Annotated in this window: 50 protein-coding genes; 19 read left to right on the forward strand and 31 right to left on the reverse strand. The window is 71.6% G+C overall.

The window, feature by feature from the left end:
- Positions 1-365: 365 nt before the first annotated feature.
- The gene (locus tag ACZ67T_RS29530; protein ID WP_469988051.1) at positions 366-584 is read right to left on the reverse strand and encodes a hypothetical protein; all 219 of its coding nucleotides are present in this window, start codon (positions 582-584) and stop codon (positions 366-368) included.
- Positions 585-802: 218 nt separating this feature from the next.
- Entirely contained in the window at positions 803-2,185 is a 1,383-nt protein-coding gene (locus tag ACZ67T_RS29535; protein ID WP_100594288.1) for a glycine--tRNA ligase, read from the reverse strand.
- Positions 2,186-2,382: 197 nt separating this feature from the next.
- Here ACZ67T_RS29535 and ACZ67T_RS29540 point away from each other — a divergent pair, with 197 nt between their 5' ends.
- The 4 genes from ACZ67T_RS29540 to ACZ67T_RS29555 are packed head-to-tail and all read left to right on the forward strand — an operon-like array spanning position 2,383 to position 5,510.
- Positions 2,383-3,339, forward strand: coding sequence for a metal ABC transporter substrate-binding protein (locus ACZ67T_RS29540; protein ID WP_469988052.1), 957 nt, complete (start codon positions 2,383-2,385; stop codon positions 3,337-3,339).
- A gap of 17 nt (positions 3,340-3,356) precedes the next feature.
- On the forward strand, positions 3,357-4,139 hold the full coding sequence (locus tag ACZ67T_RS29545) for a metal ABC transporter ATP-binding protein (RefSeq protein ID WP_469988053.1): 783 nt from the start codon (positions 3,357-3,359) through the stop codon (positions 4,137-4,139).
- Position 4,140: 1 nt separating this feature from the next.
- On the forward strand, positions 4,141-5,037 hold the full coding sequence (locus ACZ67T_RS29550; protein ID WP_469988054.1) for a metal ABC transporter permease: 897 nt from the start codon (positions 4,141-4,143) through the stop codon (positions 5,035-5,037).
- Positions 5,038-5,054: 17 nt separating this feature from the next.
- Positions 5,055-5,510 carry a Fur family transcriptional regulator gene (locus ACZ67T_RS29555; RefSeq protein ID WP_469988204.1) on the forward strand — a complete coding sequence of 152 codons (456 nt, stop codon included), beginning with the start codon at positions 5,055-5,057 and terminating at the stop codon, positions 5,508-5,510.
- Between the two features lie 61 nt (positions 5,511-5,571).
- On the opposite strand, the gene ACZ67T_RS29560 is transcribed toward ACZ67T_RS29555, so the two are convergent.
- The 5 genes from ACZ67T_RS29560 to ACZ67T_RS29580 all read right to left on the reverse strand — a co-directional run bounded on the left by ACZ67T_RS29560 (position 5,572) and on the right by ACZ67T_RS29580 (position 8,736).
- Complete coding sequence (locus ACZ67T_RS29560) at positions 5,572-6,393, reverse strand: isoprenyl transferase (protein WP_100594284.1); 822 nt, start codon at positions 6,391-6,393, stop codon at positions 5,572-5,574.
- 23 nt (positions 6,394-6,416) lie between these two features.
- A complete protein-coding gene (recO, locus tag ACZ67T_RS29565; protein ID WP_116513067.1) occupies positions 6,417-7,166 on the reverse strand; it encodes a DNA repair protein RecO in 750 nt (249 codons plus the stop codon).
- A complete protein-coding gene (locus ACZ67T_RS29570; RefSeq protein ID WP_469988055.1) occupies positions 7,163-7,294 on the reverse strand; it encodes a hypothetical protein in 132 nt (43 codons plus the stop codon). Before ACZ67T_RS29570 ends, recO begins: the two co-directional genes overlap by 4 nt.
- An 80-nt stretch (positions 7,295-7,374) precedes the next feature.
- On the reverse strand, positions 7,375-7,590 hold the full coding sequence (locus ACZ67T_RS29575) for a hypothetical protein (protein ID WP_376256022.1): 216 nt from the start codon (positions 7,588-7,590) through the stop codon (positions 7,375-7,377).
- Between the two features lie 402 nt (positions 7,591-7,992).
- Positions 7,993-8,736 carry a FadR/GntR family transcriptional regulator gene (locus ACZ67T_RS29580; RefSeq protein WP_469988056.1) on the reverse strand — a complete coding sequence of 248 codons (744 nt, stop codon included), beginning with the start codon at positions 8,734-8,736 and terminating at the stop codon, positions 7,993-7,995.
- A gap of 194 nt (positions 8,737-8,930) precedes the next feature.
- Here ACZ67T_RS29580 and ACZ67T_RS29585 point away from each other — a divergent pair, with 194 nt between their 5' ends.
- The 5 genes from ACZ67T_RS29585 to ACZ67T_RS29605 are packed head-to-tail and all read left to right on the forward strand — an operon-like array spanning position 8,931 to position 15,519.
- Entirely contained in the window at positions 8,931-10,553 is a 1,623-nt protein-coding gene (locus ACZ67T_RS29585; protein ID WP_469988057.1) for an ABC transporter substrate-binding protein, read from the forward strand.
- A gap of 30 nt (positions 10,554-10,583) precedes the next feature.
- Complete coding sequence (locus ACZ67T_RS29590; protein WP_326778679.1) at positions 10,584-11,546, forward strand: ABC transporter permease; 963 nt, start codon at positions 10,584-10,586, stop codon at positions 11,544-11,546.
- Complete coding sequence (locus tag ACZ67T_RS29595) at positions 11,547-13,535, forward strand: dipeptide/oligopeptide/nickel ABC transporter permease/ATP-binding protein (RefSeq protein ID WP_469988058.1); 1,989 nt, start codon at positions 11,547-11,549, stop codon at positions 13,533-13,535.
- Complete coding sequence (locus ACZ67T_RS29600; RefSeq protein ID WP_469988059.1) at positions 13,532-14,536, forward strand: oligopeptide/dipeptide ABC transporter ATP-binding protein; 1,005 nt, start codon at positions 13,532-13,534, stop codon at positions 14,534-14,536. The genes ACZ67T_RS29595 and ACZ67T_RS29600 overlap by 4 nt, the downstream gene beginning before the upstream one ends.
- On the forward strand, positions 14,533-15,519 hold the full coding sequence (locus ACZ67T_RS29605; RefSeq protein WP_469988060.1) for a dihydrodipicolinate synthase family protein: 987 nt from the start codon (positions 14,533-14,535) through the stop codon (positions 15,517-15,519). The genes ACZ67T_RS29600 and ACZ67T_RS29605 overlap by 4 nt, the downstream gene beginning before the upstream one ends.
- Positions 15,520-15,616: 97 nt before the next feature.
- Here ACZ67T_RS29605 and ACZ67T_RS29610 read toward each other — a convergent pair whose 3' ends face one another.
- The 5 genes from ACZ67T_RS29610 to leuA all read right to left on the reverse strand — a co-directional run bounded on the left by ACZ67T_RS29610 (position 15,617) and on the right by leuA (position 22,469).
- A complete protein-coding gene (locus ACZ67T_RS29610; RefSeq protein ID WP_469988205.1) occupies positions 15,617-16,228 on the reverse strand; it encodes a response regulator in 612 nt (203 codons plus the stop codon).
- Between the two features lie 65 nt (positions 16,229-16,293).
- Complete coding sequence (locus tag ACZ67T_RS29615) at positions 16,294-17,508, reverse strand: sensor histidine kinase (protein ID WP_469988061.1); 1,215 nt, start codon at positions 17,506-17,508, stop codon at positions 16,294-16,296.
- Positions 17,509-17,584: 76 nt separating this feature from the next.
- On the reverse strand, positions 17,585-19,675 hold the full coding sequence (locus ACZ67T_RS29620; protein WP_469988062.1) for an MMPL family transporter: 2,091 nt from the start codon (positions 19,673-19,675) through the stop codon (positions 17,585-17,587).
- Between the two features lie 177 nt (positions 19,676-19,852).
- Positions 19,853-20,536 (reverse strand): TerB family tellurite resistance protein, encoded by a 684-nt coding sequence (locus ACZ67T_RS29625; protein ID WP_100594275.1) that lies wholly within the window; start codon positions 20,534-20,536, stop codon positions 19,853-19,855.
- A 214-nt stretch (positions 20,537-20,750) separates the two neighbouring features.
- Positions 20,751-22,469 (reverse strand): 2-isopropylmalate synthase, encoded by a 1,719-nt coding sequence (gene leuA / locus ACZ67T_RS29630; protein ID WP_469988063.1) that lies wholly within the window; start codon positions 22,467-22,469, stop codon positions 20,751-20,753.
- Positions 22,470-22,761: 292 nt separating this feature from the next.
- On the opposite strand from leuA, the gene ACZ67T_RS29635 reads away from it, so the two are divergent.
- From ACZ67T_RS29635 to ACZ67T_RS29650, 4 genes are all read left to right on the forward strand, one after another.
- Complete coding sequence (locus tag ACZ67T_RS29635) at positions 22,762-23,835, forward strand: M4 family metallopeptidase (RefSeq protein ID WP_469988064.1); 1,074 nt, start codon at positions 22,762-22,764, stop codon at positions 23,833-23,835.
- Between the two features lie 72 nt (positions 23,836-23,907).
- Complete coding sequence (locus ACZ67T_RS29640; protein WP_100594272.1) at positions 23,908-24,174, forward strand: protealysin inhibitor emfourin; 267 nt, start codon at positions 23,908-23,910, stop codon at positions 24,172-24,174.
- Positions 24,175-24,239: 65 nt separating this feature from the next.
- Positions 24,240-25,580, forward strand: a complete 1,341-nt coding sequence (locus tag ACZ67T_RS29645) for a GH1 family beta-glucosidase (protein WP_469988065.1) — start codon at positions 24,240-24,242, stop codon at positions 25,578-25,580.
- On the forward strand, positions 25,577-26,824 hold the full coding sequence (locus ACZ67T_RS29650) for an MFS transporter (RefSeq protein ID WP_469988066.1): 1,248 nt from the start codon (positions 25,577-25,579) through the stop codon (positions 26,822-26,824). The genes ACZ67T_RS29645 and ACZ67T_RS29650 overlap by 4 nt, the downstream gene beginning before the upstream one ends.
- A 23-nt stretch (positions 26,825-26,847) precedes the next feature.
- Here ACZ67T_RS29650 and ACZ67T_RS29655 read toward each other — a convergent pair whose 3' ends face one another.
- Positions 26,848-27,702: an NAD-dependent epimerase/dehydratase family protein gene (locus ACZ67T_RS29655; RefSeq protein WP_384675572.1), complete on the reverse strand. Its 855-nt coding sequence runs from the start codon at positions 27,700-27,702 to the stop codon at positions 26,848-26,850.
- Positions 27,703-27,830: 128 nt separating this feature from the next.
- On the opposite strand from ACZ67T_RS29655, the gene ACZ67T_RS29660 reads away from it, so the two are divergent.
- Positions 27,831-28,670, forward strand: a complete 840-nt coding sequence (locus tag ACZ67T_RS29660; RefSeq protein WP_469988067.1) for a helix-turn-helix transcriptional regulator — start codon at positions 27,831-27,833, stop codon at positions 28,668-28,670.
- A gap of 154 nt (positions 28,671-28,824) precedes the next feature.
- Here ACZ67T_RS29660 and era read toward each other — a convergent pair whose 3' ends face one another.
- Positions 28,825-29,787, reverse strand: coding sequence for a GTPase Era (gene era / locus ACZ67T_RS29665; RefSeq protein WP_376256053.1), 963 nt, complete (start codon positions 29,785-29,787; stop codon positions 28,825-28,827).
- A 168-nt stretch (positions 29,788-29,955) separates the two neighbouring features.
- Here era and ACZ67T_RS29670 point away from each other — a divergent pair, with 168 nt between their 5' ends.
- Both ACZ67T_RS29670 and ACZ67T_RS29675 read left to right on the forward strand, forming a co-directional pair.
- Positions 29,956-31,278, forward strand: a complete 1,323-nt coding sequence (locus tag ACZ67T_RS29670) for an ammonium transporter (protein WP_469988068.1) — start codon at positions 29,956-29,958, stop codon at positions 31,276-31,278.
- Positions 31,275-31,613, forward strand: coding sequence for a P-II family nitrogen regulator (locus ACZ67T_RS29675; protein WP_469988069.1), 339 nt, complete (start codon positions 31,275-31,277; stop codon positions 31,611-31,613). Before ACZ67T_RS29670 ends, ACZ67T_RS29675 begins: the two co-directional genes overlap by 4 nt.
- 58 nt (positions 31,614-31,671) lie before the next feature.
- Here the strand turns inward: ACZ67T_RS29675 and ACZ67T_RS29680 are convergent, their stop codons facing one another.
- From ACZ67T_RS29680 to ACZ67T_RS29705, 6 genes are all read right to left on the reverse strand, one after another.
- A complete protein-coding gene (locus ACZ67T_RS29680; RefSeq protein ID WP_469988070.1) occupies positions 31,672-32,025 on the reverse strand; it encodes a cytidine deaminase in 354 nt (117 codons plus the stop codon).
- Positions 32,026-32,135: 110 nt separating this feature from the next.
- Complete coding sequence (locus tag ACZ67T_RS29685; protein ID WP_469988071.1) at positions 32,136-32,489, reverse strand: MmcQ/YjbR family DNA-binding protein; 354 nt, start codon at positions 32,487-32,489, stop codon at positions 32,136-32,138.
- Positions 32,490-32,493: 4 nt separating this feature from the next.
- Complete coding sequence (locus tag ACZ67T_RS29690) at positions 32,494-33,777, reverse strand: hemolysin family protein (RefSeq protein ID WP_469988072.1); 1,284 nt, start codon at positions 33,775-33,777, stop codon at positions 32,494-32,496.
- The gene (gene ybeY / locus ACZ67T_RS29695; protein WP_116513047.1) at positions 33,774-34,271 is read right to left on the reverse strand and encodes an rRNA maturation RNase YbeY; all 498 of its coding nucleotides are present in this window, start codon (positions 34,269-34,271) and stop codon (positions 33,774-33,776) included. The genes ACZ67T_RS29690 and ybeY overlap by 4 nt, the downstream gene beginning before the upstream one ends.
- Before the next feature lie 10 nt (positions 34,272-34,281).
- Positions 34,282-35,319: a PhoH family protein gene (locus ACZ67T_RS29700; protein WP_469988073.1), complete on the reverse strand. Its 1,038-nt coding sequence runs from the start codon at positions 35,317-35,319 to the stop codon at positions 34,282-34,284.
- Positions 35,320-35,450: 131 nt separating this feature from the next.
- Positions 35,451-36,542, reverse strand: a complete 1,092-nt coding sequence (locus ACZ67T_RS29705) for a carbohydrate kinase family protein (RefSeq protein WP_469988074.1) — start codon at positions 36,540-36,542, stop codon at positions 35,451-35,453.
- A gap of 349 nt (positions 36,543-36,891) precedes the next feature.
- Here ACZ67T_RS29705 and ACZ67T_RS29710 point away from each other — a divergent pair, with 349 nt between their 5' ends.
- A complete protein-coding gene (locus ACZ67T_RS29710) occupies positions 36,892-38,268 on the forward strand; it encodes an MFS transporter (protein WP_469988075.1) in 1,377 nt (458 codons plus the stop codon).
- Here ACZ67T_RS29710 and ACZ67T_RS29715 read toward each other — a convergent pair.
- The 9 genes from ACZ67T_RS29715 to hrcA form a co-directional block, all read right to left on the reverse strand.
- The gene (locus tag ACZ67T_RS29715; protein WP_469988076.1) at positions 38,229-39,233 is read right to left on the reverse strand and encodes an adenosine deaminase; all 1,005 of its coding nucleotides are present in this window, start codon (positions 39,231-39,233) and stop codon (positions 38,229-38,231) included. The genes ACZ67T_RS29710 and ACZ67T_RS29715 overlap by 40 nt on opposite strands.
- Before the next feature lie 21 nt (positions 39,234-39,254).
- Complete coding sequence (locus ACZ67T_RS29720) at positions 39,255-40,163, reverse strand: ribonuclease Z (RefSeq protein WP_469988077.1); 909 nt, start codon at positions 40,161-40,163, stop codon at positions 39,255-39,257.
- A 20-nt stretch (positions 40,164-40,183) separates the two neighbouring features.
- A complete protein-coding gene (locus ACZ67T_RS29725; RefSeq protein WP_469988078.1) occupies positions 40,184-40,537 on the reverse strand; it encodes a histidine triad nucleotide-binding protein in 354 nt (117 codons plus the stop codon).
- A 77-nt stretch (positions 40,538-40,614) separates the two neighbouring features.
- Positions 40,615-43,863: a S41 family peptidase gene (locus ACZ67T_RS29730; protein ID WP_469988079.1), complete on the reverse strand. Its 3,249-nt coding sequence runs from the start codon at positions 43,861-43,863 to the stop codon at positions 40,615-40,617.
- Positions 43,864-43,952: 89 nt separating this feature from the next.
- Positions 43,953-44,345 carry a VOC family protein gene (locus ACZ67T_RS29735; protein ID WP_469988080.1) on the reverse strand — a complete coding sequence of 131 codons (393 nt, stop codon included), beginning with the start codon at positions 44,343-44,345 and terminating at the stop codon, positions 43,953-43,955.
- Positions 44,346-44,364: 19 nt separating this feature from the next.
- Positions 44,365-45,108 (reverse strand): 16S rRNA (uracil(1498)-N(3))-methyltransferase, encoded by a 744-nt coding sequence (locus ACZ67T_RS29740; RefSeq protein WP_469988081.1) that lies wholly within the window; start codon positions 45,106-45,108, stop codon positions 44,365-44,367.
- A complete protein-coding gene (locus ACZ67T_RS29745; RefSeq protein ID WP_469988082.1) occupies positions 45,105-46,178 on the reverse strand; it encodes a nitronate monooxygenase in 1,074 nt (357 codons plus the stop codon). Before ACZ67T_RS29745 ends, ACZ67T_RS29740 begins: the two co-directional genes overlap by 4 nt.
- A gap of 112 nt (positions 46,179-46,290) precedes the next feature.
- Positions 46,291-47,427, reverse strand: coding sequence for a molecular chaperone DnaJ (gene dnaJ, locus ACZ67T_RS29750; protein WP_469988083.1), 1,137 nt, complete (start codon positions 47,425-47,427; stop codon positions 46,291-46,293).
- Positions 47,428-48,444: a heat-inducible transcriptional repressor HrcA gene (gene hrcA, locus ACZ67T_RS29755; RefSeq protein WP_100594252.1), complete on the reverse strand. Its 1,017-nt coding sequence runs from the start codon at positions 48,442-48,444 to the stop codon at positions 47,428-47,430. It lies immediately after the preceding gene.
- 121 nt (positions 48,445-48,565) lie between these two features.
- On the opposite strand from hrcA, the gene ACZ67T_RS29760 reads away from it, so the two are divergent.
- Positions 48,566-49,297, forward strand: coding sequence for an MBL fold metallo-hydrolase (locus tag ACZ67T_RS29760; protein WP_469988084.1), 732 nt, complete (start codon positions 48,566-48,568; stop codon positions 49,295-49,297).
- A 34-nt stretch (positions 49,298-49,331) separates the two neighbouring features.
- The gene (locus tag ACZ67T_RS29765) at positions 49,332-50,216 is read left to right on the forward strand and encodes a DUF3097 domain-containing protein (protein ID WP_469988085.1); all 885 of its coding nucleotides are present in this window, start codon (positions 49,332-49,334) and stop codon (positions 50,214-50,216) included.
- 19 nt (positions 50,217-50,235) lie between these two features.
- Here ACZ67T_RS29765 and hemW read toward each other — a convergent pair whose 3' ends face one another.
- Both hemW and ACZ67T_RS29775 read right to left on the reverse strand, forming a co-directional pair.
- Positions 50,236-51,468 (reverse strand): radical SAM family heme chaperone HemW, encoded by a 1,233-nt coding sequence (hemW, locus tag ACZ67T_RS29770; protein WP_469988086.1) that lies wholly within the window; start codon positions 51,466-51,468, stop codon positions 50,236-50,238.
- A 54-nt stretch (positions 51,469-51,522) separates the two neighbouring features.
- Positions 51,523-53,475, reverse strand: a complete 1,953-nt coding sequence (locus ACZ67T_RS29775; protein ID WP_469988087.1) for a SpoIIE family protein phosphatase — start codon at positions 53,473-53,475, stop codon at positions 51,523-51,525.
- Positions 53,476-53,776: the final 301 nt, after the last annotated feature.

A 53,776-nucleotide genomic window follows, 5' to 3' on the forward strand; every position in this document is an offset into this window, starting at 1 on the left:
CGTGTCCGATTTCCTCGGTGCCTTTCAGGTTTCCGCTCCGGCCTTTCGGCTTTTCGCGTTTCCCTTTCCGGCGGTTCCGACTCTATCAGATCCTTCCGGGCCTGACTCCCGGTCAGCGGGGTTTGTCTTTGCGGCCGTTGGGCCGTTCCGACGTCCCAAACTTTAGCGGATTCCCCCGGCGGTTCCTAATCGGGCCACCGGGTCCACCGTGAATTGAATTCGGGCGCGCCGAATTCGCTCCCGGTGGGAGATCGTGCTGCTTGTTTGGGTGCCGCTTGAGCGGCGGAGGCGCTGCCACGGGGCCGACTGGCCGGGTGACAACTCGGAGGACTCTAGAGATCTCCGGGCCCCGTGTCAATTCGGTCCTACTGGGGCCCCTGGGCCGAGGGGTCCACTGTCGCCTGGTGCTCCTCGGCGAGGTGCTCCTCGGCCTTGAGCCAGGGCAGGAACTGGGCCGGTTTTCGCCAGCCACAGGTGTCGCATCTGATGGTGCGGCGCGGGCCCGAGAGCTGTACGCGCACCGTGTGCTCCCGGCCGTGCTGGTCCCAGCGGCTGACCTTGCTCGTGGTGGTGTTCGGCTGCATGACGCCTCCTCCGCGGCCCCTGTGGGCGCGCGTTCCGCAAGGAGTGTGCAGCAAGAGCAATATCAACAGGGGGGTTTCTGTGGTGCGTTGTGTGTCTCGCCGGCGTCCGCGGTGCCCGGCAACGACGGAAGCGGCCCAGGAGCGCGATGTGCACGCTCCTGGGCCGCTTCTGTGGTGCGGGACCCCTTAGGGGTTCAGGCCTGGGTTGAGCTCAGGGTTCAGCAGCCGACGAGGCGCGTCGCCAGATAGCCCTCGATCTGGTCGAGGGAGACGCGCTCCTGCTTCATGGTGTCGCGCTCGCGGACCGTGACGGCGTTGTCGTCGAGGGTGTCGAAGTCGACGGTGACGCAGTACGGCGTACCGATCTCGTCCTGGCGGCGGTAGCGGCGGCCGATGGCGCCCGCGTCGTCGAAGTCGATGTTCCAGTTCTGGCGCAGCGCGGTGGCGAGTCCCTTGGCCTTCGGGGACAGCTCCGGGTTGCGGGAGAGCGGGAGGACCGCGACCTTCACCGGGGCGAGGCGGTGGTCGAAGCGCATGACGGTGCGCTTCTCCATCTTGCCCTTGGCGTTGGGCGCCTCGTCCTCGACGTAGGCGTCGAGCATGAAGGCGAGCATGGAGCGGCCGACACCGGCGGCGGGCTCGATGACGTACGGGGTGTAGCGCTCGCCGGCTTCTTGGTCGAAGTAGGAGAGGTCCTGGCCGGAGGCCTTGGAGTGCGCGGAGAGGTCGTAGTCCGTGCGGTTGGCGACGCCCTCGAGCTCGCCCCACTCGTTGCCGCCGAAGCGGAACCGGTACTCGATGTCAGCGGTGCGCTTGGAGTAGTGGGAGAGCTTCTCCGCCGGGTGCTCGAACCAGCGCATGTTCTCCTCGCGCATGCCGAGGCCGGTGTACCAGTTCCAGCGCTGCTCCATCCAGTACTCCTGCCACTTCTCGTCCTCGCCCGGCTTGACGAAGAATTCCATCTCCATCTGCTCGAACTCGCGGGTGCGGAAGATGAAGTTGCCGGGCGTGATCTCGTTGCGGAAGCTCTTGCCCATCTGGGCGATGCCGAACGGCGGCTTGCGGCGCGAGGTCTGCTGGACGCTGGCGAAGTTGGTGAAGATGCCCTGGGCCGTCTCGGGGCGCAGGTAGGCGATGGAGCCGCTGTCCTGCGTGGGGCCGAGGTGCGTGGAGAGCAGGCCCGAGAACTGCTTGGGCTCGGTGAAGGTGCCCTTGTTGCCGCAGTTGGGGCAGTTGAGGTCGGTGAGGCCGTTCTCCGGCAGCTTGCCGTGCTTGGCCTCGTACGCCTCCTCCAGGTGGTCCGCGCGGTACCGCTTGTGGCAGGAGGTGCACTCGGTGAGCGGGTCGGTGAACGTGGCGACGTGACCGGAGGCCTGCCAGACCTCGGTCGCCAGGATCACGGACGAGTCGATACCGACGACGTCCTCGCGCGAAGTGACCATGTAGCGCCACCACTGGCGCTTGAGGTTTTCCTTCAGCTCGACGCCCAGCGGCCCGTAGTCCCAGGCGGCGCGCTGGCCGCCGTAGATCTCGCTGCACGGGTAGACGAAGCCACGGCGCTTGCTGAGGCTGACGATGGTGTCGATCTTGTCGGCGGCCACGGTGCTCTCTTCATTACGACGACGACGAAGCTGCTGCTTCAGAGCGAATGCGAATGCTTCAGGTTACCGGCGGCGTGGGGCTCCGGATCAAATCGGTTGGGGGTCCGGAGCCCGGGCTGGGGTGGGATGCCCGTTTCGGTGTGATCGCGCAGACAGCTTGTTGACAACCGTTTCCAGATTTGTTGAAAATGACTGTCATGAACGTACGACGCCTCATACCCACCGCCGCCGTGGCCTCCGTCACCGTGCTCGGCCTCACGGCCCTGTCGGCCTGCTCCGCGTCCTCGGGCGACGGCAGGAACAGCGACGGCAAGCTGGCGGTGGTGGCGTCGTTCTATCCGATGCAGTACCTCGCGGAGCAGATCGGCGGGGACCACGTCGCCGTCACCAATCTGACCAAGCCCGGCCAGGAGCCGCACGACCTGGAGCTCAGCGCGAAGCAGACCGCGCAGCTTCAGGACGCGGGTGTCGCCCTCTATCTGAAGGGCCTCCAGCCGGCCGTCGACGATGCGATCCAGCAGTCCGGGATCAGGACCAAGGTCGATGCCGCGTCGCTGACGCATCTGGAGAAGCACGGCACCGAGGTCGGCGGGCACGCCGAGGAGCACGACCACGAGCACGGCGGCGAGGGCGGCCGGGATCCGCACATCTGGCTGGACCCGGTGAAGTACGCCGAGGTCGCCGAGGGTGTGGGCAAGGCCTTCGAGAAGGCCGACCCGGATCACGCGGCGGCGTACAGGAAGAACACCACGGCGCTGGTCGGCAAGCTCGACGGGCTGAACACCCGGTTCGAGGACGGGCTGAAGAACACCGACTCGAAGGTGTTCATCACGACCCATGCGGCCTTCGGCTATCTGGCCGAGCGGTACGGGCTCACCGAGGAGGCCATCAGCGGTCTCGACCCGGAGAGCGAGCCCAGCGCGGCGCGCGTGAAGGATCTCCAGAGCATGGCGAAGGCCGACGGGGTGACCACGATCTTCTACGAGACGCTCGTCAGCGACAGGACGGCGAAGACCCTCGCGGGCGACGCGCGTCTCGAGACCGATGTGCTCGACCCGCTCGAGGGCATCACGGACAAGTCCAAGGGCGACGACTACATCCAGGTGATGGATTCGAATCTGAAGGCCCTGCAGACGGCGCTCGGCGCCAAGTGACCACGGAGGACAGCGGCATGGACGCATCGGTGAAGGCCGGCGAGCCCGTCATAGCCCTGCGCAGCGTGACGGCCGAGCTCGGCTCGCGTCCCGTGCTGCGCGGCATCGATCTGACCGTGCGCCGCGGTGAGGTCGTGGCCCTGCTCGGCGCCAATGGTTCGGGCAAGTCGACGGCCGTCCGTACGGTGATCGGGCAGGTGCCGGTCAGCGGCGGCGAGGTCGAGATCTTCGGTACGCCCCGGCGGCGGTTCCGGGACTGGGCGCGGGTCGGGTACGTGCCGCAGCGGACGACCGCCGCGGGCGGTGTGCCGGCCACGGTCACCGAGGTCGTGTCCTCGGGCCGTCTGTCGCGGGCGCGCTTCGGTCTGCTGCGCAGGGCGGACCGCGAGGCGGTGCGCCGGGCGCTGGACCTGGTCGGGATGGCCGACCGTGCCAAGGACTCGGTGGACGCGCTCTCCGGCGGCCAGCACCAGCGCGTGCTGATCGCGCGCGCCCTGGCCTCCGAGCCCGAGCTGCTGATCATGGACGAGCCGATGGCGGGCGTCGACCTGGCGAGCCAGGAGATCCTCGCGAAGACGCTGCGGGCGCAGGTCGAGGCCGGTGCGTCCGTGCTGCTCGTCCTGCATGAGCTGGGCCCGCTGGAGCCGCTGATCGACCGTGCGGTCGTGCTGCGCGACGGCTGTGTCCTGCACGACGGACCGCCGCCCGAGGCGGTGGGCCAGCACGCGCTGCCCGGCCACGACCACGTCCACCCGCACACCTCGGATCTCACCCCCGTACGCACAGGACTGCTGAGCTGACATGGAATTCCTCGACTCCGCCTTCATGCAGCGGGCCCTGCTCGCCGCGGTCCTGGTGGGCATCACCGCCCCCGCGATCGGCATCTATCTCGTCCAGCGCAGGCAGGCCCTGATGGGTGACGGCATCGGCCATGTCGCGATGACGGGCGTCGGCCTCGGCTTCCTGCTCTCCACGTCGCCCGTGTGGATGGCGATGGCCGTCTCCGTGGTCGGCGTGGTGATCATGGAGCTGATCCGCTGGTACGGGAAGACGCGCGGCGACATCGCGCTCGCGATGCTCTTCTACGGGGGTATGGCGGGCGGCGTGATGCTGATCAACCTCGCCCCCGGCGGCTCCACGGCGAATCTGCAGAGCTATCTCTTCGGTTCGCTGTCGACCGTCTCGCAGAGCGACCTCGTGGCGATCTGTGTCCTCGCCGGGTTCGTCGCCCTGGTCACGATCGGTCTGCGCCGGCAGTTGTTCGCGGTCAGCCAGGACGAGGAGTTCGCCCGGGTCACCGGCCTGCCGGTGCGCGTCCTGAACCTGCTCGTCGCGGTGACCGCCGCGGCTACCGTCACCGTCGCGATGCGCGTAGTGGGCCTGCTCCTGGTGTCGGCGCTGATGGTGGTCCCGGTGGCGGCGGCGCAGCAGCTGACGCGGAGCTTCGCGGCGACGTTCGCGATCGCCGTGGCGATCGGCGTCACCACTACGCTGGGCGGCACCATCACCAACTACTACGTCGAGATCCCGCCCGGCGCGACGATCGTGCTGCTGACCATCGCGGTGTTCATCGTCTTCAGCCTGATCGCCACGCCGCTGGCCAGGCGCAGGGCGCGGGCGGCGGCGAGCGCTGCCGGTGACCCGGCGGAGTGCGCGATTCCGGGCCGGATCCCCGGTCAGGCCGGGGTCAAGGTCTGACCCGGGCACCGCGCGGCCTGGCACAATGGGCCGCCGGCAGTAAATCCGAGGAGGCAACAGTGGGAGCCCCGGTTCGAGGCAGGTCGACCCGCCAGCGTGCGGCCGTGGCGGCGGCGCTCGACGAGGTGGACGAGTTCCGCAGTGCCCAGGAGCTCCACGACGTCCTCAAGCACAAGGGTGACTCGGTGGGTCTGACGACCGTCTACCGCACCCTGCAGTCCCTCGCCGACGCGGGCGAGGTCGATGTCCTGCGCACGTCGGACGGCGAGGCCGTCTACCGGCGCTGCTCCAGCGGTGAGCACCACCATCACCTGGTGTGCCGGGTGTGCGGCAAGGCGGTCGAGGTCGAGGGGCCGGCCGTGGAGAAGTGGGCCGAGGCGATCGCCGCGGAGCACGGGTATGTGAACGTGGCGCACACGGTGGAGATCTTCGGTACGTGCGCGGAGTGCGCGCGGGCCGCCGCGGAGAGCTGAGCGCCGTTCTTCTTTCGCGTGCTGTGGGGGGTACTTCCGAGTACCCCCCACAGCAGTTTGATCAGCTGTTGGCGATCTGTTCCTCGTTCGGGATGGCGCCGCCGAAGCGGCGGTCCCGGGAGGCGTACTCGAGGCAGGCGCGCCACAGGTCACGGCGGTCGAAGTCGGGCCACAGGACGTCCTGGAAGACCATTTCGGCGTAAGCGCTCTGCCACAGCAGGTAGTTGGAGGTGCGCTGCTCGCCGCTGGGGCGCAGGAACAGGTCGACGTCCGGCATGTCCGGGTAGTAGAGGTACTTCGCGAAGGTCTTCTCGCTCACCTTCGACGGGTCGAGGCGGCCCGCCTTCACGTCCTCGGCGATGGCCTGCGCGGCGTCGGCGATCTCGGCGCGGCCGCCGTAGTTCATGCAGAAGTACAGGGTCAGCTTGTCGTTCCCCTTGGTCTGCTCCTGGGAGATCTCCAGCTCCTGGGCGACCGACTTCCACAGCTTGGGCATGCGGCCCACCCAGCGCACCCGTACGCCCAGCTCGTCGAGCTGGTCGCGGGTCTTGCGGATGAAGTCGCGGTTGAAGTTCATGAGGAAGCGGACCTCGTCGGGTGAGCGCTTCCAGTTCTCCGTGGAGAAGGCGTAGAGCGAGATCGCGCCGACACCCATCTCGATCGCGCCCTGGAGAACGTCCATGACCCGCTCGGCGCCGACCTTGTGGCCCTCCGTGCGCGGCAGTCCGCGCTCCTTCGCCCACCGGCCGTTGCCGTCCATGACGATGGCGACGTGCTCGGGTACCAGCTCGCCGGGGATCTTCGGCGGCCGCGCGCCCGTCGGGTGCGGTTCGGGCGTCTTGTACTCACGGCGGGACCGTCCGAGGATTCCGCGACGTGCCATGTGGGCTCTCCCCTAGCTCAGTTCTAGCTTTTCTCTACGTAACGCAGGGAGCGCAGTCCGCGCTCCAGGTGCCAGTGCAGATACGCCGACACCAGTCCGCTGCCCTCTCTGACGAAGCGTGCCTCGCACGCGTCCGCCGTCTCCCAGTCGCCGGTCAGGAGCGCACCGAGGAGGACGAGGGCCTGCGGTGAGGGTACGACGCTGCCCGGTACCCGGCAGTCGACGCAAACCGAGCCGCCCGCGCCGACGGAGAAGAACCGGTTGGGGCCCGGGAGGCCGCACTTCGCGCAGTCGCCGAAACTCGGGGCGTAGCCGTTCACGGCGAGGGAGCGCAGCAGGAAGGCGTCGAGGACGAGGTGGGGTTCGTGCTCGCCCCTGGAGAGGGTCCGCAGTCCGCCGACCAGGAGGAGGTACTGCTGGACGGCCGGCTCGCCCTCGTGGTCCGTGAAGCGTTCCGCGGTCTCCAGCATGGCGGTGCCGGCGGTGTAGCGGGCGTAGTCGCTGACGATGCCGCCGCCGTAGGGGGCGATGGTCTCGCTCTGGGTGCACAGGGGCAGCCCGCGCCCGATCAGCTCGCTGCCCCGGGCGAAGAACTGCACGTCGACGTGTGAGAAGGGCTCGAGCCGCGCCCCGAACTTGGACTTGGTCCGCCGCACACCGCGTGCCACGGCGCGCACGCGCCCGTGATTGCGAGTGAGCAGCGTGATGATGCGGTCGGCTTCGCCCAGTTTCTGGGTGCGCAGCACGATGCCGTCGTCGCGGAACAGGCTCATCGCGCACCGCCACGGGTGCCCGGCCGGGGGTACGGGGGTCGCGCCCCGGAAGAACACAGCATGATGCGGTCCGCTTCACCCAGCCGCTGGGTGCGCAGCACGATGCCGTCGTCGCGGAACAGGCTCATGCGCCTATTCTCGCCTACGCCGAAGGGGTGGGGGCCAGGGACCTACGAAGGGGGCGGTCGAGGGGCCTTCCGAGGTGGAGTCAGGTGACCTCGCCGCGGCTCCTCGCGTTCGCATAGGCCGTCGCCGCCCGCAGCCGCTCGGAAGTCGTAGCCACTCGCACCGTGTCCGGAGCGCAGTCCCATTCGCGGCCGCCTCCGAAGGGCCGCAGCTGTACGTACGGACCCTCGTGCCCCATGACCCGGCCCACCTGTCCGGTGCTGATGTCGACGGCGTAAGAACCGATTGGCGGCTTCATCGGCGTTGGCTCCTGTCCATACGTTCCGTGCGTTTCCCGGCGGGCGGCGGCGTCAACCGAAACAACGGCCCCATTCCACGAGCAGACACGGGACGTGGCGCTGAATCGTCAGCGACGTGACACGAGAGGCAATTCCCGACCTCCGGCGCGCGTATTCACCCGGCCCTTCCCGCACCTCCGATCGGATGCCGGGCCGCCGTTCCGCCCACGTCAGGTGGCTCCCCGCCGCTGTCGGATTTCACGCTTCCCGCCCCGGCGGGTACGCGCGCCAATTAGAGTGGGAACGACCTCTGGGCTCTATGCAGCGAGGGCGAATTCGAACACCCTATTCAGAACGGGATGCTCGATCCTGTGTGAAGCCGGGGGAATGTGCCCGCGTAACTCCACAGAAATCCAGCGCGCTCACTCGACGCCTCTCGTCTCCTGTTCCGCGCGTGCCTCGATGCCCCGGAAGTGATGGGCCATGGCCCGCTGCGCGCCGACGGCGTCCTGGGCGCGCAGGGCGGTGACGATGTCGCGGTGGCGGCTGACGGTGACGTCGGGGTCGGGGTCGCTGGACCAGGAGCGCGCGCCGGCGACGCGGTCGAAGACGTTCCAGAACGCGCCGAGGAGCTGCGGGATCAGCTCGTTGCCCAGCGAGCGGTAGAGGGTCTCGTGGAAGTCCCGGTCGAGGTCGGCGAAGGGCTCGTCGACCCGGCCCGCGGCGGCCATCTTCCGGAGGATGTCGTCGAGCCGGTCGAGGATCTCCGGTGGGAGCGGGGCCGCGGCGACCCTGCGGATCAGGCCTTCCTCGAGGATCTCGCGGACCTGGAGGATCTCGGCGAGGGCGTGCGCGTCGTCGGCGGGGCGCAGCAGGGTGCGGAAGGTGAGGCCGTCGGCGAGCGGGGTGAGGGAGGCCTGGCCGACGTAGGTGCCGTAGCCGTGTCTGATCTCGACGATGTCGAGTGCCTGGAGTGCCTTGAGGGACTCGCGTACGGAGTTTCTGCTGACGCCGAGCGATTCCATCAACTCGGCCTCGGTGGGCAGCAGTTCGCCGGGCCGCAGCCCTCTGTCCAGGATGAGCTGTGTGACCGCGCGCTGGACCTGCTGGCTGACGCGGCGGTGCCGGATCGCCGGATTCCTGGGGTCCTCAGACATGCGCCGCATCGTAGGCGCAGCAGACGTCCCACGTCCCATGTCGGGACCAAACTTCTTCCCGCCCGGCGTTTGGAGCTCTCCGGGCTTCCCTCCGGGCTTCTCTGCGCGATCTCTTGACCGGCCCTCCCGGCGCTCTTATGGTCACGTCGCTACCAAGACGTAGGACGTTGGATCTCCCGCGCATCTCCCTCTCTGGAGGCACCATGAGCGACCACGAGCCGACCGGCCGCCGATCCTTCCTCAAGTACACCGGCGCCCTCGGCGCGGCCGCTGCCATCTCCACCTCCCTGTCGGCCTGTTCGTCCGGGCCGAAGTCCACCAACGACACGGGCGGCGGCAAGGGCGGCGGATCCTCGCTGACCGCGGTCATCGGGTACGGCAACGACGGAAGCTGGGACCCGACGCAGACCGCGTCGGCCTTCGCCATGGCCGGCAACCAGCACATCTACGAGGGCCTCCTCGACACCGACCCGATCACGCGCGAGCCGTACGCGGCGCTCGCCACGAAGGTGCCGACGGACGCCGAACTGGCCACCACCTCCTGGAAGTTCACCCTGCGCGCGGGCGCGAAGTGGCACGACGGCAAGCCCGTCACGGCGGACGACGTCGTGTTCGTCTTCGACCGGATCCTGGACCCGGGCACGCAGTCGCTGGCCAAGGGGTTCTTCGAGAGCTGGCTCAAGGAGGTCAGGAAGACGGGCGACGACTCCGTCGAGCTCGTCCTCAAGTTCCCGTTCCCCGACGGGGCCGCGCGGCTGACCCTCGCCAAGATCATGCCGAAGCACGTGTTCTCGAAGCCGGGCGCGTGGGACGACGCGACCAAGGGCAAGGCCGTGGGCTCGGGCCCGTACCGGCAGACCTCGCACCAGCCGAAGACGAACACGACGTTCGAGGCGTTCGCGGACTACAACGGGCCGCGCAAGGCGTCGTTCAAGAAGATGAACTGGCTGACCATCGTGGACGCGGCGCCCCGCGTCGCGAAGATCTCCGGTGGCAGCGCGGACGCCCAGATCGCGGACAACATCCCGTACGCGAACATCGCCCAGCTGAAGAAGGGCGGCCTCACCGTCGAGGGCGGGGCCGGGATGAACAACCTCTTCCTGATGTTCAACACCGCGCACAAGCCCTTCGACGACGTGCGGGTGCGCCAGGCCCTGCACTACGCCATCGACAAGCAGAAGATGATCGAGGTGGCGCTCAAGGGGCACGGGAAGGCCTCGAGTTCGTTCCTGAACGAGGGCAACCCCGACCACCGGCCGGCGAAGACGGTGTACGACTACGACCCCGAGAAGGCGAAGAAGCTCCTCAAGGACGCCGGAGTCAGCGGGCTCTCGGTCTCCCTGATGTCCGTCAACGTGTCGTGGATCATGGACTGTCTGCCGACGATCAAGGCGTCGTGGGACGCGATCGGCGTGAAGACGACGCTCGACCCGCAGGAGACCACGGCCGTCTTCACCAAGATGGACCAGAAGAAGGACTACCAGATCGTGGCGGCCGCCTCGAACCCCAACCAGTTCGGGCTCGACGCCGACCTGATCATGCATTACAACTACGGCCCCTCGAACCTGTGGATGGGCTACGCGCGCTGGGCCGGCAGCTCCGACGCCAAGAACCTCTTCAAGCTGATGGACCAGGCCACGCGCGAGCCGGACCCGGCGAAGAAGAAGACGATGATCCAGGAGTACATCGACATCGTCGCCGAGCAGGCCGTGCTCTACCCGGTCGTGCACAACGAGCTGATGACGGCCTGGGACCCGAAGAAGATCACGGGCGTGCAGGCGCAGCCCTACCCCGGGATCAACGTGCTCAAGGCCAAGCCCGCGTAACGCGGCTTTCTCGCAAGGGAGTTCGTGCCCGTGGTCGTGATCGCCAGAATTCTGGCCCGCCGCCTGGTCCTGCTCGTGCCGCTGCTGCTCGGCATCGTCCTGTTCGTGTTTCTCGTGATGCGGTTCTCGGACAGTGATCCGGCGTCGGCGTTCTTCCAGGGCGCCAATCCGACGCCTCAGCAGCTGCACGACTTCCGGGAGCGCAACGGGCTGCTCGATCCGCTGCCCGTGCGCTACTTCCACTTCGTGGGCGATCTCGTCCGGGGCGACATGGGCGTCAGCGCCCTGACCCGGCAGCCGGTGGTCGACCAGGTGACCACCGCGCTGCCGCTGACCCTCCAACTGACGTTCCTCGGCCTCGCGGTCGCGGTCGTCGTGTCCCTGGTGCTCGGTGTCACGGCGGCCATCCACCGCGACCGGCTCCTCGACCAGGTCATCCGTGTCGTGTCGCTGACAGGGGTTGCGGCGCCCGGGTTCTGGCTGGCGCTGCTGATGATCCAGTACCTGGCGGTCGGGCAGGGCTGGTTCCCGACGGGCGGCTACATCAACCCGGCGGACTCCTTCACCGGCTGGCTCAAGTGCATGACACTCCCGGCGCTCTCGCTGTCCCTGCCGGTCGCTGCGCAGCTGACGCGCATCGTGCGTACGGCGGTGGTCGAGGAGCTGGACAAGGACTACGTCCGTACGGCGATCGGCAGTGGTCTTCCGCCGGTCGTCGTGGTGGGGCGCAACGTGCTGCGCAACGCCCTGATCAATCCGCTGACCGTGCTCGGACTGCGGGTCGGCTATCTGCTGGGCGGGGCGGTCGTCACGGAGACGATCTTCTCCCTGCCGGGGATGGGGAAGCTGATGATCGACGCGGTGAAGAACGGTGACCCGGCGGTCGTCCAGGGCGTCGTCCTGACGACGGCCGTCGGGTTCGTCGTCGTGAACCTCGCCATCGACATCCTGTATCTGATGGTCAACCCGCGGCTCAGGGGGGCGCAGAGCTAGATGGTCACCTCCCGTAAAGCGCTCGCCGAGGCGCTGTCCCGGCCGGGCATCCGGCTGCGGTCCCTGCGCCGGCTGCCCGTCCTGTCCCGGATCGCGGTCGCCGTGATCGGTGTCGTCGTCCTCATGGCGCTGTTCGCGCCGCTGCTCGCACCGCACGACCCGCTCGACCAGCAGTCGCAGACCGACGGCACCGGGCATCCGTCGGGCAGCCACTGGATGGGCCAGGACAGCCTGGGCCGCGACATCCTCAGCCGGCTGATGTACGGGGCGCGCTGGTCGCTGGCCATCGGGCTCGGCGCGACGCTGCTCGCGCTCGTGGTGGGCGCGGTGCTCGGCGCGATCGCGGCGACGTCGCGCAAGGCAGTCGACGAGACGCTGATGCGCTGCCTCGATGTCGTGATGGCGTTCCCCGGGATCGCTCTGGCGGCGGTCCTCGTCGCCGTGTTCGGCGGCGGCATCCCCGTACTGATCTGCGCGATCGCGTTCCTGTTCACCCCACCGGTCGCCCGGGTCGTACGGGCCAACGTGCTCGACCAGTACGGCGAGGACTATGTGACGGCGGAGCGGGTGATCGGGGCGCGGACGCCGCACATCGTGCTGCGGCACGTCGCGGTCAACTGCGCGGCGCCCGTGCTGGTGTTCTGCACGGTGCAGGTCGCGGAGGCCATCGTCTTCGAGGCGTCGCTGTCGTTCATCGGGGCGGGGGTCCGGCCGCCCGACCCGTCGTGGGGCAGTGTCATCGCGGACGGCAAGAACATGGTCCTGATCGGGGGCTGGTGGGCGACCGTCTTCCCCGGCCTGCTGATGCTGCTCACCGTGCTGGCGCTCAACATCCTGTCCGAGGGCGTGTCCGACGCGTGGGCGGCGCCCGCCGCGCGTGACGTGTCCGGCGCGGAGGCGGACCGCCTCGAAGCGCCGAAGCCCGGCAGCGGCACCGCCCTCGAACTGCCCGGACTCACCGAGGCCGCCGCCCGGCTGAGGTCCCGCGCCCGGCCCCTGCCCGAGGGCGACCCCGTCCTCCAGGTCACCGATCTCGCCATCGGCTTCGACGCGCGGCACGGCGGCGTGGACATCGTCGACGGCATCACCTTCGACGTACGCCCCGGTGAAGTGCTCGGCCTGGTCGGCGAGTCGGGGTGCGGCAAGTCGCTGACCGCGCTGACCGTGATGGGGCTCGAACCCAAGGGCGCGCGGATCCGCGGCCGGGTCACCTTCGACGGCCAGGAACTGATCGGCCGCTCGATGGGGTCCAGGCGCCGCCTCCTCGGCCACGACATGGCGATGATCTACCAGGACGCCCTGTCCTCGCTGAACCCGGCGATGACCGTGCGCTCCCAGCTCAAGCAAGTCGTACGCCGCGGTGGCCGGCGCACCCCGGCCGAGCTGCTCTCCCTCGTCGGCCTCGACCCCGAGCGGACCCTGCGCAGCTACCCGCACGAGCTGTCGGGCGGCCAGCGCCAGCGCGTCCTGATCGCGATGGCCCTGTCGCGCAGCCCGAAGCTGGTCGTCGCCGACGAGCCGACGACGGCGCTCGACGTGACCGTGCAGGCGCAGGTCATCGAGCTGCTGCTGGGGCTGCGCGAGGAGCTGGGCTTCGCACTGATCCTCGTCTCGCACGACCTGGCGCTCGTCGCCGACGTCACGGACCGGGTGGTCGTGATGTACGGCGGGCAGATCGTGGAGACGGGCGTGACGGCGGATCTCGTCGAGGCGCCCACCCACCACTACACGCGCGGGCTGCTCGGCTCGGTCCTCTCGCTGGAGACGGCGGCGGACCGGCTGACGCAGATCCGGGGTGTCGTGCCGTCGCCGGCCGACTTCCCGGCGGGCTGCCGGTTCGCCGACCGGTGCCCGATGGCGAGCGAGGTGTGCCGGACGACGGCGCCCGATCTGCTCGGCGGCCGACGGCATGCGTCGGCCTGTCACCATCCGGCGGTGGTCCCGCCGCCCACGGTTCCGGCTCCCCGGGGAAGCGAGGCTGTCAAGTGACCGATCCCGTGGTCGAGTTGAGGGACACCCATGTGGTGCACCGGGCCCGCTCCGGCGGCCTGTTCGCCCGCGACCGGGTGTACGCCCTCACCGGCGCCGACCTGTCCGTGGCGCCCGGCGAGACGGTCGGCGTGGTCGGCGAGTCCGGCTGCGGCAAGTCGACGCTCGCCAAGGTCCTCGTGGGGGTGCAGCGCCCGACGTCCGGCACGGTCGTCGTGGACGGCCGCGACCTGTGGACCATGAAGCCGGGCGAGCGGCGCGCCGCCGTCGGCGAGGGCGTCGGCATGATCTTCCAGGACCCGTCGACCGCCCTGAACCGGCGCCTGACCGTCCGCCAGATCCTGCGCGACCCCCTCGACGTCCACCACCGTGGCACGCCCGCCGCGCGCGAGGAGCGCGTGCGGGAGCTGATGTCCCTGGTCGGGCTGCCGGGCGCGCTCGCCGGGGCACTGCCCGGGCAGTTGTCGGGCGGGCAGCGCCAGCGCGTGGCCATCGCCCGCGCCCTCGCCCTCGAACCCGCCCTGGTCGTGGCGGACGAGCCGACGAGCGCGCTCGACGTGTCGGTGCGGGCGCAGATCCTGAATCTGCTGCTCGACCTGAAGGAACGCCTCGGTCTCGCCCTCGTGTTCGTCTCCCACGACATCCAGACCGTGCGGCGCATGAGCGACCGTGTGATCACGATGTATCTGGGCCGGATCGTGGAGGAGTCACCGTCCGAGGACGTGCTCGACCGGGCCAGGCACCCGTACACCCGCGCGCTGTTCTCGGCGACCCCCGGGCTGCTCGACCCGATCGACCCGATTCCGCTGGTCGGCCCGGTGCCGTCGGCGACGCATCCGCCGAGCGGCTGCCCGTTCCGTACGCGGTGCTGGAAGGCAGACGCGGTGTGCGCGGAGGCGATGCCGGAGTTCGAGGCGGGCGGTGACGGGCTGCGGTTCCGCTGCCACCATCCGGTGCGCGAGGGCCAGTCCACGCACGAACTCGTCCAGGAGGTCTCATGACAGGACCCGCCCACCCTCCTCCCGCCTCCGCCCTTTCAAGGCCGCGCTCCGCGCCCCTGCCCTTGCTGACCGGAGTCGTCCCGCCCGTCTGCACGCCCCTGACCCCGGACAACGAGGTGGACGTCGCTTCCCTCGTACGCCTTGTCGACCACCTCGTCGCGGGTGGTGTCGACGGGCTCTTCGTGCTCGGCTCGACGAGCGAGGCGGCCTTCCTGCCCGACCGGCACCGCAAAGTGGTCCTCGACACCGTCGTCGGTCATGTCGCCGGCCGGCTGCCCGTCCTTGCCGGGGCGATCGACATGGCGACGCTGCGCGTCCTCGACCACGCCCGTACGGCGGCGGAGGCCGGCGCGGACGCGATCGTCGCGACGGCGCCGTTCTACACGCGCACCCACCCGGCCGAGATCGCCCGCCACTTCCGGCTCCTGGCCCAGCGCTGCGGCCGGCCGGTCTTCGCCTACGACCTCCCGGCGTCGGTGCACTCCAAGCTGGGCGCGGACCTCGTGCTCGATCTGGCCGCCGACGGGACGCTCGCCGGCCTGAAGGACTCCAGCGGTGACGAGGGCGCGTTCCGCGAGGTCCTCATCGGGGCGCGCTCCCGCGCCGACATCACGGGGTTCAGCGTCCTGACCGGGTCGGAGCTGACCGTGGACTCGGCGCTCGCGATGGGCGCGGACGGGGTGGTGCCGGGTCTCGGCAACGTCGATCCGGCCGGGTACGCGCGGCTGTACGCGTACTGCCGGGCCGGTGACCGGGAGCGGGCACGGATCGAGCAGGAGCGGCTGTGTGCGCTGTTCCGGATGGTGCGGGTGGGGGATCCGGCGCGGATGGGCGGGAGTTCGTCCGCGCTCGGGGCGTTCAAGGCGGCCCTGTATCTGCGGGGCGTGATCGACTGCCCGGTGACGGCAGAACCGCAGATCCCGCTGTCCGCGGAGGAGATCGAGCGGGTGGGGAAGTTCCTCGCGGCGGCCGGTCTGCTGTAGCGCGGCGGCGGGTCCCCTGTGACGCGGCGGCGGGTCCCCTGTGACGCGGCGGCTGGTCCGCTGTGACGCGGCGGCTGGTCCCCTGTGGCGCGGACGGTCAGGCGCTGCCCGGCTCGACGAGGCCCGACTCGTAGGCCACGATGACGAGTTGGGCCCTGTCGCGCGCGCCCAGCTTGCCCATGATGCGGCTCACGTGCGTCTTCACCGTGAGCGGGCTGAGGCCGAGGACGTCGGCGGCCTCCGTGTTGGTGAGGCCGCGCGCCACGAGGGTCAGGACCTGGCGCTCGCGGCCGGTGAGCGCGGCGAGACCGGGCGGGACGGGGCCGGGTTCGGCCGGGGAGCGCAGGACGCGGGCGATGAGCCGGGCCGTGGGGCCGGGCGAGAGCAGGGACTCGCCGGCGGCGACGGTGCGGATGGCGTCGAGGAGTTCGGCGGGCCTGGTGTCCTTGACGAGGAATCCGGACGCGCCCGCCCGCAGCGCCTCGACGACGTGTTCGTCGGTGTCGTACGTCGTCAGCATCAGGACCTTGACGCCCGCGAGGTCCTCGTCGGCGGCGAGCAGGCGGGTCGCCTCGATGCCGTCGAGGTCGGGCATGCGGATGTCCATGACGATCAGGTCGGCGCGGCGGGCGCGGGCCTGCTCCACGGCCTCGCGGCCGGTGCCGGCCTCGCCGACGACCTCCATGTCGGGCGCGGACTCGACGAGCATCGCGAACGCGGCCCGTACGAGGGTCTGGTCGTCGGCGAGGAGTACGCGCACGGGCTGGGGCTCGGTCACGGGTGTCCCCCGGTCGGCAGAACCGCCGCGACTTCGAAGCCGCCCTGCGCGCGCGGCCCGGCGTCGAGGGTGCCGCCGACGCTGCGGGCCCGCTCGCGCATGCCGAGCAGGCCGAAGCCCGGGGGCCGGTCGGGCTCGGGCGAGGAAGAGGGCGGTGACGAGGGCGGTGGTGTGCCGTCGTCGGCGACGCGCAGGTGGAGGGCGTCGCCGAGGCTGCGGATGCCGACGCGGACGGTGAGTCCGGGGCCGCCGTGCCGGACGGCGTTGGTGAGGGCCTCTTGCACGATGCGGTAGGCCGCGGCGCCCACGGCGGGCGGTGCCTCCATGTTCTCGACGGACAGGTCGACGGTGGCTCCGGCGGTGCGGGCGGCCTCGGCGAGGCCGGGCAGTCCGTCGAGCCCGGGGAGCGGGCCGCGGCTGTCGTCGGGGCCGGCGCGCAGCACTTCGAGGGTGGCGCGCAGTTCGCCGCGCGCGGTGCGGCAGGTCTCGGCGATGTCGTCGAGCGCCTTGGCCACGGCGGCGCGGTCCAGGCGCTCCGGGTCGGCCTGCAGGACGTGGGCGGCCACCGACGTCTGGACGCCGACGAGGGTGATGCTGTGGGCGAGCAGGTCGTGCAGGTCGCGGGCGACGCGCAGCCGCTCCTCCGCGACCCGGCGCCGCGCCTCCTCCTCGCGGGTCCGTTCGGCCCGCTCGGCGCGTTCCACGACCGAGGCGACGTACTGGCGGTGGACGCGGACGATGACGCCGACCAGGAGGAACGCGACGATCCAGCCGGAGATCCGCAGCGCCTCCGTGCCCTCGTTCATGCCCTCGCCGAACTTGACGCCGAGCATGATGCCGAGGACGCCGGCGCCGAGGAACAGGGTGCGCAGGGGACGCCCCGTCGCGGCGATCGTGTAGAGGGCGGTCATGGAGACGGCCATCGGCGCCGTGTGGTTGTAGTCGAGCGCGTGGTACGGGGCGACGCAGACGACGAGGCCGAGGAACGCCCGCACCGGCGCCCGCCGCCGGAACGCCGACGGGACGTGCGCGGCCAGGAGCAGGGCCCAGCCGAGCGCGTCGGGGTGACGGCCGTTGCCGCTCGTGGTGAGGGCGATCACGACGGCGGCGACCGCCGCGGCGGCGGCCAGGAGCGCGTCCTCGAGCAGGGTCCGGGCGGCGCTGACGTCGCGCCGGCCGAGGCCCGGGACCAGGATGTGTTTGACGTCCACCGGTTCATCTTCCGTCAGAAGGGCGCGGAGGACGCCCCTCCGGGGAGAGAGGGGCGCCCTGGGGTCCGCGGGGCGGTCAGGGTGCGGGCGCGAGGGTGCGATCCGGTTCCTGGGCCGGTGGCCGGGGCTGCGGGTTCCTGGACAGCGGCCCGGGCCACCACACCGTACGGCCGAGGGCCATGCTCGCCGACGTCACCAGGTACGTACGGACGAGGAACGTGTCCAGGAGCACGCCGACCGCGATGACGAAGCCCATCTCGACGAGCGACACCAGCGGCATGTTGGTGAGGACCGAGAACGTCGCGGCGAGGACGAGCCCGGCCGACGCGATCACCCCTCCCGTGGTGCGCAGCGCGGTCAGCGCGGCGGCTCCCGGTTCGGCGCCCGCGAGGGACTCCTCGCGCATGCGGTGCATCAGGAAGATGCCGTAGTCGACGCCGAGGGCGACGAGGAACACGAAGGTCAGCAGGCCGAGTCCGGGATCGGTGCCCTGGAAGCCGAACAGCGGCTCGAAGACGAGTCCGGCGATGCCGAGCGAGGCGCCCCACACGGCGACGACCGCGGCGAGCAGGATCAGCGGCGCGACGAGGCTGCGCAGCAGCACGACGAGGATCAGCAGGACGGCGGCCAGGACGATCGGCACGACGACCATGCGGTCGCGGGAGTTGGTGTCCCTGAGGTCGAGCTGCTGTGCGCTCTGTCCGCCGACGTACGAGCCCTTGCCGTCGAGCCGGTCGCGCAGGGTCTCGATGGTGGTGGTCTCGCCCGTGGACTGGGGCGGGGCGGAGGCGGTGACGGAGATCTCCGTCCAGCCGTGTCCGCTGCGCACCTGCTCGGCGGCGGCGACCCCGGGCACGTCGCGCGCGGTGGCGAGCGTCTCGCCGGCGCGGCCCGTCGGGGTGATCACGCTGATGGGCTGGGTGCCGCGCTCGGGGTACGCGGCGGCCAGGGTCTGCATCGCGACGACGGAGTCCGGCTTGTCGGTGAAGGTGTCCTCCTGTTTGAGGCTGCCGGGCAGGCTGAACACGCCGAGCGCGAGCGCCCCGAGGAGCAGGGCGCCTGAGGCGAGGACGGTCAGCGGCCTGCGCCCGGCCGAGCTGCCCATCACCGCGAACAGGGACCTGCGGGCCTTGGGCGTGGAGCCGTACACAGGCACGAGCGGCCAGAACACGCGCCGCCCGAGCAGGACGAGAACGGCGGGCAGCAGCGTCAGCATGGCGAAGAGCGCGCACAGGACGCCCACGGCGCCGAGCGGTCCCATGCCGCGGCTGCTGTTGAGGTCGGCGGCGAGCAGGCAGAACAGGCCGACGGCGACGGTCCCCGACGAGGCGAGGACGGCGGGTCCGCAGCCGCGCAGCGCGGCGCGCATCGCGTCGTGGGGCCGCTCGACGCGGCGCAGTTCCTCGCGGTAGCGGGAGACGAGGAGCAGCGCGTAGTCCGTGCCCGCGCCGAAGACGAGGATCGTCATCACGCCGGAGCTCTGGCCGCTGACGGTGGTGCCGAACGCCTGGTGGAGTCCGTAGGCGACGCCCATCGACAGGAAGTCGGCGACGCCCGCGACGATCAGCGGCACGAGCCACAGGAAGGGGCTGCGGTAGATGAGGACGAGCAGGATCGCGACGACGGCGACGGTCGTGTACAGCAGGGGGCCGTCGAGCGAGCCGTAGACCTCGCTCGCGTCGGTGGCGAGCGCCCCTGCTCCGCCGGTGTCGACGCTCAGGCCGCCGGTGTCGTGGGCGATGTCGCGCACATCGTTGACGAAGGCGTCGCGGGCCTTCTCGTCGTGTCCCGGTGCGGTGCTGGCGACCGGGTACATGAGGGTGGCGCCGTCGCGGGACGGTACGCCCTTCGGGACGGCGGTGAGGTCGAAGCCCTTCTCGATGCGGGCGACTTGGGCGGCTGCCGTGGTGCGGTCGGCCGCGGTGAGCCCGCCGTCGCGGTGGTAGACGAGGACGAGTTCGGTGCTCTCGCCGCCCGGCAGTTCGTCCTGGATCTTCGCCACCTGCGTGGAGTCGGCGCTCGCCGGCAGATAGTCGACGGCCCGGTCGTGCTGGACGTCGCTCAGCTTGCCGGCGAAGGGCCCGGCGATCGCGAGCACGACGATCCACAGGCCGAGCAGCGTCCAGGGCACGGCTGCCCGGCGCCTCACTGTCGGTGCGCCCCCCATCGGCGGGCCTCCCTCACATCACGGTGTCCGGTGTCGCCGTCCGGTCGGACAGGACGTCTCCAGACTCCCGTCGGCCGGGCCTCGGTTCGTCGGACGTGAGGGCGAGGTGCGGGGTACTGCCGGGGGTGCGTACGGCGGGCCCGTACTCCCCGGGGAGTACGGGCCCGCGGTACGGCGTCACGACGGGGTGCGGGCCGCTTCCAGGAGCTGTGACACCTCGTCGGTGCACATGGTGAGCGCGGCGCCCGCGGTGCTGAGTACGTCACGTTCGGCGGGCGTGTAGGGCCCGTCGGCGAGCGCGATTCTGGCGCCCTGGAGGAGGATCGACTCGCGTCCGGCGGGGGCGAGGTGCGGGGCGAGCGGGTCGAGGGCCTCGTGGAGTTCGATGGCGAGTCCGGCGCCGGGCCCGCAGTGTTCGGGGACGCGGCCCGCGTCGGTGAGCAACGCCTCGACGAGCGCGGCGAGCTGGACGTCCGTGCAGTCGTCGAACCCGGCGCCGCGCAGCGTCGCGACAGCGGTCTCGAGGGCCGTACGGGAGGAGACTCCGCCCGCGGAGAGGACCGCGAGGACGACGGTGTGGACGGCGTCGCGGAGCATCGCGGAGAAGCGGTGCGTGGTGGGGTGGTCGAGGACGTCGGCGGCGAACCGGTCCTCGCAGGCGGCGCATTCGACGACGGGTCCGGTGGCGCCGCGCGGGACGAGCGGGATGCCGAGGAGCACGAAGCGGCGACGGCCCGTGCGGCGGCGGTAGTTACGGTCGCCGCCGCAGCCGGGACAGAAGAACTCGCCGTCGCCGACGGTGGTCCACGCGGTGCGGACGCCGATGAGGCCCGACAGGGGGCGCGCCCCGGCGCGTGCCACTGGAACACCGGGACCGTTACGACTGGTTCGTCCCCAATTCAGCAGCACGTCGCACACCTCCGTCGACCCCCAGGCCCCATCGCCTGGTTGGGCGTGATGTTAGCCACATTGTTGATACGGCGTCATCACCTTGTACGGGACCGTGGCCGGTATACGACGCGGCCCCGCCCGCCACGAGGGCGGACGGGGCCGGGGAAGGTGCCGGTGACCTGGGTCAGCGTGCGGAGCGGTTGACCGCGGAGACCACGGCCTTCAGGGACGCGCGTGTCGTATTCGCGTCGATGCCGATGCCCCACAGGACCTTGTCGCCGATCGCGCACTCGATGTACGAGGCGGCCTGCGCGGAGGCGCCCTCGCTCATCGTGTGCTCCTGGTAGTCCAGCAGGCGGGCGTCGATGCCGACGGCCTGCAGGGCGTCGAAGAACGCGGAGATCGGGCCGTTGCCCGTACCGGTCAGGACGGTGGCCTCACCGTCGACGTCGGCCGATACGGTCAGCGTGTCGACGCCGTCCGTGTCGGTCGTGCTCTGCCCGGCCTTGACCTGGATGCGGCCCCAGGGGTTCTCGGCGTGCGGCAGGTACTCGTCCTGGAAGACCGACCAGATCTCCTTCGGCGTGACCTCGCCGCCCTCGGCGTCCGTCTTCGCCTGGATGATCTTCGAGAACTCGATCTGCATGCGGCGCGGCAGGTCCAGCTTGTGGTCGTTCTTCAGGACGTACGCGATACCGCCCTTGCCGGACTGCGAGTTGACGCGGATGACGGCCTCGTAGGAGCGGCCGACGTCCTTCGGGTCGATGGGCAGGTACGGAACCGCCCACTCGATGTCGTCGACGGACTTGCCCGCGGCCGCGGCCCGCGCGTCCATCGCCTCGAAGCCCTTCTTGATGGCGTCCTGGTGGGAGCCGGAGAAGGACGTGTAGACCAGGTCGCCCGCGTAGGGGTGGCGCGGGTGGACCTCCATCTGGTTGCAGTACTCAGCCGTGCGACGGATCTCGTCGATGTCGGAGAAGTCGATCTGCGGGTCGACACCCTGCGAGAACAGGTTCATGCCCAGCGTGACCAGGTCGACGTTGCCGGTGCGCTCGCCCTGGCCGAACAGGCAGCCCTCGATGCGGTCGGCGCCGGCCATCAGAGCCAGCTCGGCGGCGGCGACGGCCGTGCCGCGGTCGTTGTGCGGGTGCACGGACAGGCAGACGTACTCCCGGTTCGACAGGTTGCGGTGCATCCACTCGAAGCGGTCCGCGTGCGTGGACGGGGTCGAACGCTCCACCGTGGCGGGCAGGTTGAGGATGATCTCGCGGCCGGGGCCCGGCTTGTAGACCTCCATGACCGCCTCGCAGACCTCCAGGGCGAAGTCCAGCTCGGTGTCGGTGAAGATCTCCGGGCTGTACTGGTATCCGAAGGTCGTCTCCGGGCCGAGGATCTTCTCCGCGTAGTCCATGACGTGCTGCGTGCCGTCGATGGCGATCTGCTTGATCTGTTCCTTGGTGCCGCGGAAGACGATCTCGCGGAAGGTCGGCGCGGTCGCGTTGTACAGGTGCACCGTGGCGCGCTTGGCGCCCTTCAGGGACTGGACCGTGCGCTCGATGAGCTCCTCGCGCGCCTGCGTCAGCACGGAGATCGTCACGTCGTCCGGGATCGCGCCCTCTTCGATGATCGACCGTACGAACGCGAAGTCGGTCTCGCCGGAGGCGGGGAAGCCGACCTCGATCTCCTTGTAGCCCATGCGGACCAGCAGGTCGAACATCTCGCGCTTGCGGGCCGGGGACATCGGGTCGATCAGCGCCTGGTTACCGTCGCGCAGGTCGGTGGAGAGCCAGCGGGGGGCGACGGTGACGCGCTTGCCGGGCCACGTGCGGTCGGGGATGTCGACCTGCTCGTACTGTCCGTACTTGTGGACCGGCATGGAAGTGGGGCGCTGGAAGTTCGGCATGTGCGGGGGCTCCTCGGGTGTGTCCGGAAGGACGGCCGACGGTCTAAGCGCAACACCGAACTCCGCGGGGAGGGGGTCGGCCTCGACTACAGGCCCTCGCCGCGGCAGCTAAGGAGAAGCAGCCCGAAACGCATGATGCGTCGCAGCCTAGCCCAGCTGGGGGAGGGACGCGGGTGTGTATCAGTATGCGGGATCGGCGTCAGGTAACGGGCAAGAGGTGACGAATACCTCTATTTCATTAATTCCGGCTGCAGGTAGTGACAGTGTGATCACGCAATGCCACATTGCCGCCATGACCGCGAACCGTACGGGCTTCGAGCCCGTCTTCTGCACCATCGTGCCGCCCCACATCCTCGACAAGGCCGCCCGCTCCGACGACCCCGCTCTGTCCGCACCGGCCCGCCGCACCCTGGAACGCGACGCCCTCGAGCGCACACGCCGCCGTCTGACCACCGTGATCGGCGCCCCCTCGGTGGCCGCCCCCACGGACGCCGTCGCGCACAAGCCGCACCGCACGCTCTACGACGCGGGCCACCGCACCGAGCTGCCGGGCACGAAGGTCCGCGGTGAGGGGGACGAGCCCGGCAAGGACGCGACCGTCAACCGCGCGTACGCGGGCCTCGGCGCCACCTTCGAGCTGTACCTGGAGAAGTACGCCCGCGACTCCATCGACGGCAGCGGTCTGCCGCTGAAGGCATCCGTGCACTTCGACAACGACTACAACAACGCGTTCTGGAACGGCGAGCAGATGGTGTTCGGCGACGGGGACGGGGAGATCTTCCTCGACTTCACCATCCCGGTCGACGTGATCGGCCACGAGTTGACGCACGGTGTCACCCAGTACACGGCGAACCTCACGTACTTCGGGCAGCCGGGCGCCCTGAACGAGTCGGTCTCGGACGTCTTCGGCTCCCTGATCAAGCAGTACTCGCTCGGCCAGGACGCCGCCGACGCCGACTGGCTGATCGGCGCGGGCCTCCTCGGGCCGCGCGTCACCGGCAAGGCGCTGCGCTCCATGAAGGCGCCCGGCACGGCGTACGACGACGACGTGCTCGGCAAGGACCCGCAGCCCGCCGACATGGACCACTTCGTGCGGACCAGCAGCGACAACGGCGGTGTGCACATCAACTCCGGCATCCCGAACCACGCCTTCTATCTGCTGGCCGTGGCGCTCGGCGGCAACGCGTGGGAGCGGGCCGGGCAGATCTGGTACGACGTCCTGACCGGCGGGGAGCTGGCGCAGGACGCGTCCTTCGCGGACTTCGCGAAGCTGACCGTGAAGGCGGCGCGCACCCGCTACCGGGACGGCGAGGAGCTGGAGTCCGTCCAGAAGGCCTGGTCGCAGGTCGGCGTGCCCACGGAGTAGGGCCCGCGTCAGGCGCGGGACTCGACGGCCGCCCGGCTGGGCAGCGGGCGGCCGCTGGAGTAGACAGGTCCCATGCGTATTCAGGTCATCCGTACCGGAGGATTCGCCGGGATCGAGCGGCGGGCCGAGGTCGACACCTCGGGCCGCGCCGACGCCCACGAGTGGCACGCCCTGGCCGAGCAGGCGCTGGCCGGGGGCCGGGGCACGCCGCCGGTGGGGGTGCCGGACGGGTTCAGCTACACGATCACGGTGGACGGGAAGACCGTGTACTGCGCGGATCCGCGGCTCACGGACGAGCAGCGGGGGCTGATCTCGCGGGTCCTGAAGGAAGGGGCGTAGCGGCGCTTCGGGGGCGCAACGACCTTTTGCCGCAAGGGCGTTGACTTCTTTTACCGCCGGTACGGATGATCGCGCGCATGGCAGCGAGCGAACCGGTACCTCAGTTCCCGCACGACTTCCTGTGGGGCGTGTCCACCTCGGCCCACCAGATCGAGGGCGCCGTCGACGCGCGCCTGCCCTCGGTGTGGGACGCGTTCACGGCAGAGCCGGGGCGGGTGAAGGACGGCTCGACGGCCGCCGTCGCCTGCGACCACTACCACCGCTACGGCGAGGACGTGGCGCTGATCGCGGGGCTCGGGGCGGGGGCGTACCGCTTCTCCGTCTCCTGGCCGCGGGTCCTGTCGCCGGGCGGCCTCGACTTCTACGACCGGCTCGTCGACGCGCTGTGCGCGGCAGGCGTACAGCCCGTGCCGACGCTCTTCCACTGGGACACCCCGCTGTCCGTGGAGGAGGCGGGCGGCTGGCTGAAGCGGGACACGGCCTCGCTCTTCGCGGATTACGCGGCCGAGGTCGCGGACCGGATCGGCGACCGCGTACGGAAGTGGATCACGCTCAACGAGCCCGCCGAGCACACCCTCCTCGGCCACGCGCTCGGCCGGCACGCGCCCGGCAAGGAGCTCCTGTTCGACGCGCTGCCGGCGGCCCACCACCAGCTCCTCGCCCATGGCCTCGCCGTACGGGCGCTGCGCGCGGCCGGCGCCACGGACATCGGGATCGCGAACTCGCACGGCCCGACCTGGCCCGCCTCCGACGACCCCGCCGACCGTGAGGCCGCGGACTTCTACGACGTGCTCCTCAACCGGCTCTTCGCCGACCCGCTGCTCCTCGGCGCCTATCCGGAGGGCATCGGCGACCTGATGCCGGGCGATGCGGACGCCGATCTGAAAGTGATCGCGGAGCCCGTCGACTGGTACGGGATCAACTTCTACCAGCCGACCGAGGTGGGCGCGCCGCTCGCCTCCGGCGAGGCGACAGAGTTCTCCGGCCTCACCCTGCCGCCCGAACTCCCCTTCGCCCCGAGGGAGATCGAGGGATACCCCGTCACGGACTTCGGCTGGCCGGTGGTCCCCGAAGCGCTCACCGAGCTCCTCCTCGCCTTCCGCGACCGCTACGGCGACCGGCTCCCGCCTCTCGTCATCACCGAGAACGGCTGCAGTTACGAGGGTGTGGACGACCAGGAGCGGATCGCTTACCTGGACGGCCATCTGCGGGCCCTGCACCGCGCTCTGGAGGCGGGCGTCGACGTGCGCGGCTACTTCGTGTGGTCGCTGATGGACAACTTCGAGTGGGCGGAGGGCTACGCGCGCCGCTTCGGCCTCGTCCACGTCGACTACACGACCCTGGAGCGCACACCGAAGGCGTCGTACCACTGGCTGCGGGACGTGCTGCGGGCGCAGCGCGCATGACCGCCGCCGTCGCGGCGCTCGACGAACCCGTCGAGCGGGTCGGGCGCGGCTGGACGGCCGCGCTGTCGCTGGCCAACGGGGCGATCTGGGTCGGCTGGTACGGACCCCTGCAGATCCTGCTCGCCCTCCAGGCCGAGGACTTCGCGCCCGGCACCGGCATGTCCAAGGAGACGCTGCTCGCGTGGGTGACCGGGGTGGGCGCCGTGGTGTCGCTCGCCGCGAACCCGTTCTTCGGCGCGCTCTCGGACCGTACGGTGTCGCGGTTCGGGCGGCGCACGCCCTGGATCGTGGCGGGCGCGGGCGGCGGCGCGTGCGCGCTGCTCCTGCTGGCGGGGGCCGGGTCCGTGTGGACGATGGCGGCCGGCTGGTGCCTGGTGCAGCTGACGCTGAACGCGGCGTTCGCGGCGGTGACGGCGGCCGTGCCCGACCGGGTGCCGCGGCTCCAGCGCGGCGCGGTGGGCGGCTGGCTGGGGGCCGCGCAGATCCTGGGCGTGGTCGTCGGCACGGGGCTCGCGACGGTCGTGGGCGGGGTCGGCGCCGGGTACACGGCGTGCGCGGTGTTCGCCCTGGTGGGCGTCCTGCCGTACGTGCTGCGCCATCCGGATCTGCGGCTCGCCGCGGCTGACCGTCCTCCGTGGGCCTGGCGGACCTTCCTGGCCGGGTTCTGGCTGAGCCCCCGCCGCCACCCCGACCTCGGCTGGGCCTGGCTGACCCGCTTCCTGATCAACCTCAGCAACGCGCTGGTCCTCCTGTACCTCCTCTACTACCTGCGCGACCGCCTGCACTACGGCGACCCCGACCAGGGTGTGCTGATCCTGACCGCCGTCAACGGCGTGACCCTGCTGTGCACCGTCGTCGTGGCCGGGATCGCCTCCGACCGGCTGGGGCGCCGCAAGCCCTTCGTGATCTGGTCGGGCGTCCTGATGGCGGTGGCGACGGCCGCGCTGGCCGGCTGGCAGACGTGGCCGGGCGCGATCGTCGCGGCGGCGGTCCTCGGCGTCGGCTTCGGCGTGTTCACCTCGGTCGACTTCGCGCTGATGACGGACGTCCTGCCCAAGGCCATGGACCGGGGCAAGGACCTGGGCGTCATCAACGTCGCCAACTCGCTGCCCCAGGTCGCCGCGCCCGCACTCGCCGCGCCGGTCGTGACGTATCTCGGCGGCTACCGCGTCCTGTACCTGGTCGCGGCGGTGATCGGGCTCGTGGGGGCCCTCCTGGTGCGGCGGATCCGTTCGGTGGCCTGAGCGGTGGGCGCTGCCGGTGGGCTCTACAGCGCGCCGGCGTCCACGGCCGTCCAGACGGACGGGAAGAACGGGCGGAAACCCAGTTCGCGGCGGATGCGGGCGGTCGACATGACACCGGCCCAGGGATCCGGGTCCACCTTGTCGTACGCCTCCGGCGGCACCGGCACGCCGTTGACCTGGTACACGTCGACCATCGTGACCGGGGCGTCGTCGGCGATGTTGTAGACGCCGTGCGCTCCCGGCGCGTACAGGAGGCGTTGCAGACCCTGGGCGACATCCAGGTGGTGGCCCATGTGCAGACGCTGCATGGCCGGCCAGTTCTGCGCGTACTGCGTCACATCGGCCAGGTGCGAGTCCCCGTCGCCGTACACGAAGGGCAGCCGGGCGATGCGCAGGTCGTCGAGGCCGTCCATCGCCCGCAGCGCGCGCTCCGCCTCCCACTTCGACTCGGGATAGGCGCCCCACATGTGGCCGCCCGGCACCGTCCCGTCGTCCTCGACCAGCGGCCTGCCGCGCCCGGAGCCATACACCAGACCTGTGCTGACCTGCACGAACCGCCGCACTCCCGAGGCCACGGAAGCCCGGGCCAGCTCGATGGCGGCGTCCCTGTTGACCGCCCGCGCCTCCTCGTCGGGCACTCCGCGGAAGGCAGCGGCGACGTTCACCACGGCGTCCGCCCCGGCCGTCGCCTTGCCCAGCACGTCCGCGTCCCGCAGATCGCCGACCACGACATCCGCGCCCAGTGCGGCGAACCGCTCCCCGCGTGCCGCGTCCCGCACGAGCACCCGCACCTGGTCGCCCGGCGCCGTGCTCTGCAGCAGTCGCGGCACGAACCGCTGTCCGACCTTGCCCGTCGCACCTGTCACCAGTGTCAGCATGGCCGCCTCCTCGTGTTCCGTAGCCATGCCTGAAGCCTGCGCGAGTGACGGGCGCGGCGGGAGAGACGCGGTTGTCCGGGGACTGGCGCTCCCTGGTTACGAGGACGGATCCGAGCGATCCTGAAGAGGTGAACCGAGCCGAACTCGCCGACTTCCTGCGCCGCTCCCGGGCCCGCCTGGCACCCTCCGACGTGGGCCTGACCGCGGGCTCGCGGCGCCGCACGCCGGGGCTGCGCCGCGAGGAGGTGGCGCAGCTCGCCGGAATGTCCACGGACTACTACACGCGCCTGGAGCAGCGCCGCGGCTCCCATCCGTCGCGGCAGATGCTGACCGCGCTGGCCCGCGCGCTGCGGCTCAACGACGCCGAGCGGGACCATCTGTTCCATCTGGCGGGCCAGGAGCCGCCCCGGCCCGGCCGCTCCAGCGGGCATGTGCGTCCGGGGCTGCTGCTGATCCTGGACCGGCTGCACGATCTGCCGGCGGCGGTGATCAGCGACTGGGGCGAGATGCTCGCCCAGAACACGATGTCGGTGGCCCTGACCGGTGACCGCACCGGGCAGAACCTGATCCGTGCCTGGTTCACGGACCCGGCGGGCCGGGCGCTGTCCCCGCCCGAGGACTACGAGATCCACGCCCGCGCCCACGTGGCGAGCCTGCGGGCCGTCGCGGCGGCCCGCCCCGACGACCCGGGCCCGGCCGCGCTCGTAGCCGAACTGCGCGCCGGATCACGGGAGTTCGAGGAGCTGTGGAAGTCGCACGACGTCGTCGTACGACGCCCGTCCCCGAAGCGCTTCGTCCACCCCGTGGTCGGCGTCCTCGACCTCGACTGCGAGGTCCTGCTCAGCGACGGCCACGACCAGCAACTCGTCGTGCACTCGGCCCAGCCGGGCACGCAGACGTACGAACGCCTGGAACTGCTGCGGGTCGTGGGACTCCAGGACCTGACCCCGAGCTCGTACGAGGGCTAGGACCCGGCAGACCCGGAGGCCCGGCTCGCGCAGCTGCCTCGGGGCACGCTGCCCGTCCTTCGCGACCTCCACATGAAGGTCCGGGCCGCGTCGACGTGCGGCCAAGGCCGCGCGGCCGACGTGCCGAGAAGCACCACGACCCGCCCGCTCCGCCTCAGAACCCCAGCTTGCGCAGCTGCCTCGGGTCGCGCTGCCAGTCCTTCGCGACCTTCACGTGCAGGTCCAGGAAGACGGGGGTGCCGAGGAGCGCTTCGATCTGCTTGCGGGACTTGATGCCGACGTCCTTGAGGCGCTTGCCCTTCGGGCCGATGATGATGCCCTTCTGGCTGGGGCGCTCGATGTAGACGAAGGCGTGGATGTCGAGGAGCGGCCGGTCCGCCGGGCGGTCCTCGCGCGGCAGCATCTCCTCGACGACGACGGCGATGGAGTGCGGCAGCTCGTCACGCACACCCTCCAGCGCGGCCTCGCGGATCAGCTCCGCCACCATGACCTGCTCGGGCTCGTCCGTGAGGTCGCCCTCCGGGTAGAGCGCGGGGCCCTGAGGCAGCAGCGGGACGAGCAGGTCGGCGAGCAGGTCGACCTGCTTGTCGCCGACGGCCGAGACGGGCACGATCTCCGCCCACTCGAAGCCGAGCTCCTTGCCGAGCTGGTCGATGGCGATGAGCTGCTCGGCGAGCTGCTTGCTGTCGACCAGGTCGGTCTTGGTGACGATCGCGACCTTCGGCGTCTTCTTGATGGAGGCGAGCTCCTTGGCGATGAAGCGGTCGCCGGGGCCGAGCTTCTCGTTCGCGGGCAGGCAGAAGCCGATGACGTCGACCTCGGCCCACGTCGTGCGCACGACGTCGTTGAGCCGCTGGCCGAGCAGCGTGCGCGGCTTGTGCAGGCCCGGGGTGTCGACCAGGATCAGCTGGGCGTCGGGCCGGTGCACGATGCCGCGCACCGTGTGCCGCGTGGTCTGCGGCTGGTCCGCGGTGATCGCGACCTTCTTGCCGACCAGAGCATTCGTGAGGGTGGACTTGCCCGCGTTGGGGCGGCCGACGAAGCAGGCGAAGCCGGCCCGGTGGGACGCTTCCCCGGACGGCTCGGATGACTGGGTACGAACGCTCATGGCGCCCATTGTCCCTGATCCACCGCGCCCTGCCGCACCTGCGGGGCGAGCCGGTCCGCCGTGAGGCTCCGGAAACCCCCGCGCAACACGAAACACCGCGGAAACGCGCGGGTCAGCGAACGGAAACGCGCGACGGTGAGGCTCGTCGTCCGCCCCCACGCCCGAGGAGACCCCCCCGTGCTGACCGAGAACGCGCCGCTGGCCGCCTCCCCCGGCCTCGACACCGGCGACACCGCGTGGCTGCTGGCCGCGACCGCGCTCGTCCTCCTGATGACGCCGGGCCTGGCCCTCTTCTACGGCGGCATGGTCCGCACGAAGAGCGTCCTGAACATGCTGATGATGTCGTTCGTGTCGATCGCGCTGGTCACCGTCGTGTGGCTGGTCGCCGGCTACTCGCTCGCGTTCGGCGACGACGCGTTCGCGGGCCTCATCGGCGGTCTGGAGCACGCGGGCATGGCGGGCATCGGCCCGCACAGCCTGACCGGCACGGTCCCCACGTTCCTGTTCTCCACCTTCCAGCTCACCTTCGCGTTCCTGACGGCCGCGCTGATCAGCGGCGCGGTCGCGGACCGCACGAAGTTCGCGGCCTGGCTGGTGTTCGTACCGGTGTGGACGCTGCTCGTATACGTTCCCGTGGCGCACTGGGTGTGGGGTCCCGGCGGCTGGATCTCGCAGTCGCTCGGCGGGCTCGACTTCGCGGGCGGCCTCGTCGTGGAGATCGCCTCGGGCGCGTCCGGTCTGGCCCTGTGTCTGGTCCTGGGCCCGCGTCTCGGCTTCAGGAAGGAGGCGATGCGCCCGCACAACCTGCCGATGGTGATGACGGGCGCGGGTCTGCTCTGGTTCGGCTGGCTCGGCTTCAACGGCGGCTCGGCGCTCGCCGCGAACGGCCTGGCGGCCGCCTCCGTCCTCAACACGCTGGTCGCGGGCTGCACCGGCCTGCTCGGCTGGCTCTTCGTGGAGCACAAGCGCGACGGTCACCCCACGACGTTCGGCGCGGCGTCCGGCGCGGTCGCCGGCCTCGTCGCGATCACGCCGGCGTGCGGCGTGGTCGGCGTACCGGGCGCCTGCGTGGTGGGTCTGGCTGCGGGTGTCGTCTGCTCGTACGCCGTCGCGTGGAAGTTCCGCTTCGACTACGACGACTCGCTGGACGTCGTCGGTGTCCACTTCGTCGGCGGTGTCGTCGGCACCCTGCTGATCGGCCTGTTCGCGACGGCCACGATGACCGGCGGCAAGGAGGGCCTGTTCTACGGGGGCGGGTTCGGGCAGCTCGGCAGGCAGGCGCTCGCCGTGCTCACCGTCGCGGCGTACACGTTCCTGGTGACGTACGGGATCGGCAAGGCGATCGACCGGGTGACGGGCTTCCGGGCCTCGGCCGAAGAGGAACTGACGGGCCTCGACCAGACGGTGCACGCGGAGAGCGCCTACGATCACGGCGTCCACGGCGGACACACCGCCCCGCACACCGCCCACTCCGCCCTGTCGAAGGAGCCCCCCGCATGAAACTGGTGACCGCGATCGTCAAGCCGTTCCGCCTGGACGCGGTGAAGACCGCGCTCCAGGAGCTCGGCGTGCAGGGCCTGACCGTCACCGAGGCCAGCGGGTACGGGCGCCAGCACGGCCACACCGAGGTCTACCGCGGAGCCGAGTACCGCATCGACCTCGTCCCCAAGATCCGGATCGAGGTCGTCGTCGAGGACGTGGACCTCGACCCGGTCATCGACGCGATCGTGAGCGCGGCGCAGACCGGGAAGATCGGCGACGGCAAGGTGTGGGCGGTCCCGGTGGAGACGGTCGTGCGCGTACGGACGGGCGAGCGGGGGCCGGACGCGGTGTAGGCAACTTCGGGGCTCCGCCCCGGACCCCCGTCCACGAACGCCGGACGGGCTGAATGTCTCAGCCCGCGGCCACGGCCCCCTGCACCACTCCGTCGGGCCCCGCGAGGAACACCGGCGTACCCGCGCCCCCCAGATCGCGTACCGCCGCCAGATCCGCCCCGTCGACCTGCGAACCGTCGGAGACGACGGCGGCGGCCTCCAGCGACTGCGCTCCCGACGCCACCGCCATCGCGACGGCGGTACGCAGGGCGGAAAGCTTCAGGGAGTCCAGCGAGACGGTCCCCGCCACATACGTACGCCCCGTCTCGTCGCGCACGGCGGCCCCCTCGGGCACACCGTTGCGCGCCCGGGCGCTGCGGGCCAGCGTGACGATCTTGCGGTCCTCGGCGGTGAGGTCGTTGCTCTCAGTCATGGGGTGAGCATAGGGAACGCCGTCACGCTCCCCCGGCAACGGGGTACACGGCCCCACGCCGCCCCTCGGGGAACGCGCGCGGCTCCCGCCGGCGGTACGCGCCGGCGTCGTCAGGCACGGTCGAGCTTGAGGCGCTCGGCCCTCGGCAGACCGGCGACCACGAGGTCGTACGAGTCCTCCACGAGCTCCTGGACCATCCGGTCCGGGAGTTCGCCGACGGTCACGGTGTTCCAGTGCCGCTTGTTCATGTGCCAGCCCGGCACGATCGCCCCGTGCTCGGCGCGCAGCCGCACCGCGTCCTCGGGGTCGCACTTGAGGTTGACGGTGAGGGGCCGCGCGTCCAGGTTCGTCAGGGCGAAGAGCTTGCCCAGGACCTTGAAGACGGACGTGTCGGGGTTGAACGGGAACTCCTCGACGGCCGCGTTGAACGACAGACACAAGGCGCGCAGCTCCTGCGGCGTCACGACGTCACTTCTCCTCTTCGCCCACCGGCTCCACGAGCACTGTCACGATCTTGTTGCGCCGGCCGGCGGCGGACTCCGCGGTGAGCCGCAGCTCGCGCCCGTCGGGCAGTTCGACGGCGGACGAGGCCTCCGCGATCGGCACCCGGCCGAGCGCCTTGGCGAGGAGCCCGCCGACGGTCTCCACGTCCTCGTCGTCGTACTCCTCGATGCCGTACAGCTCGCCGAGGTCGCCGATGTCGAGGCGGGCGGTCACCCGGAAGCGTTCGTCGCCGAGGTCCTGCACGGGCGGGAGTTCACGGTCGTACTCGTCGGTGATCTCGCCGACGATCTCCTCGAGGATGTCCTCGATGGTGACGATGCCCGCGGTGCCGCCGTACTCGTCGATGACGACGGCGACGTGGTTGCGCAGCTGCTGCATCTCGCGCAGGAGGTCGCCCGCGTTCTTCGTGTCGGGCACGAACGTGGCGGGCCGCATCGCGGTCGAGACGAGCTCGCTCTCGGCGTCCCGGCTGATGTGCGTCTTGCGGGCGAGGTCCTTGAGATACACGATGCCGACGACGTCGTCCTCGTTCTCGCCGGTGACCGGGATGCGGGAGAAGCCGGAGCGCAGGGCCAGCGTGAGCGCCTGCCGGATGGTCTTGTACCGCTCGATGGCGACCAAGTCGGTACGGGGGACCATGACTTCGCGGACCAGGGTGTCGCCCAGCTCGAAGACGGAGTGCACCATGCGGCGCTCCTCGTCCTCGATGAGGGACTCCTTCTCGGCGAGGTCGACCATGGCGCGCAGCTCGGCCTCGGAGGCGAAGGGCCCGCGCCGGAACCCCTTGCCGGGGGTCAGGGCGTTGCCGATGAGGATGAGCAGCGGCGGAATGGGCCCCATGATCCGGGCCAGCGGCAGCAGCACGTACGCGGCGGCCGTGGCCGTGTTCAGGGGGTGCTGCCGTCCGATGGTCCTGGGCGAGACGCCCACCGCCACGTACGAGACGAGGACCATCACGCCGATGGCGACGGCCAGCGCCTCCCAGGTCGCGTCGAACTCCTGGAGGCAGGCGTACGTGACCAGGGACGCGGCGGCCATCTCGCAGGCGACCCTGACCAGCAGCGCCACGTTCAGATAGCGGGTCGGGTCGGCGGCCACCTGGGCGAGCCGGTCGCTGCCGCGCCGCCCGGACCGGACGGCCTCCTCGGCGCGGAAGCTGGAGGTGCGGGCGATGCCGGCCTCGGCGCAGGCCGCCAGCCAGGCGATCACGACGAGGGCGACGGCGCCCGCGGCTAGCGAAGGACTCATGACACGGTGGGCGCGGGGGACGGACCGGTCAGGCCCTTGTCACCCCGCCACCCGTCCACGATGGCCGCCTGAAGCCCGAACATCTCGGCCTTCTCGTCGGGCTCCTCGTGGTCATAACCGAGCAGGTGCAGCACCCCGTGCACGGTGAGCAGCTGGAGCTCCTCGTCCATGGAGTGCTGCGTGGGCGCGTCCTCGCCCTGCTTCTTCGCGACCTCCGGGCACAGCACGATGTCGCCGAGCAGGCCCTGCGGGGGCTCCTCGTCGTCCTTCGACGGCGGCCGCAGCTCGTCCATCGGGAACGACATGACATCCGTGGGCCCCGGCAGGTCCATCCACTGCACGTGCAACTGCTCCATGGCGTCGGCGTCCACGACGATCACCGAGAGCTCGGAGAGCGGGTGGATGCGCATCCGCGCGAGCGCGTAGCGGGCGATGTCGAGGATCGCCTGCTCGTCGACCTCGGTTCCGGACTCGTTGTTGACGTCGATCGACATGCGGTGCTTGCTACTTCCCTCTGCCGCGGCCCTGGTGCGAGCCGTTCTCGGTGCCGTGCTGGCTGTCGTACTTCTCGTACGCGTCGACGATACGGCCGACGAGCTTGTGCCGGACGACATCCTGGGAGGTGAGCCGCGAGAAGTGGACGTCGTCGAGGCCCTCCAGGATGTCCTGGACCTGCCGCAGACCGCTCTTGGTGCCGCTCGGCAGGTCGACCTGCGTCACGTCACCGGTGATGACGATCTTCGAGTCGAAGCCGAGCCGGGTGAGGAACATCTTCATCTGCTCGGCGCTCGTGTTCTGCGCCTCGTCCAGGATGATGAAGGCGTCGTTCAGCGTGCGGCCTCGCATGTAGGCCAGCGGCGCCACCTCGATGGTGCCCGCGGCCATCAGCCGGGGGATCGAGTCCGGGTCCAGCATGTCGTGCAGCGCGTCGTACAGGGGGCGCAGATACGGGTCGATCTTCTCGTAGAGCGTGCCCGGCAGGAATCCGAGCCGCTCGCCCGCCTCCACGGCCGGCCGCGTCAGGATGATGCGGTTGACCTGCTTGGACTGCAGGGCCTGCACGGCCTTGGCCATCGCGAGATAGGTCTTGCCCGTACCGGCGGGGCCGATGCCGAAGACGATGGTGTGCTTGTCGATGGCGTCGACGTAGCGCTTCTGGTTGAGGGTCTTCGGACGGATGGTCCGGCCCCGCGACGAGAGAATGTTCTGAGTGAGAACCTCGGCCGGGGTCTCCTGGCCGTCACCCTCCCCGTTCTCGCTCGCCTTGAGCATGGCGATCGAGCGTTCCACTGCGTCCTCCGTCATCGGCTGTCCGGTGCGGAGCACCAGCATCATCTCGTCGAACACGCGCTGGATGAGGACGACTTCCGTGGCGTCGCCCACAGCGCTGATCTCATTGCCCCGGACATGAATGTCGGCCGCCGGGAAGGCCTTCTCGATCACGCGAAGCAGCGCGTCGCCGGATCCGAGGACGGTCACCATGGGATGGTTCGCCGGGACCGTGAAACGCGCTCGTGCCTGAGCGGTGGGTGTCTGAGTCATGGGCCGGCACTGAAGGCCTGCTCATCCTCCTCGTGCGGGGGCTCGCGCCCGCGTCGACAGCCTTGCACTGCCCAGGGTACGACGGTGCACCGACAACGCTGTAGGCCTTTTCCGCGGGCCCGGGCCTCCCGCTAGACGCCCCGCCCGAAGCCGATCGTCGGCACCGCCCGCCGCAAGGGCCACGGCCGGCTCACCTCGGGCAGCAGCGCCTCCAGGAAGGCGTACCGGCGCAGGGCCGTGGGCTCCTGGTCGTCGTAGGCCTGCACATGGCGCCACCAGGCCGCTATTTCCGACCAGCCGGGCGCGGACAGCGATCCGCCGAACTCCTGCACGGACAAGGCGGCGGTGAGCCCGGCGAAGGCGAGCCGGTCGGCCAGCGGCCACCCCGCGAGCGTCCCGGTCACGAACCCGGCGACGAACACGTCCCCGGCGCCGGTGGGGTCCAGGGCGGCGACCTCGATGGCGGGCACGGAGGCGGTCTCCCCGCTGCGGGCGTCCACGGCGTAGGCGCCCTCGGCCCCCAGGGTGACCACGGCCAGCGGCACGTGCTCGGCCAGGGCGTGCGCGGCGGCCCGGGGGCAGGACGTACCGGTGTAGCGCATCGCCTCCTCGGCGTTCGGCAGGAAGGCCTCGCAGCGCGACAGGTCGTCGAGAGAACTCAGGTCCCAGCGGCCCGTGTCGTCCCAGCCCACGTCACCGAAGATCCGCGTCCCGCGGCCCGCGGCCGTCGCGATCCAGGGCTCGCTCAGCCCGGGGGCCAGCGAGGCGACGGCGGCGCGGGCCTGCGGGGGGCACTCGGGGGCGGGCTCTCCGGGCGGCGGCTCGTGACCGTGGCTGACCATGGTCCGCTCGCCCTCGTAGGCCATGGAGACGGTGACGGGCGAGTGCCAGCCGGCGACGGTCCGCGACGACGTCAGGTCGATGCCCTCGCCCTGCTCCAGGCTGTCCCAGCAGTACTCGCCGTAGTGGTCGTCCCCGAAGGCGGCGGCCAGCGACGTCCGCAGCCCGAGCCGCGCCAGGGCGGTGGCCATGTTGGCGACTCCGCCGGGGCTGGACCCCATGCCGCGCGCCCAGGACTCGGTCCCCCGCACGGGGGCGCTGTCCAGACCCGTGAAGATGATGTCGAGGAAGACGGTCCCCGTCAGATAGACGTCGCAGGGCGGATCGTCGGGGGTGCGCAGCCGGGCGAGCGGATCCACATGCGCCGGATCGTTGGAGTTCACGGTGGGCTCCCCAGAGTCGTGAGGGTCCGCACAGTGTGCCTGATACCCCACGGGCAACGCGCGTAGCACGGCGTACGGAACGGGAGTCGGCACCCCCGGAGCGGGGTCGCTGTCGCTGCCTGTTTCCTCGAAAATGCGGCCTCATTTACCCCCACTCCTACCCCCCAAACAGAACGTGGTCCAGATCACACCGGCCCAGCTGTTTTCACCCTCCCCGCGCTTGATACAAATTGGCCGCGCCCCCTCGTATCGCGAGCCCCGGCGCACCCCCCAATCCCCTTGCCTGTTCAGGCATCCCCGCAGTTCCGCATGCCCTGATCCCCGTACACCGCCACGCTTTGGAACGCCCGTGTCCCGCCGCACTCCCCGGCCCCTTGTCGCTCTCTTCACGGCCGGTTATCTGGCCCCGTATCTGCTGCCCACCGTCGTGGGCCGCCTCGGCGACAGTCTCCATCTCACCCCGGCGCAGGCGGGCCTCATCGGCAGTGCGCTGCTGATGAGTTCGGCCGCGGCGGGCTTCGCCTTCGCCGGCCGTGTGGACCGCATGGGCCCCCGCACCCTGGCGAGAGCGGGCCTGCTGCTCGCGGCGCTGGGATACAGCGCGGCCGCGGCGACGTCCTTCGTGCCGCTGGTGGTCATCGGCGCGATGGCCGGAGGCTTCGGCTCGGGCACGGCGACGACGGTCGCCGCGACGGGAATCGCGGGGCAGCGCGACCCGCACCGGGCGTCGACGCTGGGCCTGCTCAGTGTCTCGGCGCTGGCGGGCGCGCTGTATCTGACGATGCCGCATCTGGGTACGGGCCATGCGCTCCCGTTCGCGGCGATCGCGCTGACCGCGCTGGCGACGTGGCCGGCGACCTCCGGCCTGGAGAGCGGCACCGCCGGGCTCCCCACCCCTGCCGGGCAGCCCAGGCCCGCCGGCCCTCTCCCCTTCCGCCGCTCGGGCCTGGTCCTGGCCGCGGCGATGCTCTGCTGGTCGATGGCGCAGAACTCCCTGTGGGGCGTCAGCAGCCGCATCGGCACGGACCAGGCCGGCCTGACGGAGATCACCGTCGGCGCGGTCTTCGCGGTGGCGCTCGGCACGGCGCTCGTGGGCGTACTCGGCGCGGGAGCGCTCGGGTCCCGGCTCGGCCGCGCCACCCCCATCGGCGCGGGCACGGCCCTGATCGCGTGCTGCATCGTGGTGAGCGCCCGCGCGGACGACCTCACGTCGTTCGCGACCGGTGAGATCGCGTGGAACACGCTGTACCCGGTCGTCCTGTCGTACCTGATCGGCCTGGCCGCGTCCCTGGACCCGCTCGGCCGCTGGGCCGTCCTCGTCGGCTCGGCGTCGTCGCTCGGCACGGCCTGCGGGCCGCTCACCGGCAGCGTCCTGTCGCAGACGGCGGGCTACCCGGCGATGGGGGCGACGCTCGCCGTGGCGCTGCTCGTCCTGGCGCTGCCGCTCACGGCGGTGGCGCTGCACACGGGCGGCAGCCCGCTGCTGCGGCCCGGCACGGTCCGCAGGCGGGGCGGCGCCCCCGCCGCTCTGGTGGCCGGCGTGACGGGCGCCCCGGCGGGCGCGGTCCCGCAGATGGGCGCGGCCGAACAGCCGGTCGTGGAGATCACGGTGAGCACGCCCCAACCGGCCCCGACGCAGGAGGAGTTCTCCACGGCGGGACCGCGGGGCGGTTCGGCGGGGCTCGGTCAGTCGTCGAACGCGAACGCGTCGACCTCGGCGAGGTAGCGCGAGCGCAGCTCCTCGTCGTCGTCGAGGAACGACGCGACGAACGAGTTGCGGGCGAGCTCGCGCAGCTGCTCGTGGTCGAGCGTGAGCGCCTCGTGGACCGCGTGGAAGGTGTCTCCGACGTATCCGCCGAAGTAGGACGGGTCGTCGGAGTTCACCGTGCAGAGCAGACCGGCGTCCATCATCCGCGGCAGCGGGTGGTCCTCGAGCACGTCGATGGCGCGCAGCCGCACGTTCGACAGCGGGCACAGCGTCAGGGGCACCCGGTCCCGCACGAGCCGCTCGACGAGCGCCGGGTCCTCGACGCAGCGGAGCCCGTGGTCGATGCGCTCGACGCCGAGCACGTCGAGCGCCTCCCATACGTACGAGGCGTCGCCCTCCTCGCCCGCGTGGGCGACCTTGCGCAGCCCGAGCGCGCCCGCGGCCTCGTACACCTCGCGGAACTTGGAGGCGGGGTTGCCGACCTCGGCGGAGTCGAGGCCGACGCCGACGATCCGGTCGAGGTAGGGCTTCGCGGACTCCAGGGTCTGCATCGCCGACTCGGCGGACTGGTCGCGCAGGAAGCACATGATGAGCCGGGTGGAGACGCCGTGGCGCTCCACGCTCTTCGACAGGGCGGCGCTCAGGCCCTCGACGACGGTCCCGATCGGCACGCCGCGGGCGGTGTGGGCCTGCGGGTCGAAGAAGATCTCGGCGTGCCGCACGCCCTGCGCGGCGGCGCGCGCGAGGTAGGCGTCGGCGAGCTGCTCGAAGTCCTCCTCGGTGCGCAGGACGGCCATCAGGCCGTAGTACAGGTCGAGGAAGGACTGCAGGTCTTCGAAGAGGTAGGCCTTGCGGAGGGCCTCGGTGTCGGCGAACGGCAGGTCGACGCCGTTGCGGGCCGCGAGTTCGAAGGCGAGCTCGGGTTCGAGGGTGCCTTCGATGTGCAGGTGGAGTTCGGCTTTGGGGAGCGAAGCGAGGGACATCAGAGCATGGTACGCCCGGGATTAGACGCGTTTGGGCACCTGTACGCGGTCGAGGTCGCGTGCCACGGTCAGCTCTCCGGTGAAGCCGGCGGCGCGGGCCTGCCGCTCGAACTCCTCGGGGTCGGAGTAGCGCTGGCTGAAGTGGGTGAGCACGAGGTGCCGCACCCCGCCCTCGGCCGCGACGCGCGCGGCCTGCCCGGCGGTCAGGTGCCCGTGATCGGAGGCCAGTTGATGGTCCCCGTCGAGGAACGTCGACTCGATGACGAGCATGTCGCACCCCTCGGCCAGCGCGCTCACCCCGTCGCAGAGCCGGGTGTCCATGACGAACGCGAACCGCTGCCCGCGCCGCACCTCGCTCACGTCGTCGAGGGTGACGCCGCGCAGGGACCCCTCGCGCTGGAGGAGACCCACGTCGGGCCCGCAGATGCCGTGCTCGGCGAGCAGTTCGGGCAGCATGCGGCGCCCGTCGGGCTCCACGAGGCGGTAGCCGTAGGACTCGACGGGGTGGGACAGACGGCGCGCGTCCAGCGTGTACGACGGAGTGTCGGCGAGCACGCCGCCCACGCCGGACACCGGCTCCTCGGCGAGCGCGACGCTCTCGCGGTACGCGGTGGCGTACCGCAGCCGGTCGAAGAACCGCTGCCCGGAGCGCGGGTAGTGCGCCGTGACGGGGTGCGGCACCCGGTCCAGGTTGATGCGCTGGATGACCCCGGCGAGGCCGAGGGAGTGGTCGCCGTGGAAGTGGGTGACGCACAGCCGGTTGAGGTCGTGCGCGGCGACGCCGGCCCGGAGCATCTGGCGCTGCGTGCCCTCGCCGGGATCGAAGAGGATGCCCTCCCCGTCCCAGCGCAGCAGGTAGCCGTTGTGATTGCGGTGCCGTGTGGGCACCTGGCTCGCGGTGCCGAGCACCACCAATTCCCGTACGGACACGGCACGTTGCCCGGCGCCCGCTAGCCGGGGGGCCACTGGAGGCCGCGGCCCCCGAGGACGTGGGCGTGGGCGTGGAAGACGGTCTGGCCCGCGCCGCCGCCGGTGTTGAACACGACGCGGTAGCTGTCGAGCTTCTCCTCGGCGGCGACCTCGCCCGCCTCGCGCAGCACGTCGGCGGCGATCTGCGGCTCGGCGGACGCCAGCGCCGCGACGTCGCGGTGGTGGACGCGCGGGATGACGAGGATGTGGGTCGGCGCCTGCGGGTTGATGTCCCGGAAGGCGACGGTGGTCTCGGTCTCCCTTACCAGCGTGGCCGGGACCTCCCCCGCGACGATCTTGCAGAACAGGCAGTCGGCCTGCGGCTCTCCGGCCACGATCACGTCTCCTCACACCGTCCGGTCACTACGCCGGGAATGCTATCCGGCCCGCCGCCTGCCTCCTGCGACAGGCCTCACTCCCGTACACGCGGTTCCGGGAGTCCGGGTGCCGTGCGCGCCGGGTTCTCGGCGAGCGCCGCCAGCGCGATGCGCACGGCCTCGTCGAGCTGCGGGTCGCGCCCGGCCGCGTGGTCCTGCGGGGCGGCGACCACTTCGACGTCGGGGTCGACGCCGTGGTTCTCGAGCCCCCACTCGTATCCTTCCAGCCACGTCGCGTACTTCGGCTGGGTCACCAGCGTCCCGTCGACGAGCCGGTAGCGGCTGTCGATGCCGATGACGCCGCCCCAGGTGCGTACGCCGACCACGGGGCCGATCCCGAGCGCCTTGATCGCCGCGTTGACGATGTCGCCGTCGGAGCCGGAGAACTCGTTGGCGACGGCCACCACGGGGCCGCGGGACGCGTCCCTCGGGTAGCTGAAGGGGCGCGAGCCGCGCGGCAGAACCCAGCCGACGACCCGGCGGGCCAGCTTCTCGACGACGAGCTGCGAGGTGTGGCCGCCCCGGTTCTCGCGCACGTCGACGATGAGCCCGTCGCGCGCGACCTCGACCCGCAGATCGCGGTGGATCTGCGCCCAGCCGGGCGCCTGCATGTCGGGCACGTGGAGATAGCCGAGGCGGCCGCCCGACTGCTCGTGGACGTAGGCGCGGCGGTCGGCGACCCAGGCGTGGTAGCGCAGGGGCTCCTCGTCGGCGACGGGGACGACGACCGCGTGGCGCGGGTCGCCGCCGCCGGCCGGTGAGACGGTCAGCTCGACGGGCTTGCCCGCCGTGCCCACGAGAAGCGGTCCCGGACCGGTGACGGGGTCCACGGGGCGTCCGGCCACCGCGACGATCGCGTCACCCGCGCGGACGGCGACCCCGGGCGCGGCGAGCGGCGCGTGGGCGAGCGGGTCGGACGTCTCGGTGGGAAGGACGCGATCGATGCGCCAACTGCCGTCCTGGTGGCGGGAGATGTCCGCGCCGAGAAGGCCCTGTCGCCGGTCGCCGCCGCTCCAGCCGCCGCCCGGTGTGACGTAGGCGTGCGAGGTGCCGAGTTCGCCCTGGACCTCCCACAGGAGGTCGACGAGGTCGTCGTGGGTGGCGACCCGGTCGAGGACGGGCCGGTAGCGCTCCAGGACGCCGTCCCAGTCGACGCCGTCCATGTCCGCGCGCCAGAAGTTGTCCCGCATGAGGCGGCCGGCCTCGTCGTACATCTGCCGCCACTCGGCGACGGGGTCGACGGCCTGGCGGACCCGGCTCAGGTCGACCGTGATGTTGGTGTCGCTGTCGTCGTCGGAGGAGGCGCGCCGGTCGCTCGGTACGACCTTGAGCTTGCCGTCGGTCCACAGCAGGACGCGCTTGCCGTCGCCGCTGACGGCCAGGTGGTCGGCGTCGGAGGCGAGGTGTTCGACGCGCTGCTGGGCGAGGTCGTAGCGTTCGAGTTCGCTCTCGGGGTCGGGGTCGTCGGGGGTGGCCCGGGACGCGCCGAGTACGCCCTGGAGCGGGTGCCGCAGCCACAGGACGCCGTCCTTCGCGGCCCGCAGGGTCGTGTAGCGGGCGGCCTCGACGGGGAACGGGACGATGCGGTCGGCGAGCCCTTCGAGGTCGATACGGGTGGTGGGGGTGCCCTCGCTGTCGGGGGTCTCGGCGGCGGGGCTGTCGGGGTTGTCGAAGGGCCGGCCGTGGCGCTGGGGGCCGAACGGGGACGGCGTCGCCGCGGCGAGCGTGATCAGGTGCGGCCGCGAGCCCTCGACGAACGCGAGGTCGAAGACGTGCTCGTCGTAGACCGGGTCGAAGGAGCGCGCGGAGAGAAACGCGAGGTGTTTGCCGTCGAGGGTGAACGCGGGCGCGTAGTCCCGGAACCGCAGCGGGGTCGCCTCCGCCACCGACAGGTCGGCGGTGTTGGCGAGCTTGAGGTGGCGCAGGGGCGAGGGGCCCGGGTGCGACCAGGCGAGCCACGCCGAGTCCGGCGAGAAGACGAGGCCGGTCACGTCGCCGTCCTCGCTGCGGTCGACCTCTCTGACCTCGCCGCTCTCCCGCTCGACCAGCAGGACGCGCCCGTCGTGCGAGGCGACGGCGGCCCGGCTGCCGTCGGGCGCCATCGCGAGGCTCAGGACGCGGCCGAGCCGCCCGGCGGCGAGCCTGCGCGGGGTGGCGCCGGGCGCGATGCCGGTGGCGGGCGCGAACTCCAGGGCGTCGTCGCCCTCGGCGTCCGTCACCCACACCACGTGTTCCTCGCCCTCGACGCGGAAGGTGCGCGGGAGGCGGGCCCGTACGCCTGGTTCGGCGGCCAGCGCGCGGGCCGGCCCCGAGCGGTGGGTGACCCAGTGGACGGCGCCGCGCACGGAGACGGCGCTGCCGCGCGCGGTGTGGTCGGGGGTCGCGTCCCCGAACCAGCGGGCGGCGCTCACGGGGTGGGGCTGGAGGTCGACGCGCTGCCCTCCGAGGCGGATGTCGAGGCGGCGCGGCTCGGCGTCCTCCGCGCCGGCCGCGCTGTCGAGGGCATCCACGATCCACAGCTCACCGGCCGAGGAGTACACGACCCGGGCGCCGTCACTCGCCGCGTGGCGGGCGTAGAAGCCGTCGAGCGGGGTGTGCCTGCGCAGTGAACCGCCGTCCGCGAGGGACGAGTACAGGGCGCCGACGCCTTCGTGGTCGGACAGGAAAGCCACCCGGTCGCCGACCCACATCGGGTACTCGATGTTCCCGTCGAGCTCCTCGTGGAGGCGGACGAACTCGCCGTCGCCCGCCCGGTCGATCCACAGCTTCCCGGCGGTGCCGCCCCGGTAGCGCTTCCACCAGGCGGCCTCGCGGCCCATCGGCGCGGACAGCAGGACGACCTGCCCGCCCGGTCCGGTCACGACGTCGCCCACAGGCCCGTACGGCAGTGTGGTGGCGGGTCCGCCGTCGAGGGGGACGGCCCTCGCCCAGCTGCGGCGCAGGGACGCCTGGCCCTGGGTGCTGAGCGCGAGGACTTGCCCGTCGGGGGTCCAGCCGCGCACCGTCGTCTTCGAACTTCCCCAGTACGTGAGGCGTTTGGAGGGTCCGCCGTCGACCGGGGCGATGTGCACCTCGGGGGCGCCGTCGCGGGTGGACGTCCAGGCGACGGTGGTGCCGTCGGGCGAGATCCGGGGATGGCTGACGGGGACGTTGTCGGCACTGACGCGCCAGGCGCGCCCGCCGTCGAGAGGAGCGACCCAGACGTCGTCCTCGGCCGTGAAGGCGGCCAACTCGCCGTGCAGATGCGGGAACCGGAGATATCCAGAGTGCGCTGTCCGTGTCACCTGATCACCCTAGGCACGCGCGCACGGCCAGGTCAGGGGGTTTGGTCAGTTGCCCCGGATCTGCGCGACGCCACCGCCGGCGAGGGCGGTCAGCCGCCCATCAGCAGCCACTCCTGGAGCTCCACGATGTTGTCCTCGGGGTCCTTGAGGTGGGCGACCCGCATCCGGTCGGTCATCGGCGCGGGCCCGTGGAGGATCTCGGCGCCGCGCGCGACGATCTGCTCGCAGTACTCGTCCAGGTCGTCGACCCGCAGCACGACGAGGGACCGGTGCCCGTCCGGGGCGTCACTCAGATCGCCGATGACCTGCGCCATCAGCGCCCGGTCCTCGAGCCCGATGCCCGCGGAGCCCGCCGTGGGGCTGAACTTCTCGTACGGGCCGTCCTGAGCGCCCGACTGCGGCTTGAGGCCGAGCACGTGCGCGTAGAAGTGGTAACAGGCACGGAAGTCGGTGACGAGGAGTCTGACCTGGGCGAGTTCCACGCGTTCCCCTCGGGGTTGATCAGGACCAGCGGCCGGTGCGGCCGAGGAGCAGCGCCGTCGCGGCGGTCCCCGCGGTCGACGTACGCAAAACGCTACGCCCGAGCCGGTACGGCCGCGCGCCCGCCTCGGCGAACGCGGCGAGCTCATCGGGCGAGACGCCGCCCTCCGGGCCGACCACGAGGACGATGTCCCCGGCCGTGGGAAGCTCCACCGTGGCGAGGGCGCCGCTGTCGCAGTCGCGGTCCTCGTGGAGTACGGCCGCGAAGTCCGCCCCGGCGAGCAGTGCCGCGACCTGCTTGGTCGACGCGGCGTCCGCGACGTCCGGGAAGCGCACCCGGCGGGACTGCTTGCCCGCCTCGCGCGCGGTGGCCCGCCACTTGCCGAGCGCCTTGGCGCCGCGGTCGCCCTTCCACTGCGTGATGCAGCGGGCGGCCTGCCACGGCACGATCGCGTCGACGCCGGTCTCCGTCATGGTCTCGACGGCGAGCTCGCCCCGGTCGCCCTTGGGCAGGGCCTGGACGACGGTGATCCTGGGTGCCTGCGCGGGCTCCTCCCGGGCGGGGCCCGCCGTGACGACGAGCCGGTCCTTGCCCTCGGCGGCCTCCACGACCGCCTCGGTCCAGCACCCGCGGCCGTCGGTCAGGACGACGTCCTCACCGGCGCGCAGCCGCTTCACGGACACCGCGTGCCGTCCCTCGGCCCCGTCGAGCACGAACGTGGTGGCGGACGGCACCTCGTCGACGACGAACACCGGCGCCGTCATGCGGCACCCCGCGCGCCCAACGCGTCCTTCGCCTCCGCGAGTTCCGCCGCGAGCACCTCGACGAGCTGGCCGGCGGGCAGCTCACGGGCGAGCCGGTGGCCCTGCCCGGCCCACAGCGCCATCCCCTGCGGGTCCCCCGCCTTGGCGGCGGCCTTGCGCAGCGTCGACGTCATGTGGTGGATCTGGGGGTAGGCGGCGGGCGCGTACGGGCCGTGTTCGCGCATGAACCGGTTCACGAGGCCGCGCGCGGGGCGGCCCGAGAAGGCCCGCGTCAGCTCGGTCCGCACGAACAGCGGGTTCGTCATGGCCTGCTTGTGCAGGACGTTGGCGCCGGACTCGGGGCAGACCAGGAAGGCCGTGCCGAACTGTCCGGCGTCGGCGCCCGCGGCGAGCACGGCGGCGAGCTGTCCGCCGCGCATGAGTCCGCCGGTGGCGATGATCGGGATCTGTACGGCCTCGCGGACCTGGGCGATCAGCGCGATGAGTCCGATGCCTGATCCGTCGGCCTCCGGGTTGTCCCGGTGGGTGCCCTGGTGGCCGCCCGCCTCGATGCCCTGGACGCACACCGCGTCGGCGCCGGCCCGCTGGGCGGCCTGCGCCTCCTCCGCGGTGGTCACGGTGACGGCGGTGAGGGTGCCGACGCGGGCGAGGGAGTCGAGGACGTCGCGGCTCGGGCAGCCGAAGGTGAAGGTGACGACCGGTACCGGGTCGTCGAGGAGGATCGCGAGCTTCGCGTCGAAGCCGTCGTCGAGGCCGCAGTCCGGGTCCCCGAGCTGCGTCCCGTACCAGGAGGCCTCACCGGCGAGCTGGCTGGCGTAGACGGCGACGGCCGCGGGGTCCGCGTACTCGGACTGCGGCATGAACAGATTGACGCCGAAGGGCTGGTTGGTCAGCCCCCGTAGCTGCTTGATCTCCTGGTACATCCCGTCGGCGGTCTTGTACCCGGCGGCGAGGAATCCGAGCCCGCCGGCCTCCGACACGGCGGCGGCGAGCTGCGGACAGGAGGCACCGCCCGCCATGGGTGCCTGCACGATCGGATAGTGACAGAGATCGGTCAGCGTGGGGGACATGACCGCATCGTGCCACGTCCCCCGCATCGGACCGAATCGGCCCTTCCGCGTGGCATGTGCCACGCGTGATGCGGGGGACGTGGTCCCTGCTCATTGCCTGTGCCGGGCTCGGTCAGCGCCCGTTGAACGCGTCCTTCAACCGGGAGAACAGCCCCTGCTGCCCCGGCTGGAACTGCCCCGTGGGCCGCTCCTCGCCGCGCAGCTTCGCCAGCTCACGCAGTACGCGCTCCTGCTCCGGGTCGAGCTTGGTCGGCGTCAGGACCTCGACGTGCACGATGAGGTCACCGCGGCCGCCGCCGCGCAGGTGCGTGATGCCGCGCCCGTGCAGCGGGACCGACTGGCCGGACTGCGTGCCCGGCCGGATGTCGATCTCCTCCAGGCCGTCGAGCGTCTCCAGCGGCACCTTGGTGCCGAGCGCCGCGGCCGTCATCGGGATGGTGACGGTGCAGTGGAGATCGTCGCCGCGCCGCTGGAAGACGGGGTGCGGCAGCTCGTGGATCTCGACGTACAGGTCACCGGCGGGGCCGCCGCCGGGGCCGACCTCGCCCTCGCCCGCGAGCTGGATCCGCGTGCCGTTGTCGACGCCGGCCGGGATCTTCACCGTGAGCGTGCGCCGCGAGCGGATGCGGCCGTCACCGGCGCACTCCGGGCACGGCGTCGGCACGACGGTGCCGAAGCCCTGGCACTGCGGGCACGGCCGCGACGTCATGACCTGGCCGAGGAAGGACCGCGTGACCTGGGACACCTCGCCGCGGCCGCGGCACATGTCACAGGTCTGCGCGGACGTACCCGGCGCGGCACCTTCGCCGCTGCAGGTCGTACAGACGATGGCCGTGTCGACCTGAATGTCCTTGGTGGTCCCGAAGGCGGCCTCGTCCAGCTCGATCTCGAGCCGGATCATGGCGTCCTGGCCGCGGCGCGTGCGCGACCGGGGACCACGCTGGGACGCCGTTCCGAAGAACGCGTCCATGATGTCGGAGAAGTTCCCGAAGCCACCGGCGCCGAAGCCGCCGGCCCCGCCTCCGCCCGCCTGCGAGAGCGGGTCGCCACCGAGGTCGTAGACCTGCTTCTTCTGCGGGTCCGACAACACCTCGTAGGCGGCGTTGATCTCCTTGAACCGCTCCTGTGTCTTCGGGTCCGGATTCACATCCGGGTGAAGCTCACGGGCCAGCCTGCGGAAGGCCTTCTTGATCTCGTCCTGGGAGGCGTCGCGGCGCACGCCGAGTACGGCGTAGTAGTCCGTGGCCACTTACGACTCCGCCAGGATCTGTCCGACGTAACGTGCCACTGCGCGTACTGCTCCCATCGTTCCCGGGTAATCCATGCGGGTCGGTCCGACCACGCCGAGTTTGGCGACTGCCTCGCTGCCCGAACCGTAGCCGACCGAGACCACGGAGGTGGAGCTGAGTCCCTCATGGGCGTTCTCGTGACCGATCCGTACGGCCATGCCCGAATCGTTTACCTCACCAAGGAGCTTGAGGAGCACGACCTGCTCCTCAAGGGCCTCCAGGACGGGCCGGATGGTGAGGGGAAAGTCATGTCCGAAGCGGGTGAGATTGGCGGTGCCGCCGATCATCAGCCGCTCCTCGGTCTCCTCGACGAGTGTCTCCAGGAGAGTGGAGAGCACCGTCGAGACCGTGCCGCGGTCCTCCGCGTCGAAGGACTCCGGCAGGTCCTGCACCAGCTGCGGGACGTCCGCGAAGCGGCGTCCCGCGACCCGGCTGTTGAGCCGGGCCCGCAGATCGGCGAGAGAGGTCTCGCCGAACGGCGCCGGGCAGTCGATCATCCGCTGCTCGACGCGGCCCGTGTCCGTGATCAGTACGAGCATCAGACGGGCGGCGGCGAGCGAGAGCAGTTCCACGTGGCGCACGGTGGACCGCGTCAGGGACGGGTACTGCACCACGGCGACCTGCCGCGTCAGCTGCGCGAGCAGCCGCACGGTCCGGCCGACGACGTCGTCGAGGTCGACGGCGCCGTCGAGGAAGTTCTGGATGGCGCGGCGCTCGGGCCCCGTCATCGGCTTGACCGCCGTCAGCTTGTCCACGAACAGGCGGTACCCCTTGTCGGTGGGGATCCGCCCGGCGCTCGTGTGGGGCTGGGCGATGAAGCCCTCCTCCTCGAGCGCCGCCATGTCGTTGCGCACCGTCGCCGGTGAGACGCCGAGACTGTGCCGCTCGGTGAGCGCCTTGGAGCCGACCGGCTCCTCGGTCCCCACGTAGTCCTGGACGATGGCGCGCAGCACTTCGAGCCTGCGTTCACTGAGCATTCGCGCGCACCTCCAGCTGTGTCGTCCGCGGCTGGCACTCGGTGCGGCCGAGTGCCAATGGTCTCCGGGTCAGTGTACGGCCGGTGGGTACGGGCCCGGCAAGGGCGCTAGCGTCGGACCCATGGACGACCTGGACTGGAATGAGGTGGGCTGGGAGGAGCTGTCCGCTCGGGCGGGGCGGATCCGGCTGGCGGGCTGGGACTGCACGACGGGCCTTGTGGTGGGCGACGGGGCGGCGTTGCTGATCGACACGGGTTCATCACTTCGTGAGGGTGCGGCGCTGCGGGCGGACACCCGGCGCCTCATCGGCCCGCACGCGCGCGTGACGCATATCGCGCTGACGCACCCCCATTTCGACCATGTTCTGGGCACGGCGGCGTTCGCCGGTGTCGAGGTGTACGGCGCCGCGGGCATCGACACGGTGTTCACGCGGGGCCGCGACGAACTGCGGGCGTCCGCGGTCGCGCACGGCGTGCCGCGCGAGGAGGCGGCCGATGCGGTGGACGTGCTCGTCGTGCCGCACCACCGGGTGTGCGGGGAGTGGACGCTCGATCTGGGCGGCGGGCTCCAGGTGCTGCTCGCGAACGTGGGCCCGGCGCACAGCGGGCACGACCTGGCGGTCCTGGTGCCGGGCACGCCCGAGGTCGTGTTCTGCGGCGACCTGGTCGAGGAGTCGGGCGAGCCGCAGGCGGGCCGTGACGCGGTGCCGTCGCGCTGGCCGGCCGCCCTCGACCGGCTGCTGGAACTGGGCGGCGAGGACGCCGTGTACGTCCCCGGGCACGGAGCCGCGGTGAATGCGGAGTTTGTCCGTGCGCAGCGCGCCGCACTGGCGGCGCGTTTCGGCGTGTCGTAACCGCACGGCAGTTCGCACTCCTATCGTCTGCACCATGCTCCCACCCGTCTCCCGCCACCGCCCTTCCCACGAGGGCCCTTCGGGCCCGCGGCACCGTCAGTATTCCCCTGACCTCACCCCACCCTGGACGAAGCAGCAGGCCGCGCCCGAGGTGGCGGCGGACGTGGATCTCGTGGTCGAGGAGGTCACGACCGGGTTCTGCGGGGCGGTCGTCCGCTGCGAGAAGACGGCCCAGGGCCCGACGGTGACCCTGGAGGACCGCTTCGGCAAGCATCGGGTGTTCCCCATGGACCCGCGCGGCTTCCTGCTCGAAGGCCGGGTCGTCACCCTCGTACGTCCCGTGGCCGCGGCGCCCGTACGTCCCACGCGCACGGCCTCCGGGTCGCTCGCGGTCCCCGGGGCGCGGGCGCGGGTCGCGCGGGCCGGGCGCATCTATGTCGAGGGCCGGCACGACGCGGAGCTGGTGGAGCGGGTCTGGGGCGACGACCTGCGCATCGAGGGTGTGGTCGTGGAGTACCTGGAGGGCGTCGACGACCTGCCCGCGATCGTCGCCGAATTCGCTCCGGGGCCGGACGCGCGGCTCGGCGTCCTCGTCGACCATCTGGTGCCCGGCTCGAAGGAGTCACGGATCGCGGCGCAGGTCACCGGCGAGCACGCGCTGGTCGTCGGTCACCCCTACATCGACGTGTGGGAGGCCGTGAAGCCGTCGGCCGTGGGCATCCGGGCGTGGCCCCGGGTGCCGCGCGGCCAGGACTGGAAGACGGGCGTGTGCCGGGCGCTCGGCTGGCCGGAGAACACCGGCGGCGCCTGGCAGCACATCCTGTCGCGGGTGCGCAGCTACCGCGACCTGGAGCCCGAACTCCTGGGCAGGGTCGAGGAGTTGATCGACTTCGTGACGCTGCCCGCGGACCCGGCCTAGGGAGTGCCCGCGAGCCGCCTCAGTCGACGAGGTCGCGGACGACCGCGTCGGCGAGGAGCCGTCCGCGCAGGGTGAGGACGGCACGCCCGGACTCGTACGGGGCCGCTTCGAGCAGGCCGTCCGCCAGGGCCCGGCCTGCGGCGGCGCGGCCGGCCGGCTTCAGGAGCGACAGCGGGCAGCCCTCCAGGAGGCGCAGCTCCAGCAGAATGCGCTCGACGCGCCGGTCCTCGTCCGAGAGGAGCTCGCGACCGGCGCCGGGCGAACGCCCCTCGGCGAGACGTCCGGCGTAGGCGCCCGGGTGCTTCACGTTCCACCAGCGCACCCCGCCGACGTGGCTGTGCGCGCCGGGGCCCGCGCCCCACCAGTCGGCGCCGCGCCAGTACAGCTCGTTGTGCAGGCAGCGCCCGGCGTCGGTGGTGGCCCAGTTCGACACCTCGTACCAGTCGAAGCCCGCACCGCCGAGGACCTCGTCCGCGATCAGATAGCGGTCCGCGTGGACGTCGTCGTCCGTCATCGGGACCTCACCGCGGCGGATGCGCCGGGCGAGCTGGGTGCCCTCCTCGACGATCAGCGCGTACGCCGACACATGGTCGGGCCCGGCGCCGATGGCCGCCTCCAGCGAGGCCCGCCAGTCGTCGTCGCTCTCGCCGGGGGTGCCGTAGATCAGGTCGAGGTTGACGTGGTCGAAGCCCGCGGCGCGCGCCTCGGCGACGCAGGCCTCGGGGCGGCCGGGGGTGTGGGTGCGGTCGAGGATCTTCAGGACGTGCTGCCTGGCGCTCTGCATGCCGAAGGAGATCCGGTTGAAGCCGCCCTCGCGGAGGGTCTCCAGGTAGGCGGGGCCGACGGACTCGGGGTTGGCCTCCGTCGTCACCTCGGCGTCGGGCGCGAGCCCGAACTCGTCACGGATCGCCCCGAGCATGCGCACGAGGTCGTCGGCCGCGAGGAGCGTCGGGGTGCCGCCGCCGACGAAGACGGTGCGCACCTGGCGCGGGTCGTCGCCGAGAACCTTGCGGGCGAGGCGGACCTCGTCGACGAGGGTGTCCGCGTAGTTGTCACGCGAGGCGAGCACACCACCGGAGCCGCGCAGCTCGGTCGCGGTGTACGTGTTGAAGTCGCAGTAGCCGCAGCGCGTGGCGCAGTACGGGACGTGCAGATAGAACCCGAGGGGCCGGTCCGCCGCCCCGGCCAGGGCGGAGGCGGGCAGCGCGCCGTCGTCGGGGACGGGCTCACCGTCGGGGAGTGCGGAAGGCATGGACCCATTGTCCCGCAGCCGTGAGGTTGTCCTCACGGCCGCGGCCGTGAGGACTCACCGGGCCTGCAGCACCAGCAGCGCCAGGTCGTCGTCCGGTGGGCTTTCGGAGAATTCGTGGACCAGGCGTCTGATCCGTTCGGCGAGCAGAGGTGCGGTGAGGCCCGCGCAGCCGGCGAGGGCGTGGGAGAGGCCGTCGCCGTCGTCGAACTGGCGGTGGCCGTCCCGGCGCTCCGTCACCCCGTCCGTGACGCACAGGAGGGTGTCGCCGTCGTGGAGGACGAGGCTCTCACTGGTGTAGCCGGGATCGTCGACGACGCCGAGGAGCACCTGGGGCTCGGCGGCGCTCTCGACCAGGCCGTCGGGCCGCAGCAGGAGCGGCAGCGGATGTCCGGCGGAGGCCAGGGTGCAGTGCGTTCCGTCCCCGGTGGGCACCAGCTCCCCGTAGAGCAGGGAGAGGAAGCGGGGCGCGCCCTCGGATGCGAGGCCCTGGCCGCCCGCGGCGGCGAGCGCGCGGGCAGCCGCGTCGGCCGCCTCCGTGGCGTCGTCGAGGAGGAGCCGGTTGAGCCGGTCGAGGACCTCGGCGACCTGGTAGCCCTCGCGGGCGAGCAGCCGCAGCCAGGGCCGGGCGAGGCCGATGACGACGGCCGCCTCGGGGCCCTTTCCCTGGACGTCGCCGAGCGCGAAGCACCAGCGGCCGTCGCCGGCGGGGAACACGTCGTAGAAGTCGCCGCCCGGGCCGCCCGCGTCGCGCGGCTCGTACACGAGCGCGGACTCGATGCCGGGGATCTCCGCGACGGCGGAGGGCAGCAGTCCGCGCTGGAGGATGCGGCTGATGGTGGCCTGCCGGGTGTAGCGGCGGGCCGCGCTGACGGCGAGGGCGACGCGGCGGGCGAAGTCCTCGACGAGGCCGGTGACCTCGTCGGGGAAGCGCGTCAGACCGGCTCGTCCGATGAGGAGGGTGCCCACCGCGCGGCCGCCCGCGCTGAGGCGGTAGGCGAGCGCGGCGCCCGCCGGGTCGCCGCCGAGGCTCTCGAAGGGCCACGGCACGGGGACGGCCGCGCTTCGCGCCGCGTCGGTGGGCTGCGGCGGGTCCTTCTCCAGGATCTTGCGGAGTTCCTCCATGCGGTTCTCGCTGGTGTGCCAGACGCGGGCGAGGCGGGGCGAGGCGAGGGCGCCGGTGCCACGGCCCGCACGGTCGGCGGCGCCCCGGTCGGGCCTGCCGTCCTCGTCGTCGAGCCAGACGGCGCACCAGTCGGCCATGCGCGGCACCAGCATCTGTCCGGCGAGTGAGGCGACCTGGTCCTCGTCGAGCTGTCCGGCGAGCAGGTCGGAGGCCTCGGCGAGGAAGGAGAGCGCCCCCCGGTTGACCCAGTCCTGGTCATGGGGGAAGCGGCGCGGGGTGGGAGCCAGTAAGTCCGCGGCGCGCAGCCCGCGCTGAAAGGTTCTTGCGCCGGGGTACGCCTCGGGGTCGTCGCCGCGCCGGCCGGCCTCGTCGACGGGGAGGCGGGCCCAGACGGTCTTGGTGCCGGGCTGGTACGTGATGCCCCAGGCGTCGGAGAGAGAGGCCACGAGGCGCAGCCCGCGCCCGCACTCGGGGGTGTCGGGGCCCATGTCGATGCGGTCGCTGCGGACGGCGCGGGCGGGGTGATGGTCGGAGACCTCGATGACGAGGGCGGTGGGCCCGCACGCGCCGTCCGGGTCGTCGGGGTGACCGGTTTCGAGGCGGCACAGCAGCTCGACATTGGTGCCGGCGTGGACCACGGCGTTCGTGACGAGTTCGCTGAGTACGACCACGGCGTCGTCGGCGAGCCGGTCGCCGCCGCCGGACGTGGCGGTCGGTCCGAGCTCGGCCCAGTCGGCGAGAGCGCCCCGTACGAAGCGGCGCGCCGCAGCCGGGGCCAGGGGGTTTCCGGGCAGCGAGGTCCGCACGACGGCCGGTGCTCCCGGGGGACGGGAGGGCTCGTCGGTGGCGTACGTGGTCTCCCGTTGCAGCGGAATGGACCCCACGGTGCGGCTCCTGAGCAGTTCGGGCGATGACGCCTCAGGCGACACGGAACAGAGTGACAGACTGATCCCGCCCATAAGCACCGAGTTACCGAAGTGGGCCACCATGAGCGAGAACAGTGCTACACGTGGCCTCGATCCGGGCCGGATCGAGGCCACCGAACCGCGTGCGCTTCTCGCCGCACCGAACTGCGTGCGCTGCTCGCCGCGAGGACGTCGGCGCGGCACGGCGCCTTCACCAGGGCCCCGGAGACCGGGGAGGGCCTGGCGGCCCGACTCGGCGCGTCGAGCTGCGCGGCAGCCA

This window comes from Streptomyces sp. NPDC107517, assembly GCF_055582645.1.

Bases quoted from the DNA above. Each gene is read 5' to 3' on its own strand.
- ACZ67T_RS29530 (WP_469988051.1), bottom strand. From the start codon at position 584: ATGCAGCCGAACACCACCACGAGCAAGGTCAGCCGCTGGGACCAGCAC.
- ACZ67T_RS29540 (WP_469988052.1), top strand. From the start codon at position 2,383: ATGAACGTACGACGCCTCATACCCACCGCCGCCGTGGCCTCCGTCACC.
- ACZ67T_RS29545 (WP_469988053.1), top strand. From the start codon at position 3,357: ATGGACGCATCGGTGAAGGCCGGCGAGCCCGTCATAGCCCTGCGCAGC.
- ACZ67T_RS29550 (WP_469988054.1), top strand. From the start codon at position 4,141: ATGGAATTCCTCGACTCCGCCTTCATGCAGCGGGCCCTGCTCGCCGCG.
- ACZ67T_RS29560 (WP_100594284.1), bottom strand. From the start codon at position 6,393: ATGGCACGTCGCGGAATCCTCGGACGGTCCCGCCGTGAGTACAAGACG.
- recO (WP_116513067.1), bottom strand. From the start codon at position 7,166: ATGAGCCTGTTCCGCGACGACGGCATCGTGCTGCGCACCCAGAAACTG.
- ACZ67T_RS29570 (WP_469988055.1), bottom strand. From the start codon at position 7,294: ATGAGCCTGTTCCGCGACGACGGCATCGTGCTGCGCACCCAGCGGCTG.
- ACZ67T_RS29575 (WP_376256022.1), bottom strand. From the start codon at position 7,590: ATGAAGCCGCCAATCGGTTCTTACGCCGTCGACATCAGCACCGGACAG.
- ACZ67T_RS29580 (WP_469988056.1), bottom strand. From the start codon at position 8,736: ATGCGGCGCATGTCTGAGGACCCCAGGAATCCGGCGATCCGGCACCGC.
- ACZ67T_RS29585 (WP_469988057.1), top strand. From the start codon at position 8,931: ATGAGCGACCACGAGCCGACCGGCCGCCGATCCTTCCTCAAGTACACC.
- ACZ67T_RS29595 (WP_469988058.1), top strand. From the start codon at position 11,547: ATGGTCACCTCCCGTAAAGCGCTCGCCGAGGCGCTGTCCCGGCCGGGC.
- ACZ67T_RS29605 (WP_469988060.1), top strand. From the start codon at position 14,533: ATGACAGGACCCGCCCACCCTCCTCCCGCCTCCGCCCTTTCAAGGCCG.
- ACZ67T_RS29610 (WP_469988205.1), bottom strand. From the start codon at position 16,228: ATGCTCGTCGAGTCCGCGCCCGACATGGAGGTCGTCGGCGAGGCCGGC.
- ACZ67T_RS29620 (WP_469988062.1), bottom strand. From the start codon at position 19,675: ATGGGGGGCGCACCGACAGTGAGGCGCCGGGCAGCCGTGCCCTGGACG.
- leuA (WP_469988063.1), bottom strand. From the start codon at position 22,469: ATGCCGAACTTCCAGCGCCCCACTTCCATGCCGGTCCACAAGTACGGA.
- ACZ67T_RS29635 (WP_469988064.1), top strand. From the start codon at position 22,762: ATGACCGCGAACCGTACGGGCTTCGAGCCCGTCTTCTGCACCATCGTG.
- ACZ67T_RS29640 (WP_100594272.1), top strand. From the start codon at position 23,908: ATGCGTATTCAGGTCATCCGTACCGGAGGATTCGCCGGGATCGAGCGG.
- ACZ67T_RS29645 (WP_469988065.1), top strand. From the start codon at position 24,240: ATGATCGCGCGCATGGCAGCGAGCGAACCGGTACCTCAGTTCCCGCAC.
- ACZ67T_RS29650 (WP_469988066.1), top strand. From the start codon at position 25,577: ATGACCGCCGCCGTCGCGGCGCTCGACGAACCCGTCGAGCGGGTCGGG.
- ACZ67T_RS29655 (WP_384675572.1), bottom strand. From the start codon at position 27,702: ATGCTGACACTGGTGACAGGTGCGACGGGCAAGGTCGGACAGCGGTTC.
- era (WP_376256053.1), bottom strand. From the start codon at position 29,787: ATGGGCGCCATGAGCGTTCGTACCCAGTCATCCGAGCCGTCCGGGGAA.
- ACZ67T_RS29675 (WP_469988069.1), top strand. From the start codon at position 31,275: ATGAAACTGGTGACCGCGATCGTCAAGCCGTTCCGCCTGGACGCGGTG.
- ACZ67T_RS29680 (WP_469988070.1), bottom strand. From the start codon at position 32,025: ATGACTGAGAGCAACGACCTCACCGCCGAGGACCGCAAGATCGTCACG.
- ACZ67T_RS29690 (WP_469988072.1), bottom strand. From the start codon at position 33,777: ATGAGTCCTTCGCTAGCCGCGGGCGCCGTCGCCCTCGTCGTGATCGCC.
- ybeY (WP_116513047.1), bottom strand. From the start codon at position 34,271: ATGTCGATCGACGTCAACAACGAGTCCGGAACCGAGGTCGACGAGCAG.
- ACZ67T_RS29700 (WP_469988073.1), bottom strand. From the start codon at position 35,319: ATGACTCAGACACCCACCGCTCAGGCACGAGCGCGTTTCACGGTCCCG.
- ACZ67T_RS29715 (WP_469988076.1), bottom strand. From the start codon at position 39,233: ATGTCCCTCGCTTCGCTCCCCAAAGCCGAACTCCACCTGCACATCGAA.
- ACZ67T_RS29740 (WP_469988081.1), bottom strand. From the start codon at position 45,108: ATGACGGCGCCGGTGTTCGTCGTCGACGAGGTGCCGTCCGCCACCACG.
- ACZ67T_RS29745 (WP_469988082.1), bottom strand. From the start codon at position 46,178: ATGTCCCCCACGCTGACCGATCTCTGTCACTATCCGATCGTGCAGGCA.
- hrcA (WP_100594252.1), bottom strand. From the start codon at position 48,444: ATGCTCAGTGAACGCAGGCTCGAAGTGCTGCGCGCCATCGTCCAGGAC.
- ACZ67T_RS29760 (WP_469988084.1), top strand. From the start codon at position 48,566: ATGGACGACCTGGACTGGAATGAGGTGGGCTGGGAGGAGCTGTCCGCT.
- ACZ67T_RS29765 (WP_469988085.1), top strand. From the start codon at position 49,332: ATGCTCCCACCCGTCTCCCGCCACCGCCCTTCCCACGAGGGCCCTTCG.
- hemW (WP_469988086.1), bottom strand. From the start codon at position 51,468: ATGCCTTCCGCACTCCCCGACGGTGAGCCCGTCCCCGACGACGGCGCG.